The sequence below is a fragment of the Paraburkholderia sp. BR10141 genome, assembly GCF_056155635.1.
The window spans coordinates 1-55786 of record NZ_JBMIQH010000042.1; the positions used below are offsets into that span (position 1 = coordinate 1).

The 55786-nt window shown below is 64.3% G+C and carries 53 protein-coding genes and 2 tRNA genes (1 of these 55 cut by a window edge); 41 read left to right on the plus strand and 14 right to left on the minus strand.

What is annotated here, in order from left to right; translation table 11 throughout:
* The first annotated feature begins 43 nt into the window (after window positions 1-43).
* The 3 genes from hpnI to ACOJB8_RS35355 all read left to right on the plus strand — a co-directional run bounded on the left by hpnI (window position 44) and on the right by ACOJB8_RS35355 (window position 3344).
* Window positions 44-1309, plus strand: a complete 1266-nt coding sequence (hpnI, locus tag ACOJB8_RS35345) for a bacteriohopanetetrol glucosamine biosynthesis glycosyltransferase HpnI (RefSeq protein WP_410860537.1) — start codon at window positions 44-46, stop codon at window positions 1307-1309.
* Between the two features lie 59 nt (window positions 1310-1368).
* A complete protein-coding gene (locus ACOJB8_RS35350) occupies window positions 1369-2379 on the plus strand; it encodes a lysylphosphatidylglycerol synthase domain-containing protein (protein ID WP_069268857.1) in 1011 nt (336 codons plus the stop codon).
* A 77-nt stretch (window positions 2380-2456) separates the two neighbouring features.
* The gene (locus ACOJB8_RS35355) at window positions 2457-3344 is read left to right on the plus strand and encodes a YopT-type cysteine protease domain-containing protein (RefSeq protein WP_368617297.1); all 888 of its coding nucleotides are present in this window, start codon (window positions 2457-2459) and stop codon (window positions 3342-3344) included.
* 30 nt (window positions 3345-3374) lie between these two features.
* Here ACOJB8_RS35355 and ACOJB8_RS35360 read toward each other — a convergent pair whose 3' ends face one another.
* Entirely contained in the window at window positions 3375-4061 is a 687-nt protein-coding gene (locus ACOJB8_RS35360; RefSeq protein WP_368617298.1) for a hypothetical protein, read from the minus strand.
* A 184-nt stretch (window positions 4062-4245) separates the two neighbouring features.
* Between ACOJB8_RS35360 and ACOJB8_RS35365 the strand changes: the two genes are divergently transcribed.
* From ACOJB8_RS35365 to tagF, 15 genes are all read left to right on the plus strand, one after another.
* On the plus strand, window positions 4246-4749 hold the full coding sequence (locus ACOJB8_RS35365; RefSeq protein WP_368617299.1) for a DUF3455 domain-containing protein: 504 nt from the start codon (window positions 4246-4248) through the stop codon (window positions 4747-4749).
* Between the two features lie 81 nt (window positions 4750-4830).
* On the plus strand, window positions 4831-5874 hold the full coding sequence (gene tssA, locus ACOJB8_RS35370; protein WP_368617300.1) for a type VI secretion system protein TssA: 1044 nt from the start codon (window positions 4831-4833) through the stop codon (window positions 5872-5874).
* Between the two features lie 43 nt (window positions 5875-5917).
* Window positions 5918-6433 carry a type VI secretion system contractile sheath small subunit gene (gene tssB / locus ACOJB8_RS35375; protein ID WP_368606368.1) on the plus strand — a complete coding sequence of 172 codons (516 nt, stop codon included), beginning with the start codon at window positions 5918-5920 and terminating at the stop codon, window positions 6431-6433.
* A 10-nt stretch (window positions 6434-6443) separates the two neighbouring features.
* Complete coding sequence (gene tssC, locus ACOJB8_RS35380) at window positions 6444-7958, plus strand: type VI secretion system contractile sheath large subunit (RefSeq protein ID WP_368617301.1); 1515 nt, start codon at window positions 6444-6446, stop codon at window positions 7956-7958.
* A 50-nt stretch (window positions 7959-8008) separates the two neighbouring features.
* Window positions 8009-8500 (plus strand): Hcp family type VI secretion system effector, encoded by a 492-nt coding sequence (locus ACOJB8_RS35385; RefSeq protein ID WP_069268864.1) that lies wholly within the window; start codon window positions 8009-8011, stop codon window positions 8498-8500.
* Between the two features lie 6 nt (window positions 8501-8506).
* Window positions 8507-9016, plus strand: a complete 510-nt coding sequence (gene tssE / locus ACOJB8_RS35390) for a type VI secretion system baseplate subunit TssE (RefSeq protein WP_069268865.1) — start codon at window positions 8507-8509, stop codon at window positions 9014-9016.
* Window positions 9013-10863: a type VI secretion system baseplate subunit TssF gene (gene tssF, locus ACOJB8_RS35395; protein WP_368617302.1), complete on the plus strand. Its 1851-nt coding sequence runs from the start codon at window positions 9013-9015 to the stop codon at window positions 10861-10863. The genes tssE and tssF overlap by 4 nt, the downstream gene beginning before the upstream one ends.
* Window positions 10848-11864, plus strand: coding sequence for a type VI secretion system baseplate subunit TssG (gene tssG / locus ACOJB8_RS35400; RefSeq protein WP_368617303.1), 1017 nt, complete (start codon window positions 10848-10850; stop codon window positions 11862-11864). The genes tssF and tssG overlap by 16 nt, the downstream gene beginning before the upstream one ends.
* A gap of 4 nt (window positions 11865-11868) precedes the next feature.
* Window positions 11869-14472: a type VI secretion system ATPase TssH gene (gene tssH, locus ACOJB8_RS35405; RefSeq protein ID WP_368617304.1), complete on the plus strand. Its 2604-nt coding sequence runs from the start codon at window positions 11869-11871 to the stop codon at window positions 14470-14472.
* Window positions 14459-16444, plus strand: a complete 1986-nt coding sequence (locus tag ACOJB8_RS35410) for a type VI secretion system Vgr family protein (RefSeq protein WP_368617305.1) — start codon at window positions 14459-14461, stop codon at window positions 16442-16444. The genes tssH and ACOJB8_RS35410 overlap by 14 nt, the downstream gene beginning before the upstream one ends.
* Window positions 16441-17802, plus strand: a complete 1362-nt coding sequence (gene tagH, locus ACOJB8_RS35415) for a type VI secretion system-associated FHA domain protein TagH (protein WP_368617306.1) — start codon at window positions 16441-16443, stop codon at window positions 17800-17802. The genes ACOJB8_RS35410 and tagH overlap by 4 nt, the downstream gene beginning before the upstream one ends.
* Before the next feature lie 8 nt (window positions 17803-17810).
* A complete protein-coding gene (tssK, locus tag ACOJB8_RS35420) occupies window positions 17811-19133 on the plus strand; it encodes a type VI secretion system baseplate subunit TssK (protein WP_475016830.1) in 1323 nt (440 codons plus the stop codon).
* 25 nt (window positions 19134-19158) lie between these two features.
* Window positions 19159-20511 (plus strand): type VI secretion system protein TssL, long form, encoded by a 1353-nt coding sequence (gene tssL, locus ACOJB8_RS35425; protein ID WP_475016831.1) that lies wholly within the window; start codon window positions 19159-19161, stop codon window positions 20509-20511.
* Window positions 20508-24032: a type VI secretion system membrane subunit TssM gene (gene tssM / locus ACOJB8_RS35430; RefSeq protein ID WP_475016832.1), complete on the plus strand. Its 3525-nt coding sequence runs from the start codon at window positions 20508-20510 to the stop codon at window positions 24030-24032. The genes tssL and tssM overlap by 4 nt, the downstream gene beginning before the upstream one ends.
* The gene (tagF, locus tag ACOJB8_RS35435) at window positions 24029-24589 is read left to right on the plus strand and encodes a type VI secretion system-associated protein TagF (protein WP_368617310.1); all 561 of its coding nucleotides are present in this window, start codon (window positions 24029-24031) and stop codon (window positions 24587-24589) included. The genes tssM and tagF overlap by 4 nt, the downstream gene beginning before the upstream one ends.
* Here the strand turns inward: tagF and ACOJB8_RS35440 are convergent.
* The 6 genes from ACOJB8_RS35440 to ACOJB8_RS35465 form a co-directional block, all read right to left on the minus strand.
* Window positions 24586-25923 carry a serine/threonine-protein kinase gene (locus ACOJB8_RS35440; protein WP_368617311.1) on the minus strand — a complete coding sequence of 446 codons (1338 nt, stop codon included), beginning with the start codon at window positions 25921-25923 and terminating at the stop codon, window positions 24586-24588. The genes tagF and ACOJB8_RS35440 overlap by 4 nt on opposite strands.
* A gap of 3 nt (window positions 25924-25926) precedes the next feature.
* Window positions 25927-26820, minus strand: coding sequence for a c-type heme family protein (locus ACOJB8_RS35445; RefSeq protein WP_368617312.1), 894 nt, complete (start codon window positions 26818-26820; stop codon window positions 25927-25929).
* 19 nt (window positions 26821-26839) lie between these two features.
* The gene (locus ACOJB8_RS35450) at window positions 26840-27676 is read right to left on the minus strand and encodes a hypothetical protein (protein WP_368617313.1); all 837 of its coding nucleotides are present in this window, start codon (window positions 27674-27676) and stop codon (window positions 26840-26842) included.
* Between the two features lie 72 nt (window positions 27677-27748).
* Window positions 27749-28681: an anti-sigma factor family protein gene (locus tag ACOJB8_RS35455; protein WP_368617314.1), complete on the minus strand. Its 933-nt coding sequence runs from the start codon at window positions 28679-28681 to the stop codon at window positions 27749-27751.
* Window positions 28678-29223: an RNA polymerase sigma factor gene (locus tag ACOJB8_RS35460; RefSeq protein WP_069268879.1), complete on the minus strand. Its 546-nt coding sequence runs from the start codon at window positions 29221-29223 to the stop codon at window positions 28678-28680. The genes ACOJB8_RS35455 and ACOJB8_RS35460 overlap by 4 nt, the downstream gene beginning before the upstream one ends.
* Before the next feature lie 182 nt (window positions 29224-29405).
* On the minus strand, window positions 29406-30479 hold the full coding sequence (locus ACOJB8_RS35465) for a catalase family peroxidase (protein ID WP_069268880.1): 1074 nt from the start codon (window positions 30477-30479) through the stop codon (window positions 29406-29408).
* A 149-nt stretch (window positions 30480-30628) separates the two neighbouring features.
* Here ACOJB8_RS35465 and ACOJB8_RS35470 point away from each other — a divergent pair, with 149 nt between their 5' ends.
* The gene (locus ACOJB8_RS35470; RefSeq protein ID WP_368617315.1) at window positions 30629-30832 is read left to right on the plus strand and encodes an ATP-binding protein; all 204 of its coding nucleotides are present in this window, start codon (window positions 30629-30631) and stop codon (window positions 30830-30832) included.
* A gap of 27 nt (window positions 30833-30859) precedes the next feature.
* Here the strand turns inward: ACOJB8_RS35470 and ACOJB8_RS35475 are convergent.
* Window positions 30860-30935: transfer RNA gene (locus ACOJB8_RS35475), tRNA-Gly, on the minus strand.
* Between the two features lie 5 nt (window positions 30936-30940).
* Window positions 30941-31016: transfer RNA gene (locus ACOJB8_RS35480), tRNA-Asn, on the minus strand.
* A 122-nt stretch (window positions 31017-31138) separates the two neighbouring features.
* Here ACOJB8_RS35480 and ACOJB8_RS35485 point away from each other — a divergent pair.
* Complete coding sequence (locus ACOJB8_RS35485) at window positions 31139-31891, plus strand: pyridoxamine 5'-phosphate oxidase family protein (protein WP_410860527.1); 753 nt, start codon at window positions 31139-31141, stop codon at window positions 31889-31891.
* 16 nt (window positions 31892-31907) lie between these two features.
* Here ACOJB8_RS35485 and ACOJB8_RS35490 read toward each other — a convergent pair whose 3' ends face one another.
* Both ACOJB8_RS35490 and ACOJB8_RS35495 read right to left on the minus strand, forming a co-directional pair.
* Entirely contained in the window at window positions 31908-33119 is a 1212-nt protein-coding gene (locus ACOJB8_RS35490) for a GNAT family N-acetyltransferase (protein ID WP_342947500.1), read from the minus strand.
* A gap of 375 nt (window positions 33120-33494) precedes the next feature.
* A complete protein-coding gene (locus ACOJB8_RS35495; protein WP_342947501.1) occupies window positions 33495-33914 on the minus strand; it encodes a hypothetical protein in 420 nt (139 codons plus the stop codon).
* Window positions 33915-34421: 507 nt separating this feature from the next.
* Between ACOJB8_RS35495 and ACOJB8_RS35500 the strand changes: the two genes are divergently transcribed.
* The 6 genes from ACOJB8_RS35500 (at window position 34422) to ACOJB8_RS35525 (ending at window position 39571) form a co-directional block, all read left to right on the plus strand.
* Window positions 34422-35255, plus strand: coding sequence for an ABC transporter substrate-binding protein (locus tag ACOJB8_RS35500; protein ID WP_368617349.1), 834 nt, complete (start codon window positions 34422-34424; stop codon window positions 35253-35255).
* 16 nt (window positions 35256-35271) lie between these two features.
* A complete protein-coding gene (locus ACOJB8_RS35505; RefSeq protein ID WP_069268885.1) occupies window positions 35272-36003 on the plus strand; it encodes an amino acid ABC transporter permease in 732 nt (243 codons plus the stop codon).
* 35 nt (window positions 36004-36038) lie between these two features.
* Window positions 36039-36683 (plus strand): amino acid ABC transporter permease, encoded by a 645-nt coding sequence (locus ACOJB8_RS35510; RefSeq protein ID WP_406952021.1) that lies wholly within the window; start codon window positions 36039-36041, stop codon window positions 36681-36683.
* Window positions 36684-36819: 136 nt separating this feature from the next.
* A complete protein-coding gene (locus ACOJB8_RS35515) occupies window positions 36820-38115 on the plus strand; it encodes an NAD(P)/FAD-dependent oxidoreductase (RefSeq protein WP_368617317.1) in 1296 nt (431 codons plus the stop codon).
* A 13-nt stretch (window positions 38116-38128) separates the two neighbouring features.
* The gene (locus tag ACOJB8_RS35520) at window positions 38129-38686 is read left to right on the plus strand and encodes a helix-turn-helix domain-containing protein (protein WP_368617318.1); all 558 of its coding nucleotides are present in this window, start codon (window positions 38129-38131) and stop codon (window positions 38684-38686) included.
* A 606-nt stretch (window positions 38687-39292) separates the two neighbouring features.
* A complete protein-coding gene (locus ACOJB8_RS35525; protein WP_028207645.1) occupies window positions 39293-39571 on the plus strand; it encodes an HU family DNA-binding protein in 279 nt (92 codons plus the stop codon).
* Between the two features lie 230 nt (window positions 39572-39801).
* Here ACOJB8_RS35525 and ACOJB8_RS35530 read toward each other — a convergent pair whose 3' ends face one another.
* Window positions 39802-41304, minus strand: a complete 1503-nt coding sequence (locus tag ACOJB8_RS35530) for a sensor domain-containing diguanylate cyclase (RefSeq protein ID WP_069268889.1) — start codon at window positions 41302-41304, stop codon at window positions 39802-39804.
* Window positions 41305-41453: 149 nt separating this feature from the next.
* Complete coding sequence (locus tag ACOJB8_RS35535; RefSeq protein ID WP_475016836.1) at window positions 41454-41831, minus strand: DUF427 domain-containing protein; 378 nt, start codon at window positions 41829-41831, stop codon at window positions 41454-41456.
* A gap of 218 nt (window positions 41832-42049) precedes the next feature.
* On the opposite strand from ACOJB8_RS35535, the gene ssuD reads away from it, so the two are divergent.
* The 3 genes from ssuD to ACOJB8_RS35550 all read left to right on the plus strand — a co-directional run bounded on the left by ssuD (window position 42050) and on the right by ACOJB8_RS35550 (window position 44886).
* A complete protein-coding gene (gene ssuD / locus ACOJB8_RS35540; RefSeq protein WP_069268891.1) occupies window positions 42050-43195 on the plus strand; it encodes an FMNH2-dependent alkanesulfonate monooxygenase in 1146 nt (381 codons plus the stop codon).
* A 117-nt stretch (window positions 43196-43312) separates the two neighbouring features.
* Window positions 43313-43558, plus strand: a complete 246-nt coding sequence (locus ACOJB8_RS35545) for a helix-turn-helix domain-containing protein (protein ID WP_110382893.1) — start codon at window positions 43313-43315, stop codon at window positions 43556-43558.
* A gap of 2 nt (window positions 43559-43560) precedes the next feature.
* Window positions 43561-44886, plus strand: a complete 1326-nt coding sequence (locus ACOJB8_RS35550; RefSeq protein WP_475016837.1) for a type II toxin-antitoxin system HipA family toxin — start codon at window positions 43561-43563, stop codon at window positions 44884-44886.
* A gap of 57 nt (window positions 44887-44943) precedes the next feature.
* Here ACOJB8_RS35550 and ACOJB8_RS35555 read toward each other — a convergent pair whose 3' ends face one another.
* Entirely contained in the window at window positions 44944-45864 is a 921-nt protein-coding gene (locus ACOJB8_RS35555; protein WP_069268894.1) for a LysR family transcriptional regulator, read from the minus strand.
* Window positions 45865-46059: 195 nt separating this feature from the next.
* Between ACOJB8_RS35555 and ACOJB8_RS35560 the strand changes: the two genes are divergently transcribed.
* From ACOJB8_RS35560 to ACOJB8_RS35615, 12 genes are all read left to right on the plus strand, one after another.
* Complete coding sequence (locus ACOJB8_RS35560; RefSeq protein ID WP_475016840.1) at window positions 46060-47196, plus strand: muconate/chloromuconate family cycloisomerase; 1137 nt, start codon at window positions 46060-46062, stop codon at window positions 47194-47196.
* Window positions 47197-47224: 28 nt separating this feature from the next.
* Window positions 47225-47515 (plus strand): muconolactone Delta-isomerase, encoded by a 291-nt coding sequence (gene catC, locus ACOJB8_RS35565; RefSeq protein WP_475016842.1) that lies wholly within the window; start codon window positions 47225-47227, stop codon window positions 47513-47515.
* Window positions 47516-47559: 44 nt separating this feature from the next.
* The gene (catA, locus tag ACOJB8_RS35570) at window positions 47560-48495 is read left to right on the plus strand and encodes a catechol 1,2-dioxygenase (protein ID WP_069268897.1); all 936 of its coding nucleotides are present in this window, start codon (window positions 47560-47562) and stop codon (window positions 48493-48495) included.
* A gap of 114 nt (window positions 48496-48609) precedes the next feature.
* Window positions 48610-49980, plus strand: coding sequence for a Rieske 2Fe-2S domain-containing protein (locus ACOJB8_RS35575; RefSeq protein ID WP_368728643.1), 1371 nt, complete (start codon window positions 48610-48612; stop codon window positions 49978-49980).
* Window positions 49977-50465 carry a benzoate 1,2-dioxygenase small subunit gene (gene benB, locus ACOJB8_RS35580; protein WP_368606393.1) on the plus strand — a complete coding sequence of 163 codons (489 nt, stop codon included), beginning with the start codon at window positions 49977-49979 and terminating at the stop codon, window positions 50463-50465. The genes ACOJB8_RS35575 and benB overlap by 4 nt, the downstream gene beginning before the upstream one ends.
* A gap of 52 nt (window positions 50466-50517) precedes the next feature.
* On the plus strand, window positions 50518-51540 hold the full coding sequence (benC, locus tag ACOJB8_RS35585; protein ID WP_475016845.1) for a benzoate 1,2-dioxygenase electron transfer component BenC: 1023 nt from the start codon (window positions 50518-50520) through the stop codon (window positions 51538-51540).
* A complete protein-coding gene (gene benD / locus ACOJB8_RS35590) occupies window positions 51537-52313 on the plus strand; it encodes a benzoate diol dehydrogenase BenD (RefSeq protein ID WP_475016847.1) in 777 nt (258 codons plus the stop codon). The genes benC and benD overlap by 4 nt, the downstream gene beginning before the upstream one ends.
* An 84-nt stretch (window positions 52314-52397) precedes the next feature.
* On the plus strand, window positions 52398-53132 hold the full coding sequence (locus ACOJB8_RS35595) for an ABC transporter substrate-binding protein (protein WP_475016849.1): 735 nt from the start codon (window positions 52398-52400) through the stop codon (window positions 53130-53132).
* Window positions 53133-53616: 484 nt separating this feature from the next.
* Window positions 53617-54777: a porin gene (locus ACOJB8_RS35600; RefSeq protein ID WP_069268903.1), complete on the plus strand. Its 1161-nt coding sequence runs from the start codon at window positions 53617-53619 to the stop codon at window positions 54775-54777.
* A gap of 258 nt (window positions 54778-55035) precedes the next feature.
* Window positions 55036-55413, plus strand: coding sequence for a MarR family winged helix-turn-helix transcriptional regulator (locus ACOJB8_RS35605; protein WP_475016851.1), 378 nt, complete (start codon window positions 55036-55038; stop codon window positions 55411-55413).
* A 56-nt stretch (window positions 55414-55469) separates the two neighbouring features.
* Window positions 55470-55598 carry a hypothetical protein gene (locus ACOJB8_RS35610; protein WP_342947516.1) on the plus strand — a complete coding sequence of 43 codons (129 nt, stop codon included), beginning with the start codon at window positions 55470-55472 and terminating at the stop codon, window positions 55596-55598.
* A gap of 32 nt (window positions 55599-55630) precedes the next feature.
* Window positions 55631-55786, plus strand: partial view of a trimeric intracellular cation channel family protein gene (locus ACOJB8_RS35615; protein ID WP_342947632.1) — the beginning only. It continues 531 nt past the right edge of the window; the window shows 156 of its 687 coding nt (coding positions 1-156); it begins with the start codon at window positions 55631-55633; its stop codon lies off the right edge, out of view.

The window sequence follows — 55786 nt, forward strand, 5'->3', positions numbered from 1 at the left end:
AAGGCGTGGAGTTCTTCCGCTTCCTGCGCGCACACGAGGCATGATGGACCGCTCGCATGCGACGGGGCGAACCGGCGCCATCGTTGCGATGGCCGTGACGGTGCTTGCGGTCGCTTCTGCTGCAATCGAAGTCATGCGTGCCGAATTGCCTGGCTTTTCGCACCTGCTCTTCGAATCGCTCGCGGTCCTAAGCGGTCTTTGCGCCGTGGTCGGCATTATCTATACCTGCACGGCGAGCGCGCTGGTCGGTCGTTTCTTCGCGCGCGAGGTGGCGACGCCGCAGCACTTCCCGGCCATCACGCTCGCCAAGCCGCTGCACGGCGACGAATGGCACCTCGAGGAGCACCTCGCCAGCTTTTTCGAGCAGGACTATCCTGGAGAAGTCCAGTATCTGTTCGGTGTTCACGACGCGCGTGACGAAGCGCTCAATGCGATCGAGCGGCTACGCACACGTTATCCCGATGCGCACATCACGGTCGTCGCCGATTCGCGCCTATACGGTCCCAACCGCAAAATCGCGAATCTCGTGAACATGCTCGAACAGGCCGAGCACGACGTGCTGTGCTTCGCCGATAGCGACGTGCTCGTCGACAAGAACTATCTGCGCCAGGTGGTCGGGGCGCTGCAGCAACCGGGCGTCGGCCTCGTGAGCGCGGTTTATCGGGGCCTGTGCGCGCCCGGATTCTGGCCGCGCGTCGCGTCGGCCTTGACCAACTATCATTTCTTGCCCGGCGTCGTCACGGGGCTCGCCATCGGGCGCGCGCGGCCGTGCTTTGGCCAGTCCATCGCCATGACGCGTGAAATGCTCGACCGCATTGGCGGTCTGGCGCAATTCGCGCATCACCTCGCCGAAGACCACGCGATCGGTGAAGCCGTGCGCCGCGCCGGTGCGGAAGTGTCCATCCCGCCCATTCTCGTGCGGCACGCGTGTGTGGAGAATACGTTCGCCAAGCTCTTTGCGCACGAATTGCGCTGGAGCCGCACTGTTCGCGCGGCGGACCGCTCGGGGCATCTGGGCGCCGTGCTGATGCATCCGTTCGCGCTCGCCATGCTTGCCGTGGCCTTGTCCGGCGGCGCGGCGCCCGCGTGGATATTGGCTGCCGTGGCGCTGTGCGCGCGCGCGTGGCTGATCTGGCGGACCGATCGCGCGACCGGCGACAAGTCCAGCGGACTGTTATGCTTACCCCTTTGGGAAATGGTCCAGTTCGCGATCTATGTCGCGAGCTTTTGTTCGTCTGGCGTCGTTTGGCGCGGCACGCGCTTTCGCGTCGACAGGAATGGCATGCTTTCGCCAGTCCACGAGACCTGAGCGTCACAGTAGATGGGGGGCACAATGAGACGGGAGCATCCACTAGAGAGCACCCGCAGATGAAGCACATGGGACGTATCGCCGCCCTGGTCGGTCTTGCGATCGCCGTGTGGCTCGTATGGCGCGAGCATCCCGCAGCGGTGCTGCAACTGTTGCGCGGGGCGGGCATGGGCCTCGTGCTGGCGGCGGCCGTGCATATCATGCCGATGTGCGCGAATGCATGGGACTGGCGCAGCCTGATTCGCGCGGCGCAGCGGCCGTCGTTCGCGACGATGCTCAAACTCGTGTGGATCCGCGAATCGATCAACGGCTTGCTGCCGGTGGCGCGCGTGGGCGGGGAACTCGTCTCGTTCCGGCTGCTTGGCCGTGCGGGCGTACGGCCGGCCACGGCGGTGGCGAGCCTCATCGCCGACATGCAACTCACGCTGATCAGCCAGGTGCTCTTTGCGTTGCTCGCAGCCGGCTACCTGCTCGAACATTCCTCTTCCGACACCGCGCGGATCGTGGGGCGGCTCGCATGGGGCCTCGCGGGCTTCATCCCGCTGCTGGTGCTGTTCGCACTCGTGCAGCACGCTCGGCCGTTCGAGCGCGCGGCACGCACGCTCAACCGCGTGACGAGCGGCAAGGTCGTCGATCTCGTGGGCAAGTCCGCGCGCGTCGATTTATCTCTCAAGCTGATCTGGCGGCAGACCGGCGTGATCGTACGCTACGTGCTCGTCTGGCAGACGCTGCAATGCCTCGGTTACGCGCTCGAAATCTGGATCGCGTTGCGCGTGCTCGGCACCGACGCGACCTTCGTGCAGGCGTTCGTGATCGAGGCCCTGATCCAGATGCTGAGCAGCATCGCGTTTCTGGTGCCGGCCGGCCTTGGTGTGCAGGAGGGCGGCTTCGTCGTGATTGGCGGACTGCTGGGGTTCGATGCGCCGACATGCCTTGCGCTCGCGGGCGCAAGACGCGTGCGCGATCTGATGTTCTATTTGCCAGGCCTGCTTGCCTGGCAGGCGGCCGAGTATGGCTGGCCGTCACGACGCCGCACAGAAGGTACCGCCACGCGCGCCCGCACGGAATAATCCCGGAAGTGACCTGTTATTGAAGACAGGTCGCTTCACATTGCTCTATTGTCGGCAATCGCCCGAAAGGACTCGACATGGCAAGGGATTTCAGCGCGCTGAACAAGCACGCTCACCGCGAATACAAATTCGTTCAGGCCGATTCATATCGTCAGGTCAGGCAGACCTACGGGACAGATATGGATGGCGGGGCGTGCATGGGCGTCGTGTTGAATTGGGTCAAGGAGAAGTTGTCGACCTCGAACGGGCTGCTTCGTCCTGATGGTCCCCTGCGCAATTCGGCCGTCAAGCATTTTTCAAATCCACTCAATCCCCTTTCGCGCATTCGCAACGGCATCTCCCCGCCCACGGATTCCACGCTGGGGAAACTCATCGGCAAGGAACCCGGGCAACCACGCGGCAGAAAGAGCGCGGCGCGCAACGAAGCGACCATGCTGGAGGGCGCGAAGAATCAGGAAACTTACAACCGCTACAAGACCACTGACCGGTTGGTCGCTGAACTCGAGCTCGATCCGGGCGGATATACGCCAGAAGAAAAAACGCGCAAGGTAAAGCATGTCGCGCAGAATGTTGGCACAAGCCGCCCCCAGGAGAGTTTCGTAGCCGAGCGCTTGGACGACGCCACGATTGCCGGAGCCGCGGAGCAGTTGCCCAAGGGCAATGCAATCGTGCTCGATTTGAAGCAAGAGGCCGGTGGTCCCGGGCACGCCGTTGCGTTTTACAAGAGCCGGGGAGGCACGCTCTATTTTTTCGACCCGAACGCCGGCGTGTACGAGATATCTCGTCCGTACGAGAAACACCTTCTGGGATTCGTGCAGGCGTGGCTCGATGTCTACACGAAGGACAAAGACGATAAGGGCGTGCCCACTCCGAAAAACTGGAAGACGAAAGATGAACACCGCTGGTATTCAGTTTTTACCCGCACCACCCCCAAGAAAGCCGGCACTGCTCCCACGGAAGGCTAACGCCTGAAAGAACGCGGAGCCCGAAGGGCATTAACCGTGACTCGTGCGCAACTGAAAGCGCCAACGCTCGAGATTCGAGAGTTCATCCACGGTCTTCTTCTCGATGTCGCCGCGAATCAGGTGATGAATCGTGAGCCGACCCTGCTTTGTCTCCAGGATCTGTACTAGCCGTGCGCGCTCCCGCTGCCCCTTGAAGCCCAGATCGAAATAGATGACGCGGCGACGCGTATCCCCGGTGACGAGGCTCAAGCCACCCCCGCCGCCCGACCCGCCAAGGACGCCCATTTGGGGAACATCCCGTATGTGGAGATTCCAGCTGAAGCCATTGCGCGCGATCCACTTCTTTGCATCCTCCTCGCGCTTCATGGCCATGAGCGCAGCGGGCGGATGATTGGTCACATCGGTCGCGATCGTATAGCGCGACTTGTGCCAGTTCCTGAAGGTATTCGACTCCCGATTGTGCGCATACATGTTTCTCTCGACTTTGCCTTCGAACTCCCATTGCTGCATCACGGTGTCGAACCTGAACCATTCGATGCACTCGTTCCACTCCAGTTGGGGGCATTCGATGTCATCGGCCATGAGCTTGCCGAGCATGGGCGCCTTGACCTCAGCGCGAAACGTCAGGTCGAATTGATGACCGGCGGTGGCAGTGGAAGAGCGTCCGCCAATGGGTTTGATCCGTTCGACGGGCACAGCAAGATTGGAGATCGTCATGCGGGCTTTCATGGCTCACCTTTGTGCAATTCGGGATGCAGCCATAACAGCTGAACGTTTCCAGATATTCCCTCTCATGCACGGCGACAGGCTGCAAAAAACAAATGGAATAGTTCTCCTCGCCGGGCTGTTGTGGAAGAGCGGATCGAACTGGATCGACCCGCTGGGCTAAAGGAGCTTCTCCATGAATCACCTCTCACGCGGGAAGCATATTGCGATTGGGGCTGGGCTGATTTCGATGATGAGTGGGGCTTCCGCGCAAGCCGAATCGATCGATGTGCCGGGCGTACAGCCGTTCCTGAAAACGACCGCAGCGGGGGTGCAGATCTACGCCTGCGAGTACGGTGCGGATCACACGCTCGACTGGGTGTTCCGGCAGCCGCGCGCCACGCTCTACGACGCGCACGGCGCCGAGGTGATCGAGCATTCGGCCGGCCCGTCGTGGCAGGCGCACGATGGCAGCCGCATCGAGGGAAAGGTCGTCGCGCAGGAACCCAGCGGGACGCCCGGCAGCGTGCCGCAACTGCTGCTCGAGGCGCACTCCGCCGGATCACCGGGCATGCTCGCAGCCGTGCGCTACGTGCAGCGGGTCAGGACGGTGGGCGGTGTGAAGCCGGCCGCGCCGTGCACAGTCGAGCACGAGACGGGTAGCTCGCCCTATATCGCGACTTACATCTTTTATAAGTAAAAAGACAGATCATAGAACGGTCTCTCTGGAAAGAGACACCGCAATTAATTCGGAATGCGAATTTAAAACAGTCAAAGCGCCATGATCATCGAATTCATCACGCATCAGGACTGGACCGAGTGGCTCGAACCTCTCACGCAAGCGCAGCCGTGCGGCCCGGACCTCGAATATGACGCGCAATTTCGCGAACTCGAGGAAGCGGTCAGCGGACGTCCCGAAGCCGAGTACGGAGACACGCTCGTGGCCGCCGTTGCGCCCGACTGGGAAGCCGCCGATGCGCTTGGCACCGCATTGATGGCCCGCACGCGAGACCTTCGCGTGGTGATGCATCTAGCGCGAGCGCGCTGGGTTCGCGAGGGCATTACCGGTCTCGCGGACGGCCTCGTCTTGACCGCCGCGCTGCTGGAGCGCCATTGGGAGCACGTGCACCCGCAACTCGACGCCAGCGACGGCGACGACGCGACGGCCCGCATCAACGCGCTTGCCGCGTGGACGGCGGCCGGCGGCGTGCTCGCCGGTCTCATGGATAGCCCGCTGCTGCAAGGCCGTTCTCCGGTCACGCTGCGCGAGTGGTCGTATGCGAATGGCGAAGCCGTCGCGCCAGAAGGGCACACGATGATGAGCCTCACGGCAATCGAAGCGTCGATCGCCGTGTCGCCCGATGCCGCGCGCAGCGCGAAGAGGGCGTTCGATGCCGCGTACGCCAGCGTCCGCGCAATCGAAGCGACGCTTGCCGAACGCGTAGGCGCTACCCAATCGCTCGATTTTGCTTCGTTGAAGGCGTTGCTGGAGCGCGCATCGTCGCTGCTCGCGACGGGCGTGCACCCGGGCGAGGCGCAAATGCATCAAGCGGACGAGCCCGGTGTCGCGTCGCCAGCAGCCGCCACCGGCACCGCATCATCCAGCACGATAGGCAGCCGCGCCGACGTGGCCGCCACGCTGCAGCGGATCTGCGCCTGGTACGCGCAACACGAACCTGCGAGCCCGGTGCCGTTGCTGCTCGAAAGGGCGCGCGGCCTCGTCGAGAAGTCCTTTGTCGATCTTTTGAAGGACCTCGCGCCGGAAGGACTCGCGCAACTTACCCAGGTGATCGGTACCGCTGCCGTCGAAATGCCGGCGGAATGATCTAAGCCGCACTGCAACGCAGTTCAACCAGGAGAACGGTCAAATGGCCAAGGAGAGCAGTCAGAAGTTCATTGCGCGCAATCGGGCGCCGCGCGTGCAGATCGAGTACGACGTGGAAGTGTACGGCTCGGAAAGGAAGGTCAACTTGCCTTTCGTGATGGGCGTGCTGTCCGATCTCTCGGGGCAGCCGCAGGAAGCGCTGCCGTCCGTTGCGGAACGTAAGTTTCTGGAGATCGACATCGACAACTTCGACGAACGGCTGCGCTCCATGAAGCCGCGTGTGGCGATGCAGGTCGACAACACGTTGACCGGCGAGGGCAAGATCGGCGTGGACATGACTTTCGCGAGCATGGACGACTTCGAGCCCGCCGCGATCGCGCGCAACGTCGAGCCGCTCGCGAGGCTGCTCGAAACGCGCAGCCAGTTGCAGAACCTGCTGACCTATATGGACGGCAAGACCGACGCGGAAAAGCTCGTCGCCCGCTTGCTCGAAGACCCTGCGCTGATGAATGCGCTTGCCGCCGCGCCGAACCCCCAGGGCGAGCCCGACTCCGAATAAAGGACCCAAGATGGCAGACACTCAACTCGATCCAACCGCGTTCGCGCAGCCGGAAAGGCAGGAAGCCGACGCGGCGAGCCCATCCGGCGAGTTTCAACAGCTCTTGCAGAAGGCGTTCCGCCCGCGCACGGAGAAAGCGCGCGAAGCGGTGGAAAGCGCCGTGCGCACGCTCGCGGAGCAGGCGCTGCTCGACACGCACCGCGTGTCCGACGATGCGCTCGCGACCATCGAAGCGCTGATCGCGCGCATCGACGAAAAGCTGAGCGCGCAGATCAACGTCATCCTGCATGCAGCGCCGTTCCAGCAGCTCGAAAGCGCGTGGCGGGGGCTCCACTACCTCGTCACCAACACCGAGAGCGACGAGAGCCTCAAACTGCGCGTGATGAACATTTCGAAGGCCGACCTGCACCGGTCGCTGCGCAAGTATAAGGGCGTGGCGTGGGACCAGAGCCCGCTCTTCAAGCGGCTTTACGAGGAAGAATACGGCCAGTTCGGCGGTGAGCCTTACGGCGCATTGGTGGCCGATTACTACTTCGACAACAGCGGCCCCGACGTCGATTTCCTCACGCAGATGGGCAAGATTTCCGCTGCCGCGCACGCGCCGTTCATTGCGGGCGCGGACCCCGCCGTCATGCTGATGGACTCGTGGCAGGAGCTGGCGAATCCGCGCGATCTCACGAAGATCTTCCAGACGCCCGAGCACGCCGCATGGCGCTCGCTGCGCGATTCCGAAGACTCGCGCTATATCGGCCTCGCCATGCCGCGCTTTCTCGCGCGCACGCCCTATGGCGCGAAAACGAGCCCCGTGGACGAATTCGATTTCGAGGAAGACACCGCGGGCGCGGACGCGTCGAAATACGCGTGGGCCAATGCGGCCTACGCGATGGCCGTGAACATCAATCGCTCGTTCAAGACGTGGGGATGGTGCTCGCGCATTCGCGGCATCGAGTCGGGCGGGGTGGTGGAGGATCTGCCGGTCCACGCGTTTCCGACCGACGACGGCGGCGTCGACATGAAGTGCCCGACGGAAATCGCCATCAGCGACCGCCGCGAAGCCGAACTGGCGAAGAACGGTTTCATGCCGCTCGTCCACAAGAAGAATTCGGATATTGCGGCATTCATCGGCGCGCAGTCGCTCAACAAGCCGATCGAATACGAAGACCCGGACGCCACGGCGAACGCCAACCTCGCCGCGCGCCTGCCTTATCTGTTCGCCTGCAGCCGTTTCGCGCACTACCTCAAGTGCATTGCGCGCGACAAGCTCGGCAGCTTCAAGGAGAAGGACGACATGCAGCGCTGGTTGCAGGACTGGATTCTTCAGTATGTGGACGGCGACCCGGCCAACTCGTCGGAAGAGACCAAGTCGCGCCGGCCGCTCGCGGCCGCGGAAGTCGTGGTCGAGGAAGTGGAGGGCAATCCGGGCTACTACACGTCGAAGTTCTACCTGCGTCCGCATTATCAGCTCGAAGGCCTGACCGTCTCGTTGCGGCTCGTTTCCCGGCTGCCGTCGACCAAAGCGGCTTGAGCCGCGGCGGTTTTTCAAACCTGTACGAACCTGATCAATAAGGAATCCAAATGGCAGTCGATATTTTTCTGAAACTTGGCACGGTCACGGGCGAGTCGCTGGATCAGACTCACAAGGACGAAATCGACGTGCTCTCGTGGAGCTGGAGCATGGACCAGTCCGGCACGATGCACCTCGGCACGGGCGGTGGCGGCGGCAAGGTCGATGTGCACGATCTCTCGATCACCAAGTACACGGACCACGCCACGCCGGCCATCATGACCGCCTGCGTGACGGGCAAGCACTTCCCCACCGGAAAACTCACCGTGCGCAAGGCGGGCGGCACCAAACCGTTGGAGTACTACACGATCGATCTGGAAAAAGTGCTCGTCACGAACTACGCGACAGGCGGATCGGACGGCGAAGACCGCTTCACCGAAACGGTGACGCTCAACTTCGAGAAATTCCACGTGACCTACCAGCAGCAGGATCCGACCACTGGCTCGGCGCTCGGCGGCGTAGTCGAGTGCAAGTGGAACATTCCGGCCAGCGCAACGGCGTAAGCGGACATGCGCACGAGAAACGCGGAGCGTGTGCAGCCCTCGCTGCTGGAGCGGCTGACCGACCACGCGCCCGAAGCCACGAGCGAAGTCCGCGAGCATCGCGCCAGCTCGGCGCGCGCGCAGCGCCTGAGCGTCATGCGCGATATCGGTTGGCTCCTCAATGCGCGGGGCATCGCGTCGGCCCAGGAGATCGCGCGCTATCCGTGCGTGGCCGACTCGGTGCTCAACTTCGGGTTCGCGGAGCTGGCGGGCAAGAGCGCGTCGGACGTGGAACTGAGTCGGATCGAACGACTGATTGCCGAGGCGATCGGCGCATTCGAGCCGCGCATCGTGCGCGGCACCCTGCGCGTGCGCGCCATTGAGTCCGGTGGGGTGGATATCGCACACAACGCGCTGGCGTTCATCGTCGAAGGCGATCTCCATGCGCACCCTGTACCCGAGCGGCTTTATTTGCGCACGGAACTCGATCTGGAAGCCGGCAAGGCAAACGTGTACGAAGAGGTGACGCCCAGATGAACCCCGACTTCCTCCAGTACTACAGCCGCGAATTGCAGCACGTTCGCGAGATGGGTGGCGAGTTCGCCAAGGCGTTTCCGAAGATCGCGGGACGGCTGGGCCTCGAAGGTTTCGACTGCGCCGATCCCTATGTGGAACGTTTGCTCGAAGGGTTCGGCTTTCTGGCCGCGCGCGTGCAGATGAAAATCGATGCAGAGTTTCCGCGCTTCACGCAGCATCTCGCCGAACTGGTGTATCCGCACTATCTCGCGCCGACGCCCGCGATGACGGTCGTGCAACTGCAGCCCGACAAGACTCACCCCGCACTGGCGGACGGCGTTGCCGTGCCACGCGGTACGGCCCTGCAGGGTCGGTTCGACGGCGAACGTGCGACGCGCTGCGAGTTCCGCACGGCGCACGCGCTGACTTTGTCTCCGCTCGAACTGGTGGAGGCGCGGCTTTTCACTCACACCGGCGCGCTGCCCGGCGTCGCCGCCGTGCCGCGCGGCGTGAAGGCAGGCTTGCGCCTCAAGTTGCGCGCGCTCGGCGAGCGCACCATCGGCGATCTGACGATCGATCATCTGCCCATCTACCTGCGCGGCAGCGACGGCGCGGCGGCGAAACTTTATGAACTGCTGGTCGGCTCGACGCTTGGCATCGCGACATCCGGTGGCGTGCTGTCGCCTTCGTCGCTGCGCCCGCTCGGCTTCTCCGACGAAGAAGCCCTGCTGCCCGTGAGCGATCAATCGTTTCCCGGCTATCGGCTGCTGCAAGAGTATTTCGCATTTTCCCAGCGCTTCATGTTCATCGGCATCGATGGATTGCGCTCGCATTTCGCTCGTTGCGAAAGCGACGAAATCGAGCTTGTGGTACTGCTTTCGAAGGGCGATACCACACTCGAACAACGGGTCGACCACGAAAACTTCGCGCTGCATTGCACGCCCGCCATCAATCTCTTTGCGCGCCGCGCCGATCGCATCGCGGTGACGGGTGAGCAGTTCGAACATCATGTGGTGGCGGACCGCACGCGTCCGCGCGACTTCGAGGTCTATCGCGTGCAAAGCGTGACGGGCCATCGCTCGGGCGGCGGTGCGCCGATCGAATTTCAGCCGTTCTACCGAATGCGCGATCTGGGCGCAGGCGAACCCGACACGGCGTTTTATCAGGTGCGGCGCGAGAAACGTCTGCCATCCGCCCGCGAGCAGGAGCGCGGCACGCGTTCGTCGTATTCGGGCAGCGAAACCTGGATCGCCCTGGTGGATACGCACGAAGCGCCGTATCCCGGCGATCTGCATCAACTCGGCGTGAGCGTGCTGTGCACCAACCGCGACCTCACGCTGACGTTGCCGCTCGGGCGCGGCGAAACCGACTTCACCCTGGAGCTGGAAGCGCCGGTAGCGGGCGTGCGCTGTGTCGCCGGGCCGAGCCGCCCATTGCCGTCCTATGCGCAAGGGCCGGTGGCGTGGCGTCTCTTGAGTCACCTGTCGCTCAACTATGCGTCGCTCGTGGACGACGCGGACGGGAGCGGCGCGCGCGCCATGCGCGACTTGCTCGCGCTCTACGCGCCCGAAGGCGACGGCGCGGCCGCGCGGCAGATCGAAGGTCTGCGCTCCATCGGCTCGCGCGCAGTCACGCGCCGCTTGCCGTCGCGCGGGCCGATCGTGTTCGGCCGCGGCCTCGCGCTCGATGTGCTGCTCGACGAGAGCGGTTTCGAAGGTGCGAGCGCGTTTCTGTTCGGCGCGGTGCTCGCGCGCTTCTTCGAGCAATACGTGTCGATGAATTCGTTTACGGAAACCTGCGTGTCTTCGACCACACGCGGTGAAATCATGCGCTGGGCGCCGGGGAGCGGGCAATGCCGGACGCTGTGATGCTATTCGAGCGCTTCTCTGCCGAGGCGAACCGCTTCGACTTCTTTCAGGCCGTGCGGCTGGTGGAATGTGCGCATAGCGGGTTGCCGCGCGTGGGCGCTTCGCTGCGCCCGCGTGACGACGCAGTGCGATTCGGTCAGGAACCCGAATTGATCTTCTTTCCGACTGCGTTACGCCATTTCGCCAGCAAGCAGGACGCCGCGCCGAAGCTCGCCGTGAACTTCTTCGGTCTGCTCGGCCCGAATGGCCCGATGCCCACGCATCTGACCGAATACGTGCGTCATTGCGCGCGTAACGCGGGCGATCCGACTTTCGCGCGCTTTCTCGACGTGTTTCATCACCGCATGGCCTCGTTGTTCTATCGCGCGTGGGCCACGGCGCAGCCGGTGGTCAGTCTCGATCGCGACGACAACGATCGATTCTCCGCATACGTGGGCACCGTGTTCGGGCTCAACGAAGCGGCGCTGCGCAACCGCGACAGCGTCCCCGATTTCGCCAAGCTGCATTTCGCGGGGCTGCTCGCGGGGCCCACGCGCCACGCAGCGGGTTTGCGGATCGTGCTGTCGCGCTTTTTTGGCTTGCCAGTGGAAGTCGTGCAGAACGTGGGGCACTGGATGAAGCTGCCCGCAGCTGCGCTGACGCACCTCGGCGCGCGCGATGAAAACGCCCTCATGGGTGTCGGCACGATGCTTGGGGGCCGCGTGTTCGATCGGCAGCACAAGTTCCGCGTCGTGCTCGGACCGCTTTCGCTGAGCGATTACGAGCGCTTCCTGCCGGGCGGTACGAGCCTCGCGCGGCTCGCCGACTGGGTGCGTCTATACCTGCGCGACCCATTCGAATGGGACGTGAACCTGCAATTGCGGCGCGCAGAGGTGCCGCGTCTCGCATTGGGGCGCAAGCAGCGCCTCGGCTACACGACCTGGCTGCACGCGCGCGCCGCCACGGCCGACGCGACGCAACTCGAGCTTCGTCCGTTGATCCCATCTCATGCAAAGGACTAGTGCAATGGCAGACATCAGCCGCGCCGTCATGTTCGGCAAACTCGATACGCTCAGCTTCGGCGCGATGGAGAGTGCGACCACGTTCTGCCGATTGCGCGGCAATGCGTATGTCGAGCTTGCGCACTGGCTGCATCAGATGCTGCAGTTGCCCGATTCGGATCTGCACCGCGTCATCGGGCACGCCCGCATCGAACCCGCGGCGCTCGCGCGCGATCTGACCGATGCGCTCGACCGACTGCCGCGCGGGGCGGCCTCGGTCAGCGATATTTCATCGCAGCTGGAAGAGGCCGTGGAGCGCGGCTGGGTCTATGCTTCGCTGCTCTTCGACGCGCAGAAGGTGCGCAGCGCGCATGTGCTCGTCGGCGTGTTGCAGACGCCCGTGCTGCGCAACGCATTGCGCGGTATTTCGCGCGAGTTCGATCGCGTGAAGCTGGATGACCTCGTTGCCAACTTCGCCGATGTGCTCGACGGTTCGCCGGAAGCATCGACGCAGGCGCCTGTCGTGACGCAGGAGCCCGACACGCCGCATCGCACCGACGACGCCTTGCAGCGCTTCACCGTCGATCTCACGGTCCAGGCGCGTGAAGGCCGGCTCGATCCCGTGGTGGGCCGCGATGCGGAGATTCGCCAGGTCGTCGACATCCTCATGCGGCGCAGGCAGAACAATCCGATCCTCACCGGCGAGGCGGGCGTGGGCAAGACGGCCGTGGTCGAAGGCCTCGCACTGCGCATCGCGGCGGGCGACGTGCCGCCCGCGCTGCGCGACGTGAGCCTGCGGGCGCTCGACGTCGCACTGCTGCAGGCCGGAGCGGGCGTGAAAGGCGAATTCGAAGCGCGGTTGCGTCAGGTGCTGGAAGCCGTGCAAGCGGCGTTCCATCCCATCATCCTCTTCATCGACGAGGCGCACACGCTGATCGGCGCGGGCGGCGCGGCGGGCACCGGCGACGCGGCGAATCTGCTCAAGCCCGCGCTTGCACGCGGGAGTGTGCGCACCATCGCAGCAACGACGTGGTCGGAGTACCGCAGGCACATCGAGAAAGATCCGGCGCTCACGCGGCGCTTTCAGGTCGTGCAGGTCCACGAGCCCGAGGAGGCTCGTGCCGTGACGATGATGCGGGGACTCGCTGCCGCGCTGGAAACGCATCACGGCGTGCAGGTGCTCGACGAGGCGATCGAGGCGGCGGTGAAGCTCTCGCATCGCTATCTGCCCGCACGGCAGTTGCCGGACAAGTCGGTGAGCCTGCTCGATACCGCGTGCGCACGCGTTGCGGTGAGCCAGCACGCCACGCCGCCGGCCGTCGACGACGCGCAACGGCGCATCGATGCGCTCAACACGGAGCTGGAGGTGATCGAGCGCGAGGCGGCGATCGGCGTCGATACGGCGACACGTCGCGAAGCCGCGGCGGCGGCATTGCAAACCGAGACCGCGCGCCTTGCCGATCTGCACGCGCGCTGGAAGGTGGAGCGCGAGATGGTCGAAGACATCCTCGCGCGCCGCCAGGCGCTGCGGGAAGGCGCCCCGGACGCCGATCTTGCCGCGTTGCGCGAACGCCAGGCGCAGCTCGCCGAGCATCAGGGCGACGCGCCGCTCGTGCTGCCGGGCGTGGACCGTCATGCCGTGGCCGCGGTCGTGCAGGACTGGACCGGCGTGCCCGTGCTCAACATGCTGAAGAACGAGATCGGCAATGTATTGCGGCTGAACGAGGTGCTCGACCGCCGCATCATCGGCCAGCAGCATGCCACGCAAATGATCGCGCGGCGCGTGCAGACTTCGCGCGCAGGCCTCGACGATCCGAATAAGCCGGTTGGCGTGTTTCTGCTCGCGGGCACCTCGGGCGTGGGCAAGACCGAGACGGCGCTCGCGCTTGCCGAGGCACTCTATGGCGGCGAGCAAAACCTCATTGCCATCAACATGAGCGAGTATCAGGAAGCGCACACGGTGTCGCTGCTCAAGGGCGCGCCGCCGGGCTACGTGGGCTTCGGCGAAGGCGGCGTGCTGACCGAAGCGGTGCGCCGGCGGCCGCACAGCGTCGTGCTGCTCGACGAAGTGGAGAAGGCGCATCCCGACGTGCACGAGCTGTTTTTCCAGGTCTTCGACAAAGGCCGGATGGACGACAGCGAAGGCCGTTCCATCGATTTCCGCAATACGCTCATTCTGCTCACGACCAATGCGGGCACCGAATGCATTGCGCAGTTGTGCCGCGATCCACGAACGAGCCCACCGATGGAGGTGATTGAACGCGAGCTCCACACGCAATTGCTGGAGACTTTCCCGGCCGCGTTGCTCGGACGCATGGTGACCATTCCGTATTACCCGCTCTCCAATGAGATGCTGAGCGCCATCATCCGGCTGCAACTCGGCCGCGTGGCCGAACGTGTGACGCTCACGCACGGCGTGCCGTTCACCTATGACGAGACCGTGGTGACGCAGATCGCACAGCGTTGCACGCGCATGGAAAGCGGCGGCCGCATGATCGACGCGATCCTCACCAACAGCGTGCTGCCGCACATCAGCACGGCGTTCCTTTCGCGCGTGATGGACGGAAAGACGCTTGCGCGTGTGCATGTGAGCGTCGAGGACGAGGAGTTCAGCTATGCCTTCGACTAGTCGCCATGTGCGTATGACCTGTGCGGCGCTCGGCGACGACGTAGTGTTTCTGCGCATGTCGGCGAGCGAGGCGCTGGGACGTCTGAGCCGCTTCGAGATCGCGTTCCTGAGCCTTCACAACGATATCGACCCGGGCGCGGTGCTCGGGCAGAACCTTTCTGTGACGCTCGATTATCCAGCGGGCGGGTCGCGCGAGTTCAACGGCATCGTCACGACGCTGCGTCTGCTCGCACCCGGCGACACCACGAAAAACCGCATGGCGCGCTATGAGGCGGTCGTGCATCCGCGCCTGTGGCTGCTCACGCGCGCCTCGCACCGGCGCTTCTTTCATCAGCGCACGGCACCGCAAATCGTTGCGCAAGTGCTGGAGTCGTGCGACATCGACTTTCGCAACGCATGTACGGCGAGCTACCCGGCGCTCGACCATTGCGTGCAATACCGCGAAACGGATTTCGACTTCGTGAGCCGCCTCATGGAGCGCGAAGGCATGCATTACTTCTTCGAGCACGCAGGCGGCAAGCATACGCTCGTGCTGGCCGATTCCGGCGCGGAGCATCGGCCCATCGCGCACTATGAGTCGGTGCCGTTTCAGGGCTGGGACACGCCGGAACCCGACGAAGAATGCGTCTACCGCTGGCATGCGGGCGCGACGCTCGAAACGGGGCGCTACGAAGTCAACGACTACGACTTCGAAAAGGCCTCGGTGAGCAACAGCGAAGGGCTCGTTTCGCGCGCGACACGCAGCGCACCCTACGATCCGCCGCGTTATTTGATGCAGGAACATCTGAGCGGGCATCTGAAAGCGGGCGACGGCGAGCGCCTCGCGCGCATCAACGTGGAGATCCATCAAACGCAGAACGACGCGATGGAAGGGCGCGCCACCTCACGCGGCATCGCAGCGGGCGGCTTGTTCCGGCTGCGCGATCATCCGGGTGGCGCGCAGAACCGTCAGTATCTCGTGATCGAGAATCAGGCCGAAATCGTATCGGATGCCTATGTATCCACGAGCGACCCCACACAGCCGATGTTCGATTGCCGTTTCACTGCGATTCGCAGCGACAACACGTTCCGTTCTGCGCGCATCACGCCCGTTCCTCACACTGCGGGCCCGCAGACGGCGGTCGTGATCGGCCCGCCGGGCGAAGAGATTCTCACAGACAAATACGGGCGCGTGAAAGTGCAGTTCCATTGGGAGCAGCTTTCGCAGGCAGGCGGCGCGGATCGGCTCGATCGCTGCTGGGTGCGCGTGGCGCAGGGCTGGGCGAACCGGCGCTGGGGGGCGATGTGCCTGCCGCGCATCGGCCAGGAGGTGCTGGTGGATTTCATCGAAGGCGATCCCGACCGGCCAGTGATCGTCGGCGCGGTCTACAACTCGACCAACATGCCGCCGTACGACCTGCCCGCGCAAAGCGCGGTGTCCACGCTCAAGAGTCAGTCGACGAAGGGCGGCAATGGCTACAACGAAGTCCGCCTCGACGACCGCAAGGGCGGCGAACAAATGTTCTTTCACGCCGAGCGCGATCACGAAACGTGGGTCAAGCACGACGCGCTGATGAACGTCACCGGCGAACGGCATCTGTGCATCGGCGGCGAGGAGTTTCGCGAGACGCGCGGCGCACGTAACGATTCGGTACTGGGCAGCAGCACGTCGCGCGTGGTTGGCCCCGTCTCGGCCGCCAGCATGACGACGCACGAGCAGTTCGTGGGCGAGGTGTATTCGCTCGACGCGGGCGCAGCCGTGCACATCAAGGCGGGCGCGGCGGTGGAAATCGAGGCGAGCGCAACCATCGCGCTGCGTGCGGGGGCGTCGTACATCCTCATCGGTCCGGAAACGATCGAGATGTCGAGCTTCCCGATTCCGCTCGGCCCGGGCGTGCCGCCGGTGTCGCTTTCCGTGGCCCCCGCGCCGCCAACGCCGCCCCGCGACGCCGACGACGGCACGAGCAAGATTCGCAATCAGGAGGCTCCGTGAGATTGACGCTGACCGTTGAGGGCGGCGAAGCCGGTGAGCACGCCGCGCCACGCACGATGGAGATCGACGATCGCGCAACGATTGGCCGCGCGCCGGAGAGCACGCTGGTGCTGAGCGACGCGCAGCGCGGTATTTCGCGCATGCAGGCGAGCATCGAGCGCCGTGACGGCATCTATGTGCTAATCGATGCCGGAAGCAATCCGACACTGCTGAATGGCGAGGCGCTGAACGGCGCGCACGAGGCCGTGTTGTCCGATGGCGACCAGATCCGGATTGGCGCTTATACGCTTGCGGTTTCCATCGAAAAGGACGAGGAAAGCCGGGCGCCATTCGATCAAACGCTGATGACGCAAGCCACGCCGCCTGCGCGGCTACCCGCAGCGAGCCTGCCGGGCACGCCGGAGTTCGAGGCGCCGCCGAGCGCGCCGCTCATCCCCGACGACTGGGACGCGCCCCGCGCTTGCGCTGCGCCGCAGCCTGTGCGCGACGAAACGCCGTTCACGCCCGACCCGCTCGCCGCGACGCCATTACTGCGCGAACCGGGCCATTTCGGCGGCGAAGCGAATCAGGCGCTAATGGACGTGCTGGGCTCCGCCGACCCGTTACGCGACGCCCCCGCGCCGGCGGAGCGCGAACCGGCCGCGCCGTCACGCAGTTTCGAGCACGTCTCGCCAGAAAAAGCCGTGACTGCCATACCGGCGCACCGGTTGGACGCGGCGCGCGCGGCGGCACCGGAGACCCGCCCCGCAGCCCCTCGCGCGGACGATTCGGCAGTGCTGGACGCACTGCTGGAGGGTCTCGGCATCGCGTCCACCGATGTCGCCCACCTGAGCGCGCCGGACGTCGCGCGCCTCGCCGGCGCGCTGTTGCGCGAAGCCACGCAGGGCACGATGAGCGTGCTGCGCTCGCGCGCGATGGCGCGCCGCGAGGCCCGCATGGCGATGACGATGATCGAGGCGCGCGACAACAACCCGCTCAAATTCTTTCCCGACGCAGACCGCGCCTTGACGCAAATGCTCGGCGCGCGCGGTCGCGGCTATCTCGCGCCGGACGAAGCCTTGCGCGCCGCGTACCGCGATATCCAGGCGCACGAACTCGCACTCGTCGCCGGCATGCGCGCCGCGTTCGACGACGCCATGGCGCGCCTCGACCCAGACGCGATCGAGGGCTCGCTCGACGCGCCCTCCGGCCTCGAGGCGCTCGTCGGCAATCGCCGGGCGCGCCTGTGGCTGCGCTTCGTGAAGACGTGGGAGCACGTGTCGCGCGACGCGGGCGACGATTTCCAGCAGCGCTTCGGCGAACCGTTCGGCCGGGCCTATCAGGCGCAGCTCGACGCGTTGCAATTTCCCAAGGATTGAGTCACAGCATGTACTGGAACAACAAAGTCATCTGGTCGGAGGGCATGTTCCTTCAGCCGCAGCATCTCCAGCAGCACGACCGGCACGTCGATGCGCTGCTCGCGGGCCGCGTGGAAGGCCTGCGCGCCTATGGCTGGGGCTTTACGACGCTGGAGATCGACGAGGCGCTGCTCAAGCTCGGCAAACTGGCGTTGCGCGCGGCGGCAGGCGTGTTGCCCGACGGCACGCCGTTCAACCTGCCCGCAGACGACGATCTGCCCGAGCCGCTCGACATCCCGGAAAACGCCGCGAACGTGACCGTCATGCTCGCGCTGCCGGTTCGCCGCGCCGGCGCGTCCGAATCGGGCGGCGACGACCTCGCGCGTTACGGCGCGGGGGACTTCGAAGTGCACGACAGCAACGACGCCGACGCGCCCAGCACGTTGCTGCAGATCGGCAAGCTGCGCCTGCGCCTCGCGCTCGCGCCCGAGGTTGCCAACGCGCATGCATGCGCGGGCGTGGCGCACGTGATCGAGCGCCGCAGCGACGGCCGCGTCGTGCTCGACGACGACTATTGCGCGCCGTGCCTCGACTATCGCGTGGCGGGGCGCCTCGCGCGCTTCTCGACCGAGCTGGGCGGCCTGCTTCAGCAGCGCGGCGAAGCGCTCGCCGGACGTCTCGCCCAGCCCGACGGCGCGGGTATGGCCGAAATCGCCGATTTCCTGCTGCTGCAGATCGTCAATCGCGCGCAGCCGCTCGTCACTCACTTCAATGCCATGGATGGTTTGCATCCCGAAGCGTTCTATCAGTCGTGCATCGCGCTGGCGGGCGAGCTTGCTACGTTCAGCCAGACTGGGCGGCGGCCACCGACGTTCGCAGCATACCGGCACGACCGGCTGAAGGAGACCTTCGAACCCGTGATCGATGCGCTGCGGCTGGCGCTGTCGCGCGTCGCCGATCCACAGGTCGTGGCGATTGCGCTCGAAGAACGCAAGTATGGATTGCGGGTGGCGCGCGTTGCGGACCGCACGCTCTTTGCCGGCGCGACCTTCGTCCTCGCGGTGCGGGCGCAGGTGCCGGCCGGCACGCTGATTTCCGCGTTCACAAGCCAGGTGAAGATCGGCAGCATCGAAAAGATCCGCGATCTCGTGAACCTGCAGCTGCCTGGCATCGCGTTGCGCGCGCTGGCGGTCGCGCCGCGCCAGTTGCCGTTCCACGCGGGCTACAGCTATTTCGAACTCGACGACCACGACGAAGCGTGGGCAACGCTTGCCGCTTCGGCGGGCATGGCGCTGCACGTGGCGGGCGAGTTTCCCGGGCTCACGATGGAACTCTGGGCCATCCGTCATTGAAGTCATGCGTGGAGGACCTCTTTCCATGACCGATAGCACAAACGCGCCGCTCGACGACGCGGACTATCTCGACGCGGCGCGCACGATCCGCATGCCGATGCCGGGGCGCAAGCGCGAACGCACAGGCGGCGCCCAAGCGCAGGCCACGCCGCAGCCCAAGCCGCAAGCCGCCGAGCCGGCACTCACGCCGCTCGATGCCTCGGCCGCCGGGCGCAACCCGCTGCTGCGGGCGGCCAATCCGCTGCTGGAACTCGCGCTCCCGCTGCGCCGCCTGCCGAGCCATCCGGATCTCGACGCGCTGCGCGCGCAACTGATCCAGATGGTGCGTCGCTTCGAGGCCGACGGCCGAGCGTTCGGCGTGCCCGACACGCAGCTCGGCCCGGCACGCTATTGCCTGTGCACCTTCATCGACGAGGCCATTGCGGCGACGCCGTGGGGTGCAGGGGTCTGGGGCCGCAGGAGCCTGCTCGTGACGTTTCACAACGAGGCCTCCGGCGGCGAGCGGCTTTTCGTCATGTTGCAGCGGCTCGCGCAAACCCCCGCTGCCGATATCGACCTGCTCGAACTGATCTATGTGATGCTCGCGCTTGGCTTCGACGGGCGCTACCGGCTCATGGAAGGCGGCAAGCGGCAGCTCGACGAGATTCGCGAACGCCTTGAACAGATGATCCGCGCGCAACGCGGCCCGGTCGAGCGCGCGCTGTCGCCGCACTGGCAACCCGCGGAGCACGCGCGCGAACGCACGCTGGGTTTCGTGCCGCTGTGGGTCGCGCTGGCGCTGGCGGCCCTCGTGTTGATGGCGACGAGCCTCGTGCTCGGGCTGCGCATCAACGCGTTCTCCGACCCGGTGTTCGAGGCGATGCGCGGCATTCGCGTGGCGCCTGCGCCCGTACTCGCGGCAAAGATGCAGGCCGCGCCGAAATTCGCGTCGGCGCTCGATGGCTTTCTCGCGCCGGAGATCGCGCAAGGGTTGGTCACGGTGGGCGAATCGGGGGACCGCACAACCGTGACCATCAACAACAGCGCCGAAGGCACGCAAATCTTCGCATCCGGGAGTGCCGAACTCGACCCGCATTTTGTGCCGCTCGTGCAGCGCATCGGCGAGGCGCTGGCGGACAAGCCGGGCAATGTCGTCGTGATCGGGCACACGGACGATCAGCGCATCGTGTCGGCGCGCTTTCCCTCGAACGTCGCACTCTCGCAGGCGCGCGCGGAGACGGTGCGCGCGATTCTCGCCGCGCATCTCGCGGACCCTGCGCGCGTGAGCGCCGAAGGCCGCGGCGATACCGAGCCGGTCGCATCGAACGATACCGCGACGGGCCGCGCGCGCAACCGCCGCGTGACGATCGCCATTCTTGCCCCGGGAGCCGCGCCATGAAGTGGATCCAGGGGTTCAAAAGGCCCGCTGTCGTCACGTTTGCGGGTGTACTCGCGCTTTGTGCGCTGGTCTGGTTCGAAGGGCCGCTCGTGGCGTTCAACGGCACGGCGCCGTTCGAGAGCAGCGCCAGGCGCTGGAGCGTGATTGCGCTCATCCTCGCGTGCTGGGCGCTATATTGGGGCGTCCGGTTTGCAAAGACACGCATCGCCAGTTCGACGTTCGTGCAGCGCCTCGTTGCTGATGCGCTCGACCCCGCGAAACACGCACCGGACCCCGCGCGCAAGTCCGCCGACGCCGACGTCGCGGCATTGCGCACGCGCTTCGAAGCGGCGCTGAAGACACTGCGCGAGTCGCGCGCACCAGCAGGCGGTGCGCGCGGCATACGGCGCATGTTCGCGTGGCTCGCGCCCCGCCACGAATCGCTCTACGACTTGCCGTGGTATCTCTTCGTCGGCGCGCCGGGCGCGGGCAAGACGACCGCACTCGCGCATTCGGGGCTGCGCTTCCCGCTCGCGGACCGGCTCGGCGCGCAGGCGGTGGGCGGCGTGGGCGGCACACGCAACTGCGACTGGTGGTTCACGGACCACGCCGTGCTGCTCGACACTGCCGGCCGCTTCACCACGCAGGACAGCCACGAGCAGGCCGATCGCGGCGCATGGCTCGGCTTTCTCGGGCTGCTGCGCAAGTACCGGCCGCGCCGTCCGCTCGACGGCGTGATGGCCGTGGTTTCGGCCGCCGATCTGCTGCAACAGTCCGACGCCGCGCGCGCCACCTATGCCGCCGCAATCCGCGAGCGCCTTTCCGAACTGAACCAGCAACTCGGTGTGCATCTGCCGGTGTATGTCGTCGTGACGAAAACCGACATGCTTGCAGGCTTCTCCGAGTATTTCGACGACTTTGGGCGCGACGAGCGCGAGCAGGTGTGGGGTATGACGTTTCCGCTCGCATCGGAGAACGAGGCGGGCGAAGGCAGTGCGCCGCTCGCGCGGTTCTCCGAAGAGTTCGGCTTGCTGCACGCGCAACTGCAAGGCCGCGTGCTGCAACGCATGCAGCAGGAAACCGACCCGCGGCGGCGCGCGCTGATCTATGCCTTCCCGCAGCAGTTCGCGGGCATCGAGCGCGCGTTGCGGCGGTTTCTCGAAGAGGCATTCGGCGAGTCTCGTTTCGCACGCGCGCCGTCGCTGCGCGGCGTGTACTTCACGAGCGGCACGCAGAGCGGACGTCCACTCGACCGCATGATGAGCGCGATGGCCGCATCGCTCGGCTTGAGCCGCGAGGTCGTGATGGCGGACGCCTCGAGCGGCCGCGCGTATTTCGTCAAGCGGCTGCTGCGCGACGTGATCTTCGCCGAACAGGGCATCGCGGGGAGCGACCCGCGCGCGGTGCGGAGGCGCACGCGCTTTCAGCAGGCCGCAATCGCAGGCATCGCCGGGTTGCTGGCGGCTGGACTGATCGTCCTGATCGCGAGCGATCGCGCAAATCGCCGCTTCGTCGATGAAAGCCGTCAGCAGATCGCGGCGCTCGCCGAGCTTGCGAAGAAAACCAGTGCGGGCGACAGTCCGCTTGCGGTCCTGCCGCTGCTCGACGCCGCGCGCGATTTGCCCGGCGGCGAAGCGGAGCGTGCTTCGCGTGACACGCCGTGGTGGGCGGGCCTGGGTCTCGATCAGCGCCGGAAGCTCGGCCTGGAAGCGCAGCGCCTGTATCAGCGCCTGCTGCGGCAGACCTTGCTGCCGATCGTCGTGCAACGCATGGAGGACGAGCTTCGCCGCGGCAACACGGAAGACCCGGCCACGCTCTATGAAGCCCTGCGCGCGTACCTGATGCTGGGCGACCCGACGCATTTCGACCCGGACGCGCTGCAGGTCTGGGCGCTGCGTACCTGGCGAACGGGTTCGATGAAAGATGCGAGCGACGCGCAGCGCGCGGACATCGAGCAGCATTTGCAGGCGCTGTTCCGGCGTGGCGAGTTCGATTCGAACTTGCCGCTCGATCAGAACCTCATCGCGCAGGCGCGCGCCGTGCTCAATCGCGTGCCGCTCGCGCAGCGCCTGAACGGCCGTATCGATCAGCAACTCGCGCAGCTGCGCCTGCCGGATTTCACCGTGGCGAAAGCGGCGGGGCCGAGCGGGCAGATCGTGTTCGTGAGACGGAGCGGCGCGCCGCTCACGCAAGGCATAGAGGGCGCCTATACGCGTGCGGGCTTCGACGCGTTCGTGCGCTTGCGCGAAGAGGCGCTCGCCAATCTGTCGAAGGACGACTGGGTGCTCGGCGCGGGCCAGACGCATACGGATGCGCAAAGCACCGACGCATTGCGCGCGGCGCTCACGCGGCTCTACAGCGAGGAGGCGATGCGCCAGTGGGACGCGCTGCTTGCCGATATCGCCGTCGTGCCGTTCAGCGCGCCGGATCAGGGCGCGCGCATCGCGAACCTGCTCGGCTCGGCGACTTCGCCGTTGCGCGCGCTGATTCAGGCCGTCGCGCGTGAAACGACCTTCACGCCGCCTGCCGCCGCGCCCGGCAAGCTCGACGCGCTCGAAAAGCGCATCGGCGCGGGAGCGGAGCAGCCTGCCGCGCCGACACCCGTCGATACGCATTTTCAGGCGCTGCACGATCTAGCCGGCGCGGCGCTGGACGAATACATCAACGCGCTCAAGGACGCCGCAGCGACCCTGCAGGCGGAAGACACGGCGCGCAGGCAGTCGCTGCCGCCGCCCGCCACGGGCCCGCTCGACCGCCTGAAGCTGCTCTCGCAGAACGCGCCCGCGCCGCTCGCGGCGGTGCTGCAAGGCGTAGCGGGCGACGCCGATACCGTGCAGATCCAGGGCCAGCGCGCGCAATTGCAAACGCTTTGGGCCACGACCGTCGCGCCCGCGTGCAAGCAGGCGCTCGACGGCCGTTACCCGCTCGTGAGGACTTCGACGCGCGACGCCGCGCCCGACGACTTCGCGCGCGTGCTGGCGCCCGGCGGCTTGATCGACGCGTTCTTCCAGAAGAATCTGCAGAATCGGGTGGATACGTCCGGCGCGGTGTGGAAGTGGCGGCCCGAAGCGAAAGCCCTCGGCATGTCCGACGACGTGCCGGTGGCGTTCCAGCGTGCGGCGACGTTGCGGGATGCTTTGTTTCGCGACGGCGGCCACGACGTGTCCGTGCATTTCTCGGCGAAGGTGGTTTCGCTCGATCCTTCGCTGAAGCGCTTCGTGCTCGATGTCGACGGCACCCAACTGAGCGCGACGAGCGATGCGCCCAACGCCACCGCCGCCTTCCAGTGGCCGAGCGGGAAGGGCACGGGGCAGGCGCATGTCGAACTCGATCCCGCGATGACGACGCCGCCTCGCGCGGACGGACCCTGGGCGCTGTTCCATCTGCTCGACACCGCGCGTATCGAGCAGGCTGGACAGGCCGATCATTTCAATGCGACGTTCGACGACGGCAAGGTCAAGCTCGCGCTCGTTGCCGGCAGCGTGGAGAATCCGTTGCGCGCGGGCGTGCTCACTGGCTTTCGTTGCCCGGCCTCGCTATGAACGCAGCATCTCGAATCGACGCCGGTTTTTACGGCAAGGTCCGCACGCATGGCGATTTCGTCGGACGCGGCCTTTCCGCGGCTTTCGTCGGCCGTTGGGACGCGTGGTTGCAACGCGGTCTGCTGGCCGCGCGCGAACGCCATGCCGGAGGCTGGCTCGAGCGCTATCTGGAGATGCCCGTGTGGCGCTTTTCGGCTCCGCCCTCCGTGATCGACGACTACGCGTGCACCGGCGTGCTCATGCCAGGCATCGACGCCGTGGGGCGCTATTTTCCATTCGTGATCGCGCGGCAAATCGAAGGCGCAGCGCGTGCCGTCGATTCGCGCTGGCACGTCGAGGCATGTGCGCTTGCCCTCTCGACGCTGGCGCCTTCGTTTTCGCTCACGGCGTTCGAGTCGAAACTTGCTACGCTGCACGAGCAGCCAGTCACACTGGCATCGTGCGAGGGCGCCAGCCTGTGGTGGACTCAGGAAGACAGTGCGATGCATCGGCACGAGGGTGCGCTCGATCCGAGCTTGTTCCTGGACCTGCTCGAAGCGTACGACATCGCACGCTAGTTGCTGTCCACATCCCATTCGCGACGCAGCGTTTCGCGGTGCGGCTCCGGCACCGCGTCGAGCAGTTGCGTGTGGAAAGTGCGCAGATCGGTGGCGCGATCGGCGGCGCGGCGCGCCACGATACGGGCGATGGGGCCCAGCAGCGTCGAGAGGCGCGAGGCGGCTTCGTTCACGCTTTCGGCGCTGACTGTCTGCGGGCCGATCGTGCGGGGCGCGCCCGCGCCTACCGGAATCAATAGCGAATCGAAGTCGCGTCGCGCATCGTCGTTGGGCAAGTGGGCGCTCAGGCGTTCGCGCAGCGTATCGATGTTCGTCGCCCCTACGCACGCTCGCCGTACCAGCAGCGACGCCACGGGCCCGACATGGCTCGCCAGGCGCTTCTCCAGATGCGCGACGAGTTCGGGGTCGAGCTGGGTCTGCGTTGGCGGCGTGGGGAGTGGCGCTTCGAGGGCCGCCTGCACAAGCACGGTTCGTTCGGCATCCTCATGGACATCGGCAGCGAGTGCCGCGAGCAGCGCATCGCGCCATTCGCGCGCACCGGCGTAGCGCCCTTGCGGGCGCTTCTCCATGCCCTTCATCACCAGTTCGTCAACGTAGGCAGGCAGGCCGGGCACGAGCGCCGAAGGGGGAGGCGGCATCTCATCGAGAATCTTGTGCATCACGGCGCCCGCCGTTCCCGTGAACGGGCATATGCCGGTGAGCATTTCATAGAGCACGACTGCCGCGCTAAAGAGATCGGAGCGTGCGTCGACAGCGTCGCCGGTGAACTGCTCCGGCGACATATAGCTCGGCGTGCCGAGCAGCGTGCCGGTTTGCGTGAGCCTGGACGTGTCGAGCTGCGCGATGCCGAAGTCCGCGACCTTGCATTCGCCGCGTGGCGAGATCAGCAGATTGGCGGGCTTGACGTCGCGGTGAACGATGCCTGCGCCGTGCGCGTAGTCGAGTGCGTCGAGCAACTGCGCGAACCAGCGCAGGGCGGCCAGCGGATTCATCTGCGTGCCGACGCGCGCGTGCTGCGCGAGATGCGCAGCGAGGGTTTCGCCGCGCACATATTCCATCGTGATGAAGGCGGTGCCGCCCGTTTCGCCATAGTCGTACACCGCAACGATGTGCGGATGGGCGAGACGTCCCGCGGCGCGCGCTTCGTTCAGAAAGCGCGCGGTGAGTTCGTGATCCGCTTCGCCGCCCGCAGGCCGCTGAATAGTCTTGAGCGCCACCTTGCGCTCGATGCGCGGGTCGAACGCCAGATACACTACGCCCATTGCGCCGCGCCCGAGTACGCGCTCGATCACATAGCGGTCGAAGGTCGCGGGGATGTCGGCGGAGTGGGACATCGCTTACGTCTGCTCTTCGTCGAGAATGCGGAACGCTTCGATGAGGCTGGTCTGCATGCGTCCGAAGGACACCGCAAGCGAGGCGATTTCGTCCGATCCGCCCGTTGGCAGCGTGGTCGCGTCGAGCTTGCCGAGGCTCATTTCGTCGGCGGCGCGTGACAGCGCACGAATGGGACGCGTGATCAGCACGTGCATCATCACGTTCATGACGATCAGCACGACCGCAAACACGGCGGTGAGCGAAAGCATGAACGTGCGCCAGACGGCGCGCCCGCGCGCAATGGGCTGCGCCATCGGCACGGACACGAACTCCGCGCCGATCACCTCGTTCATGGCCCAGCCGAAGCCGTTCGAGGTGCCGTACTTCTCGATCATCGTCGCGGGCGCGGCGTTCGGCGTGCTATGGCACTGCATGCAGGCAGTGTCGGTAATGCTGCTGGGCCGCGCGAGGAAGAACGAACGGCCGCCTGGCGCGTCGCGCTGGCCGGTCAGTTCCTTGAGTTCCGGATGATCGTGCAGATGCCGGATGACGTCGGTCTCCCAGTCGGTCGGGCGGTCGCGCGGATTGGTCGGGTTGAGCATCGTGGCGTTGTACGAGAAGTTCGGGAAGTCCTTTCCCAGCAGTTTGAGCATCTCGATAGCCGAAAACGCGGGGATCGATTCGGGCACGAAGCTGTACTTGATTTGCGTGGCGAGCAACGGCGTGACGTGCGCCGCGGTGTAGCTCTGCATCGACGATGCGGCGCTCGCGAGGATATTGGCGTCGTGCGCGGTTTCTTCGAGCGCCTGCTTTTGCAGCAGACGGTCGGAGACCACGCCGATGACCACCAGCGCGATCGCGAAGATGATCAGGAATACCAGGTTGAATTTGACGCTGAGCGAGAGTCCGGGCTTCATGGCAGTGAAGGATCGAGCCTTAGGGATAGCGCACGTTGTGAACGCCCGGGCGCGCTGGCGGATAGAGCAAGGCGCGCCAGTCGGGCAGGGTATTCAGATGCGCTTGAACATCGTGGCGAAATGCACGATCGGTCAGACGCGAGCGAAAGCGTGCGGGAAAGCTCTTGCGCGCGGGCAGCTTGCTGTCCAGCCACCGCGCGACGTCGCCGTAAGTCGCGGCGTGCGAGGGCGGCGCAATGTGTGCGGGCCTGGCGACGGCGAGCGGCTGCAAGGCGTCGCGAAACGCGACCGGCATGGTCGTGACGAAAGCGTCGGTGGGGCGCGCCGATATTTGCACACGGCCCGTGCTGTCGATGCTCGCGAAACGGCCGTTTGGTAGCGACGTGGGCGGCTTAGCCGCTAATGTCTGCGTGCCGGTTTCGCTGAATACGCTGACCGTTTGCGTGTTATCGGGCGCTGCGATGATCGCCGCCGCGCTCGCTCCAATATCGAGCGATCCGGCTTCCGTGTCCACGCGCACCTGGGCACAAGGCGCGCTTGCGCACGCGGCAGCCGCGATCTTCAGCCAGCCGCTGAGCAAGGCCACATGGGCGTCGGCCATGAGCATCGCGCGAGTTCGCGGACCGAGCGCGACGAGCGTGCCGTGCTCGTCCTGCAGATGCGCAACGCCATCACGCGATTCGAGTAGATCGCCGTCGCGCAAGGTGTCGCCCGCCGCTGCCGAAGTCACGCTCGCGCCGCGCACGACGCCGATGGGTGCATCGCTGCTCGCGAGCCGCCAGGCGGCGTGCGCGGGCGATGCAAGCGCCGCCGCGATGACGATGCCCGCTGCCCAGAGGTGCAAACGATGAATCATGCCGAGCCATTGATCGAGGGTTCCTCAACACAACAGCCCGGCGGCGAAATTATTCCGCGCCTGCCTTGGCGCTTATCCGTTATGCGGCGGTACGGCTTCCTGCGCCTCGCTGAATAGCGCGGCCGTATCGAGGTTGGAGATGCGCTTGCCGAGCGCGGCGAGATCGACATCGCCCGGCTGGCCTATGAGCGCGTAAGTCAGCTCGTTCTGCCGCCATGTGGTGACGCCCATCGAATCGACGGTGCGCGAGGCGACCGCTTCGTCCGGGCGCGCGTCCTTCATCACGCACAACGCGATGGGCGGCCCGCTGCGCGGCAGATAAACGATCTGCACGAGCGGCTTGTCGTGAAAGCGCAGGCGCTGCACCGACTTGAAGGTGAGCCCTGCGCTGCTCAGGTCGGGCACGCGCAGCGCGAGACGGTCGTCGCGGCGGATGTCGTCGACGACCCTGGCGGCGAGCGCCGGATCGTCCTGCCGGTAGGCGACGGTCTCCCGCGTATAGAGCTTCTGGTAGCCGACCGCCGCCTTCACCCACGGCGACAGGTCCGATGCGCTCGCGAGTTGCGAGGCGCCGGAGCCCTGGCCCGCAGGCCCGAACAGCGCATCGAAGCGCACGAACTGGCCGGCCAGGAACGCGCCCGCCACGCAGGCCGCCGCGAGCCAGACCGGCACGCGGCGCAGGCGCGATCTCACGGGCGCGGGGGGGTGTTGTTCCGCGGCTGGTATCGCCGCGTCGTTTGCGCTCGAAGACGGTTGCGCGGGTTGCCCGGTTTGTGCGGTTTGTGCGCGCACCCTATCCTCGATGGCAATGCGCAGCGATTCGGGCACGGGCGGCAGCGTTTGCTGAGCGAAGGCGCCGGCGAAATCGACCTGCGAGGTGCGCAGCAGCGTAAGCTTCTTGCGCGCCTCGGCGGACTCGCGCAACTGCGCTTCGATCGCGGCGCGCTCGTCCGGCGACAGGCGGCCGTCCACATAGGCGAGTAACTGTGCGTCGTCGGCAATCATGCGAGTGAGTCCTTCTGCTGCGGGGCGGGCGGCGCCTTGGGCGCTGCACCGCTGAACATGGCGCCGACCGATTGCCGCGCTCGCGAGAGCCGGCTCATCACGGTGCCGATGGGTACCTTGAGCACGTCGGCGGCCTGCTGGTACGTCATGCCTTCGACCGCGACGAGTAGCATCACCACACGCTGGGCTTCGGGCAGGCGCTCGACTGCCTCGATGATCTGGCTGTGCATGAGTTGCGTTTCGGGGCCGTTATCGACGGGATCGGGGAGATTTTCGAGGAAATCGTCGTCCCATTCGAAGCTCGCGCGCTTGCGCACGCTGCGGGCTCGAAGTTCGTTGATCCATGTGGAATGCATGATGGAGTACATCCAGCTCAGGGGAGCCGTGTCGGGTCGAAGCTGATGAGCGCGTTCGAGCCCGCGCAGGCAGGCGCGTTGCACGAGGTCTTCGGCGTCGTGCTGGTCCCCGGACAGGCGCAGCGCAAACGCCCACAGCCGCGGAATCATGGCGGGTAGCATGCCCGGTAAGTCTGTACCGCTCATCGAAGGGTTTTCTCCACGATCCCCGTTCAATCCGGACTGGCGTGCGCTGCGGTCGTGTGCGACCGTCTGGTCAAGGGCGCGCGGCTCGGGCCATTTTGGTGAACTAGAAACGAAACACCTGGCCGTTGGACTTTATTCCATGCTTTCGTTTGGGTTGCGTTTGGGTTGCGTTTGCGCCGCCTTCAGCGGGCTTTGACGCGGGCGTGCGCTTCTTCGCTCGTGCGGCGGTCGAACGACACCGCGTAAGCGGCCGCGCGCGCGGCGAGCAGCGGGTCGTCCGAGGGCGCAATGCCCACCGGCAGCACCGTTGGGTCGAAATTGATGTCGCGGCAGGGGCCGTCGATCTGCGACTGTGCATGCTCGATGACGATGGTACCCGCATCGACGCGGTGCTGCTCGCGTTCGGCGGGCCAGGTCCGGGTGGCATCGTCCACCGGGTCGCCCGCGCCCGCGGGCGTCAGCATGAGGTGCCAGCGCACGGGAGCCGACTTCAATTGCACTTTCAGGTCGTGCGCGAGAAAGTCGGGGTCTCTCGCATTCGAGTTCCGGGTGTCCAGCGCCGCGTAAGGCGTATCGGGCACGACACTCCAGCGCACGAATCGCATGTTGCCGCTTGCGTCAGTGAAGCGAAACGCATCGATGCTGTAATAGCTCGCGTTATAGAACGCGGAGGACGGCGCATGCGCGGCGAGCCAGTCGCGCAGTGCGCGAGTTTCGGGGTGGCTCGCAAAGAACGCGTCGAGTCTCGCGGGGTCGGGACGGCCTGTGAGCGTGTCGTGCTCCATTGCCTCTTGCAGTTCGTAAACCGCTTGCGGCGTGCGCACCGCGAATACGGGCGCGGAATTCATGCCAGTGCGCCATTGCTCGCCGTCGCGCATCGCGAAGCGCAGCGCAAAGCTGCGCACGGTCGTGTCCGCGTCGTCTTCAGCAGGATTGCCGCCGGGCGCGGAGAAGCGACCAATCAACGGCGTGCGTCCGCGCTCGAATACGCTCGCGCGAGAAAGCGCCGTGCCGTTGCCGTTGCTGTCGAAATAGCCGCTCACGCAGATGCCTTTCGCATGATTGCGGCGAAATCCGGGATGCTTGCCGGCTGTGCGTTCGAAGACGTCGATGAGCCGGTCAGGCGTGAGCGCGGCCTGGGCGCCGGGCCAGTGTATCCAGCCCGCGGTCCATGCGAACGCCGCGGCAAATGCCGCTAGCGTGAACGCAATGAATGCGTACCGGACAAGAAGTTGCGAAAGCGAAAGACGGGACATAAATCAGCGCAGGGGCCTCATACAGCCGCTGATGCATCGAAAGGCCCTCTATGAATCTCGTGCGTTGCCGTCGTGCGGCGAGGCCGTTATGGTAATCCGCTTGCGGCTATTCAGTGTGCACTGAACGACGAAGGTATTCCTATGTATCGGTGCCGCGAAGGTCGCGCACCCATCTGATCGACTCGCTCGCGACTACCAAAGACGCGGGCATGGGGATGGGACTGTCGATCTGCAAGTCGATTGTCGAGGCGCACGGCGGACAGATCGAAGCGACTTCGCTGGAGGGGAAAGGGGCGTGCTTCCGGTTTTCGCTGCCTCGAGGCAGGGGCACGCGCGCTTGGACGCGGTGCTGATCGCAGGCGGATGGCCTTAATGGATGCTGGAGCGGGAGACGAGTCTCGAACTCGCGACCTCAACCTTGGCAAGGTTGCGCTCTACCAACTGAGCTACTCCCGCATCTCTGGCTCCCCGACCTGGGCTCGAACCAGGGACCTACGGATTAACAGTCCGGCGCTCTACCGACTGAGCTATCGGGGAATCAAGGAGGCCGGATTGTACAGGAGATTTTTTGATCCTGCAGCTTTTTCCTGACAAATCTCGATGAGGTGTCTTGCGGAAGATTTGTGGCTCCACCGCACCAGGCAAGTCTGGATCTACCCATGGGGCCACGGCTTGTCTATCGTAGGCGGCATCTCAACCCGAACCATCGAGGAAGCCAAACGATGTCCCTTGCCGATGCCGTCAACGACCCTGCCGCCGACAGCGCAGCACCTTCGCAACGCACACGTGTGCGCCGGATCGCGCGGCGCGCGCACTATGATGCGGCGACGCTGAATGCGATTCTTGACGAAGCCTACGTCTGCCACGTCGCCTTCAGCGACGAGCACGGCGTGCATTGCATTCCCACCGCATGCTGGCGCGAAGGCGATCATCTCTATATTCACGGTTCGAACGGCAGCCGCATGCTGCGCCTGGCGGCCGAGGGCGCCGAGGTTTGCGTGACCGTCACGCATCTCGATGGACTCGTGCTCGCGCGCTCGGCGTTCAACCATTCGATGAACTATCGTTCCGCCGTGATTTACGGTGTGTTCGAGGTGGTGACGGAAGAGCACAAGGCTGCCGTGCTCGATGCCTTCATGGAGCACATCGCGCCGGGCCGCAGGCATGAAGTGCGAGCGGGCAATCGCAAGGAACTGGCAGCGACCACGGTCATGCGCATTGCGCTCGCGGAGTCCGTGACGAAGATCCGCGCGGGCGGCCCGAAGGACGACGAGGATGACATGGATCGGCCGGTCTGGGCAGGTGTGCTGCCGTTGACGCTCGCACCGTTGCCGCCCGTAGCCGATACCGCAACGCCGGAGCGCGAGGCTCCGGCTTACGTCAAGGCCTGGTCGAACCGGCAGGACGGCTGACCACGGATTGCGGCGTTCAGCGCGCCGACGTGAGGGCGCGCAGCTTCGCGCGCAGCGGGTCGATGGCAAATTCGCGCGCTCTGCGCAATACGCGCCGAGCCTGCTCCGCGGCAAGAGGAAACTCAATGAGCCTGCCACGCCATGTGAGTACGACGAAATGCGATTCGTACCAGCTCTTATGATTCGACCAACGCTCCTTGTAGCTCGAGAAGTATGGGCGGAAGTCGAAATCACGGCCGTTCGCGAGCGCCCATCGCGCCATGCTGTCGACCAGCAGGTTGCCGACGGAGCGGGCGGCATAGGCCTCGTCATAGGTCGTGATGAAATACTCCAGTCTGCGCGGCCCGGTCAGATTGACGGATGCCGCAATGGGAATGCCGTCCAGTTTGACGAACGAGACCAGTGGAGTCGTAGCGAGATCGGTCCGCCCGGCGAGTTCGATGAAGAAGTCGCGCACGTCGTCGTTCATCAGATAAGGCGCGTCGAGGCCGCGAGATAGCACCCAGTTGCGCTTCGTCGCAAAGAGCCATGTGAGGACCGTTCGGGCGTCTTCGACGTCCTTGCACCAGCCATATTCCACCGCGCCGTCCTCCGAAAGCCGCCTTGCGAGACGTCTCAATGGGCGACGCAGCGAGTCGGGCCTCGTCGCGATGAAGGCGTCGAAGGTGGGGAACCGGGACAGCTCCATGGAGTACCCGGACAGCAGGCGCCAGCGTTCCGGAAGCGCGCGTAAGACCCACGACAGAGGCGCACGCGAGAGCGCCTCGTGAAGGGGGCCGTTGCATTCGACGAAGCGTATCTCCAGCACGTCGGCGTCGACGCTGCGCAACGCATCGACGGCGGCGTCATAGAAGCGCCCGTCGCCTCGATCGGATACGAGCGGGCCGCCATATTCCTCGTTGCTTCCGCAGCCGAGTGCGCGCGCGATCCGGCATGCGCCTTCGCGCGCAATGCACAACGGCCAGAGCGCGACGAGCGCGGCGCCGTCGTAGACGAGCGCGACATTGACCGCCGCGCCGCGCGCAAACGCCTTGGCGGCTGCAAGTTCGCAATAGGCAAACTCGAGTGTCGCCGGACACGTCGTGCAGACGGCCTCCCAGGAAGAGCGCAGTTTCAGGAAGTCCGCGTGGGTGCTGCATACGCGGATCTCGTGGCGAAGACTACCCGTGTTCGCGCGGGCGGTGACGTCGGGAAGGAAAGCAGTCTCGGTCGGTGAGTTTCGCATCATGTTGTCCCGGTAGTCCGATTCAGTGGAGCGCCAATCTCACATTTTCCTTATCGCTATGGACTCCGAACGAGAGATACGTATGATCATCGGAGGCATATCCATATGATCCATCGAAATAACTCGCGCAGCGCGGGAAAGTATTCCGATTGCTTGAAATTGGCGGCGGACGACTAATGCGTGGTGCAATCGCGGTAAGAGGAATGTGGAAGTGCGGTAAAACGCACCGCACCATCGCATGAATTCGCCTGGCCTTCGGCATGAGTTGCCGCTCGATTAGTCGGTTGAATGATCAACCAGGTGGAGATCCGACCGACGACGAACGCGGGCGACTACCGAGCCCGCAAGATTTGATTGTGGGTAGTCGCTCGGTCCCGGTCAGGCGATGGCGGACCAGAGCATGCTGGCGATTGCGACGAGGTAGAAGACAGCCGTGATGATTGCCGCCACGCGTAGCGGCCGGCCGACTGCCGAACTGCCGGTGATAATGACGAGGCTTATCCCGATGCCGATCAGGGCGAGCACGAAGAGTCGCGGCAGCAGGCTCCAGCCATCCAGCCCAACCTTGAAGATCGACCAGCCCAGGGCGGCAACGAACATGCCGAAATACCACCACAGTCCCGCCGAGCGGTTCCATAGCATGAGGATGCCAGCGCCGATCAGTGCAACGCCGGCGACGAAGTAATAAGGCGCGTGGCCCATCCAGGGTATCCACCCGCCCAGCACTGCGAAAGCCGCGCCGACGAGGATGATCCATTCTGCGGTCTCGGCAGGAGACGTCCAGCGGCGGTAAGACATAAAGGTCCCCCAAATGCAGACAAACCGGGCTTTGCAGCGAGCCTTGCTGAGGACCGAAACTGACTCATCGGCTCACCGATGAAGAAGCTCAATGCAAAGTCCCACGTTGATGCTAAGCAGCCGATGTGCCCAGGTCAAGGGTGATAACCCCATTTAGTTGTAAGAACCTCGGAACCTATTCGCATTCAATTTTCTCGCGCGAAATAAATGCACGTCGACGGCATTGGCGATAGTCGACATTACCGCATCCTATGGATTTTCCCGGCAAGAGTTGCAGCGCGAGGCTGCATGCAAAAAAGCATGCGTCAACATTACTTGCGGCAGGTGGTGCGGGTATGGGCATCGGATCGCTGTATCTCGGCGCTTATAGCGAGGCATAAGCGACCGTTGCAGCGTGCCGTTGGCCATATCGCCGGCAGCGCTTTCGATCTGAAAAAAACTTGGTTCGTTCGCACCCGTCATGCGGATAGGCTGCGTACCTCAACGAGAAAAGAAGGAAAACCGATAATGAAAAGCAGCATCTGGGGCGCAGTGCCAGGCGCACTGTTGACGGCACTTCTGGTCGTGGCATCGACGTCCGCGCATGCGGATCGTCTGGACGACATCAAGCGGGCGGGCGTGTTGCGCGTCGCTGCATTCGACAGCAATCCGCCGTTCGGTTTCGTCGATCCGAAAGACAATCAGATCGTTGGGCTCGACGTGGACTATGCGCGCGCCGTCGCCAAAAACCTGGGTGTGAAGCTCGAAGTTCAGCCCACCAATCCCGCCAATCGCATTGCGTTTCTGAAGTCGGGAAAGGTCGATCTGGTATTCGCCAACTTTACGATTACCGACGATCGCAGGAAGGAAGTCGATTTCAGCACGCCATACTTCGCTTCGGGCACCCAGTTCATTGCGAAGAAGGGCGTGCTGAAGTCTTCGGAACAGCTCAATAGTCTGCGTATCGGCGCGGATAAAGGCACGACCAACGAACAGCAGGTGCGGGCGAAATTCCCGGGTGCAACCATCGTCGCGTACGATGACACACCTTTCGCTTTTGCCGCACTGCGTACGGGCAACGTGCAAGCCATCACGCAGGACGGCCCGAAGCTCGTCGCGCTGCTGGCACGCGCGCCGGACAAGGCGGGCTACGAGATTTCCCCGTTCACGATCTCGAACGACTACGAAGGCGTTGGCGTACCCAAAGGCGAGACGCGTCTGCTCGATGCGGTGAACAACACGCTGACTCACCTGGAGAGCGACGGCGAGGCCGCGCAGATTTACGACAAGTGGTTCGGCCCGAAGAGTGCGGCGCCGCTGCCCCGTCTCTTCAAGATCGGCGACCCGCAAAAGAACGGCTGAGCGCGGCGCCTGATTCATGCATAACTGGCTTGACCCGAAGTATCTCGCGTGGCTCGAACAAGGTTTCTTCGTCACGCTGATGCTCTCTGCCTGCACGGCGTCGTGCGCGACGCCGCTGGGCTTTCTGCTCGCGGTTGCGCGCACGGCCCGCACTCGCGCGATTGCGCGCGCGGCGGCGCTCTACGTGTTCGTCTTCCGCAATTCTCCTCTGCTCGTTCAATTGCTGTTCTGGTACTTCGGTGTCGCGGCCGTGCTGCCGTCCGGCTGGATGAGCTGGCTTAACACGCCGCACCTGGCGACGTTTGGGCCGCTTACGCTGCGCTGGCCGAGTTTCGAACTGTTCGCCGGCTGGGTTGGATTGACGTGCTACACCACGGCGTTCATCGGCGAAGAGTTTCTGGCCGGCATGCGCGGCGTGAACCGCGCACAGTGGCAGGCGGCTGCGGCGCTTGGCATGCGCCGCTACGCGATCCTGCGCTACGTGATCCTGCCACAGGCGTTGCGCATTGCCACGCCGCCGCTCGCTGGCCAATACATGAACGTGATCAAAAATTCGTCGCTGACGATGGCGATAGGGGTGGGCGAGCTGTCATACATGTCGCGGCAGGTCGATACCGAAAGCTTCAGGACCTTTCAGGCATTCGGCACAGCGACCGTATTCTATGTGCTCGCCATCGCAGTTATCGAAGTCGCGCTGGTGCTCTGGCAGCGTGCCGGCCTGCACGGTTTGCAGCGAGGCCGTGCGTGAACGAGTTCGCGTGGTTACCGGCTTTGCGCTATTTGATGATCGGCGCGTTTCCGGCGGGACCGCTGGGAGGCGTTGCGCTGACGATCGCGCTCTCGGTGGTGTCGGCTCTGCTCGCAGCGCTGACCGGATTCGCGCTCGGCGTTGCGCTCGCCATGACGCGCGGCGTCGTCCGTCTCGTGCTGACCGCCGTGGTCGCATTCTTTCGCGCGATACCCGTGTTGATGCTGATCTTCTGGACCTTCTTCCTGATGCCGATCCTGCTGCACGTCGACGTTCCTGGTCTTGCGACGGTCGTGTGCGCGCTCGCGCTGATCGGCGGCGCGTATCTGTCGCATTCGGTTTATGCGGGCATCACGTCGATTGGCGCGGGGCAGCGGCAGGCAGCGCTTTCGCTTGGCTTGACGCGCTGGCAGGCATTGCGCGAAGTCATCCTGCCGCAAGCCGTGCGGGTGATGATGCCGTCGTTCGTCAATCAGTGGGTGTCGTTGATCAAGGATACGTCGCTCGCCTATATCGTCGGCGTGCCCGAATTCACCTTCCTCGCCAATCAGCTCAATAACCGTCTGCTGGTGTACCCGGCGCAAATCTTCCTGTTCGTCGGGTTCGTGTATCTGCTGCTGTGCGGTGCGTTGCAATGGGGCGCCAATGCGTTCCTCGCGCGCCGTGAGCCGGGCTTTTAACGATGGGCACAAATGTTGGATCTCGGGTAAGCCGGTTCCGGGGAACGTCGCCACCGGGAATACGCCGATTTGCATGCGTGAAATTGTTGTGTTAGTTTTTCATGAAATTTATCATGAAAAATTTCACAGACGTGCCATGTTCGCCGAATCGACCCGTCATATTGAAAGCTATTACGCACGTCGCTTCGCCCAGAGCGGCGCGCTGCCCGAGCGCCCCGCGCTGGCGGGCGATTACTACGCCGACGTGCTGGTCGTAGGGGCAGGCTTCAGCGGCTTGCACACCGCGTTGCGGCTTGCGCTCGCCGGGCGCCGCGTCGCGGTCGTCGAGGCGAGCCGCGTGGCTTGGGCCGCCTCTGGCCGCAATGGCGGGCAAGCGCTGCTCGGCTGGTCGTGCGATATGCCGCCGTTCGTGCAGGCGCTGGGTCTGGCGGGGGCGCGGGAGCTGTGGGACAGCATGCGCTGGGCCGCCGCCGAAGTGCGCGAATTGCCCGGGCGGCACGGCTTCGACATCGACTACCGGCCAGGCAGCCTGTGGGCGGCGGTGCGGCGTTCGCGTGTCGCCATGCTCGAAGCCGCGCGCGACGAGGCCGCGCACAAGTGGGGCTACGAACGCCTGCGACTCATTGGCGAGCCGGAGATGCCGGAGTGGATCGGCAGTCGCCGTTATCGCGCGGCGCTCTACGATCCCGAGGCGGGGCATCTCGATCCGCTCAAGCTGGCGCTCGGCCTCGCCGACGCCATTGAGCGCGCGGGCGGCGTCATCTTCGAGCAAAGCCGGGTGCTCGCGTATCGCGAAACGCCGGGCGGCTGCGTGGCGAGCACGCGGGAAGGCACGGTGCGCGCCGGCACGCTGGTGCTCGCCTGCAACGCCTACATCGACCGGCTCGATAGCGATCTGGCAAGCCGCGTGCTGCCTGTGGGCACCTGGCAGATCGCCACGCGCAGGCTCGACCCTGCACTTGCCCGCTCGCTTTTGCCGCGCAACAGTTGCGTGATCGACAATCAGTTCGTGCCTGACTACTTTCGCCTGAGCCCGGACGATCGCCTGCTCTTTGGCGGCGCGTGCACGTATCTCGGCGGTATCCCGAAGGACATCGGCGCCGCGATCCGCCCGAGTCTCGAGCGCGCGTTTCCGCAGCTGCGCGGCATCGAATTCGAGTACGCGTGGGGCGGCCATATCGACATCAGCATCCGCCGCACGCCCGACGTCGGTCGCGAACGCGATCGCTACTGGCTGCAAGGCTTTTCCGGGCACGGCATTCTGCCTACGCTCGCGGCGGCGCGCGCTGTTGCCGACGCCATCCTCGGCGAACCGCACTTGCTCTCGCTCTATGAGCGCATTCATAATCCGCGCTTTCCGGGCGGCGAGCGCTTCGCCGCGCCGCTCGAGGCGCTCGGTAAGCTGTGGTATCGCCTGCGCGACGTCGTGTGACAGAGAGAACCGCATGGACCAGCAGGACGAAATCGAAGGCCTCGCGATCCTCATTCGCGATCTGCGCAAGCACAAGAAGGTGACGCTCGCCGAACTCGCGCAAAAGATCGGCCGCTCGGTGGGCTTTCTTTCGCAGGTCGAGCGGGGGCTTTCGCGGCCCACGGTGGCGGATCTCACGTCCATCGGCGAGGCGCTGCAGACGCCCACCACGTACTTCTATAGCGTGAGCATGCCGCGCGAACTGCCGTGGGTCACGCGACCAGGCGAGCGGCGCACGCTCTACTATGGCGGCGGCATTACGGACGTGCTCGTTTCGCCCAGCATGTCGTCGGGGTTCTCGATGCTGGAGAGCCGGCTCGAACCCGGCGCGACGAGCGGCGAGCGCCCCGTGGACGACAGCGACGAGCAGGGCGGCTTCGTGCTCGAAGGCGAGCTGACGATCTGGGTAGAGGACAGCGAAGAACCCGTGACGCTGCGGGCCAACGACAGCTTCCAGTTGCCGGCGCGTTGCCGCTTTCGCTACGCCAATCTCGCCGATGTGCCCGCGCGCGTGCTTTGGGTTTTCACCTGAGCCCGGCTGTCGCGATCGAAGGCGACGAGTCCACAGGTAATCAGCATCACTGATCAATACAGCCACGGATAGCGAGATTTCCTTTGGTGCAGACGCCACCAAAGTCGAAAGGCGTTCACGCTGCCTTACGTTGCGCAACTGAAAGACAGGATGCGATTCGGGCCGCCGCGATCCGCATTCTGGAGGACGGCTCATACATTCGCCCCCGTCGACCCAGTCCGCCTGGCTCACCAGACGCCGGCCCGAGCGATGCTTCCGGAGGGTGACAGCAGGCTGGCGGCGCATTTTTTTTCTGGCTCGGTCACAACCGGAAATATTCCCGGTTTTCGCTATGCGTCAGCGGCCATCTGCACGAACCATTCCTGTATAAACCCGTTTTAAACCGCCGCAATGTCGTTTTTGCGCATTTTTGCCAATTTTTAACGTGTTTTTGTCTACACACTGACGCCGTGTTGTGCTATTGATTCGGCTTTCGCCGTCATGCGCGTGGGAGGCAAAACACGTGCCGGGCGGGCGATCGGCGCGTTTCCATATGCAACGCGATTTGCCTGTTTTGCCCGCGTGAGGTAGGGTATGCAGGTTTTCTCAACTCAACACAGGTAGCAGATGAACAAACAGGAACTCATTGACGCAGTCGCCGCTAGCACGGGCGAGACCAAGGCAGCGACGGGTGCAGCCATCGACGCGATCCTCGACGTCGTCACGCGTGCGGTCACCTCGGGTGACTCCGTGCAACTCGTCGGCTTCGGCTCGTTCTCGACTGGCCAGCGTGCCGCCCGCGTGGGCCGCAACCCTGCCACGGGCGCGGAGATCCAGATTGCCGCCGCCAAGACGGTGAAGTTCACCGCTGGCAAGGCATTCAAGGACGCCGTCAACGCGTCGTGATGCCAGGTCCGCCGTCCTGGCGGACGCGCGCGGCTGGCTCGCTTGCTGGCGCGCGGCGCAGCATCACGCCAGCACGGTAGCCCGCACTCAGGCCGGTGGCGTCACGCCGCTAGCCTGAGTGTGTGAAACGAGGGCGCAAGGCCTTCGGCAAGCCGGCATGCTCACATGCCGGCCGCTTTTTCTTCCCCGCTTTTCTTACGGTATCCGAAGCTTTTTGCGCGCCTCGGGCTTCAGGCATCACGCGCCGCGTCGGTTTCCAGCGACGTGCGGCTCGTTTCGTTGCGGCGGCGCTTGGCCTCGTACATCGCCGCGTCTGCTTCACGCAGCATCGCTTCCACGCTTTCGCCTTCCTCGCAGCTGGCAAAGCCCATTGAAAAGCTCAGCTTCGGTCCGCCGTAGAACTGGTTGTTCAACTCCACCAGTTTGTTGATGCTGTCCACCACGGTTTCCGCATCGCGCAGATCGGCGCCAGGCATCAGTACGGCGAATTCGTCGCCGCCAATGCGCGCAGCCTGCCAGGGCTTCTGGATCGCTTTCGCGAGCACTTCACCGGCGCGGCGCAGCAACGCGTCGCCGGCGGCGTGGCCGAGCTGGTCGTTCACCGTCTTCAGATTGTCCATATCGACGACGATCGCGCTCACCGGGAACGGCCCCTTGCGATGCAGTCGGTTGAGTTCGTCCACATAGAACGAGCGGTTCTTGAGCTTCGTGAGCACGTCGTGCTTGCCGAGGAATTCGAGGTAGGCCTCGGCTTTCTTGCGCGCCGTGATGTCGGTGAGCGCGAGCAGCACGAGGTCCCACTGCGCTTCGTGGCCTGGGAACACGGAAAACTGCAGGTGTACGTTGACCTCGCTGCCGTCGAGCGCGTAGTTCACCACCTCTCGCTGCTGAAAGAGGCGGCCTTCCCAGAGATCGAGCAGCTGCTCGCGAAAGTGCGGGCGCATTTCGTCGCGGAACACCTCGGGCAGGCGCGCGAGCAGCGTGGCTTTGTCCGGTGCGCGAAACATGCCCAGCGTGTAGTGATTGACGTCGAGCACCTGGATTTCGCTCATGCAGCGCTCGACAAATTCGGGGTGCACGTCGGTAAAGGTACGAAAGTCGACGATGCCCTGCTCACGGACCTCGTTGAGCAGCTCGCGAATGGCAGAGAAGTTTTCGACCCACAGCGATACCGGCGAGTGTTCGAAAACGCCGAGCGCGTATTGCTCGCTCACCGTCGCCCGATGGCGCGCTTCTTCGAGCGCCGAGACATCTTCGATCGCCACGAGCACGCGGCTCCAGTCGGCTTCGTGGCCCGGCAGAATCACGCCGCGCAACAGGATGTCCATGCGCCGGCCGCGCAGCGTGTAGTTCACGCTCTTGCTCTCGAACGTGCTGTGCCCGGCCCACATCTGCTCGAGTTCGCCGACGTGTGCCTGGAACATGTCGTCGCGCAGCACCTGCGGAAGATGCGCGGCAAGTTCTTCGTAGTCGCGCGCACCGTAAAGATCGAGCGTATGGCGGTTGACCTTGAGCACGCGAATGCAGGCCGAGCATTCGGCCACGCGGCGCGGATCGTCTTCGAGGAACTGGCGCAGGCTGGTCACGCCTTGTGCGCGCCAGCTGTCGAACAGCGCTCGCAGCTGGCTATAGTCTTCGAGCCACAGCGAAGTGGGCGTTACGTCGAAGAAGTCGAGCAGATCGACGCCCATGTTGGCAAAACTGGCCGCGGTGGCCGGGGTGCCTTGTTGCATGTCGGTTGAATGTAAGGGAACGGGGTGCGGCGGGCTGCGCCGCACGAATTACCGAATCCTGGCACACCTTGGAGCCCGAGTGGGCATCGACGATGCAGATGTCGCGTCGCCTGGCGATACGTTACGCATCGAAAGGCGGCGCAGGGCGCTCAGTCGGACGTTTCGATCGAATCGACACGATCCGGGTAGAACGCAAGATGGTCCTTGATTGCCGACACTGCTTCATGCGGCGTTTCATAAGTCCATATTGCGTTTACGGCTCGCTCGCCGCCTGGCGTGATCGAGTAGTACGAAGCCTCGCCCTTGTACGGGCACCAGCTCTTGTGTTCCGTGCGTGAGAGCAGCGACATGTCGGCGTCCTCGCGCGGTATGTAGAACACGGCCGGATAGCTCGCCTCGCTCAGCGTGAGCGCGCGGCGCGTGTCGGCGATCACGCGGCCGCCTGCTGTCACCACCACGTGTGTGCGCGCCGGTTCGACCGTGATCGGATGATCGGGACCGGGAATTTTGACGGTCCGTGTGTCCATGGCTGGGTTCCTCGCGAAAGGGGTTGGAAATGCGGACGTTTAGCCGAATACATCATATGCAATTGCAGATTAACTGGTAGGGGAAAACGCTGCAGGCTGTTTCAATGAGGGCGCGACAGAGTTCGACGCACGGGCGGCGATAGTCACGCGATTGCGCCGCGCGCCATCGTGCTTCCAGTCTTCACCCGCGCCTTCATTTACCCGCAGCAGGATCACTGATGAGCCTCGATATCTTCTGGTTCTTGCCGACTTCCGGCGACACCCGCTACCTCGGCAAATCCGATTTCGGCCGCGCGCCGACCAACGCCTATATGCGCCAGATCGCCGTGACCGCCGAAGAGCTCGGCTACGACGGTCTCCTCATTCCCACCGGGAGCAGCTGCCTCGACCCGTGGGTGACGGCGGCGAGCCTCGCGCCCGTCACGCAGCGCATCAAGCTGCTCGTCGCGCTGCGCACGTCGCTCGGCGGTCCCACCGCTTCGGCGCGCCAGGCGGCCACGCTCGACCAGGCGTTGAACGGCCGTTTGCTGCTCAACGTCGTGCCGGGCGGCGACGCCACCGAACTCGCGGCCGACGGCGTGTTCCTCGCGCACGACGAGCGCTATGAAGCCGCCGACGAATTCCTGACGATCTGGCGCGACCTGCTGCGCGGCGAGACGGTGAACTTCGAGGGCAAGCATTTGCGCGTGCAGGGCGCGCAGAACTTTCACGCACCGGTCCAGACGCCGCATCCGCCGCTGTATTTCGGCGGCTCCTCGCCGGCGGCGCACGAACTGGCGGCAAAGCACGTGGACGCCTATCTCACGTGGGGCGAGCCGCCCGAGGCCGTCGCGCAGAAGTTCGCCGATATCCGCGCCCGGGCGGCACGCCATGGACGCACGCTCAAGCTCGGCGTGCGCCTGCACGTGATCGTGCGCGAGACCAACGACGAAGCGTGGGCCGCTGCTGAGCGCCTCATCAGCAAGCTCGACGACGACGATATCCGCCGCGCCCAGGAAAACTACGCGAGCATGGATTCGGTGGGCCAGCGCCGCATGGCCGAGCTGCACGGCGGCAGCCGGGACAAGCTCGAGATCAGTCCGAACCTGTGGGCCGGCGTGGGCCTCGTGCGCGGCGGCGCGGGCACGGCGCTCGTGGGCGATCCGCAAACCGTGGCGGCGCGCCTCAAGGAATACGTGGATGCCGGCGCGGACAGTTTCGTGCTCTCCGGCTATCCTCACCTCGAAGAGGCGATTCGCTTCGCCGAACTGGTGTTCCCGCTGCTACCGGGCAAGAAACCGGTGACGCTGCGCGACCAGGCTCTGACGGGCGGCGCGTTCGACGTGCGTGCGCATGAGCGGGCGCAGCAGGCCGCTCGCGCGTGAGGAGCCTTGCCGGACGATTATTCGTGGGAGCGATAAGTCCGTTTTATTCGTGTGAATGATATTGGCGAAATATTCCCCACAGGCATATAATCGGTTTATGCCTCACAGGAATATGCCATGAAGATCATCGTCCAGACGCCAGGCGGGCTTGGCGAGATTCTGCAATCGGCCCGCAAGGCGCGCGGCATGACCCAGGCGCAGGCCGCGGCGCATCTCGGCATCGGCCAGCCGCGTCTTTCCGCGCTCGAAACCACGGGTGCCGCCAGCCTCTCGCTCGAGCAGATGCTCGCGCTTTTCGCGCTCTACGGGCTGGAACTCTGCGTGCAATCGCGCGAGGCGGCAGCCGGCGCACCGGAGTGGTGAGCATGGGCCGCAAATCGCATTCGCGCGCGCTATCGATCTGGGCCAACGGCGAGCGTGTGGGTATGTGGATCATGACGTCCGCCGGCGACACCGAGCTGCGTTATGACGACGCCTGGAAGCGTTCGGCCGTGGGCCGGCCGCTTTCGCTCTCGCTGCCGTTCGGCATCGGCGACGTGCCGTTGCGCGGTGAGCGCGTGCAGCACTATTTCGACAATCTCCTACCCGACAGCGAACCCATCCGCCGCCGCATCGCCACGCGCTTTCGCACCGATACGCTCGAGGCCTTCGACCTGCTCAAGGCCATCGGGCGCGATTGCGTGGGCGCGGTGCAACTGCTGGGCGAGGACGAAACGCCGGGGCGCGTCGACCGCGTCGAAGGCACCGCGCTGAGCGATGCCGTCATCGAGCGCCTGCTGCTCGAAACGGCCGGCGCGCTGCCCGGTGGCGCGCACGAGACTGACGATCTGCGCATTTCGCTAGCGGGCGCGCAGGAGAAGACCGCGCTCCTGCGCCACCGCGGCAAATGGCTACTGCCGCGCGGCGCCACGCCCACCACGCATATTCTCAAGCTGCCACTCGGGCTGATCGGCCATCGCAAGGTGGACTTCAATACCTCGGTCGAAAACGAATGGCTTTGCCTGGCATTGCTGAGGGCCTATGGGTTGCCGGCTTCGCAGGCGCAGATACTCCACTTTGGCGCGCAGAAGGTGCTCAGCGTGGAGCGCTTCGATCGTACGCGCTCGCGCGCCGGTGGCTTGCTGCGCCTGCCGCAGGAGGACTTCTGCCAGGCGCTCGGCGTGCCGCCGCATCGCAAGTACGAAGCGCATGGCGGCCCCGGCGTGCGTGAAATTGCGGGTCTCCTGCGCCAGTCACTGCAGGCACGGGAAGACCTCGAAACGTTTCTCACTGCGCAAATCGTCTTCTGGATGCTCGCGGCGCCGGACGGCCACGCGAAGAATTTCAGCATCCGCCTGCTGCCGGCAGGACGCTTTCAGCTCGCACCGCTCTATGACGTCATGTCGATCTGGCCCGTCGAGGGCGACGGCGGCAATCAATGGTCGTGGCACAAGGCGTCGCTCGCCATGGCGGTGTGGGGCAAGGCGCGCCACTATCGCATGCGCGACGTGAAGCGCACGCATTTCGACGCCACCGCGCAGCTGTGCCACTACGGGCCGGACGCGGGGCCGCTGATCGAGCGCGTGCTGGCGCGTACGCCCGGTGCGATAGAGGAAGTCGCGGCGGCGCTACCCGAAGGCTTTCCCGAGCGGGTAGCCGAGCGGCTCTTCGACGGCTTGCGTTTTTCGGCGGAGCGACTGGCTGCGCAGTGACGGTGTGCGCCGCCGTACGCGAATTCCTGAACGAACAGGCCAAGACGGCACATCGCTTCACGACTTTTGCTTCTTCGAAGGCAGCCACGTTTGAGGCTCGGCGTACATTTCCTTGACCAGTTGCTTCACGAGATCGACGTAGACTGAATTGTCGTTCACGCGGTGATTCAGGATGATTGGCGAGGTCGCGTGGTCGCTGTCTATCAGCCGGTAGTGCACGTCCTGCCGCAACTGCCGCGCTGATGCGGGGATCACACATACGCCGAACTCGGCCGCGACGAGCCCCAGCGCCGTCTGGATTTCCCGCACTTCCAGCACTTCACCCGGTTGCACGCCGTCGCCGTGCAACACGTTCAATACCTGATCGGCAAAGCTGGGGCGCGGCTCCTTGGGATAAACAATCAGTTTCTGCCCGGCCAGTTGCTCGATGGGGATGGGTGTGGATTCCTGCGCCATCTCGCTGCCGATCGGCACCACCACCGCCAGCGGCTCTTCGCGCAGGACGATGCCGGCCACGTTGGGGTCGCTGTGGCGCACGCGTCCGAAGCCGATGTCGATACGGCCTTCCTTCAACGCCTCGATCTGTTGCACCGACATCAGTTCGACCATCTGGATGTCGAGTTCCGGCGCATTCTGGCGCAGCTTGCGCATCAACGGCGGCAGTCCCGAATACAGAACGGAGGCGACGAAGCCGATCGACAGCACGGTGCGGTGATGCAGTCCCACGTGTTTGGCCGTCGCCTGCAATTGTTCGACGCGCCCAAGAATCTGCATGGCCTGCTCGTAGACGAGACGTCCCGCATCGGTCGTGCGCACCGGCCGCGTATTGCGAATCAGAAGGGGCACGCCGATCTCTTGTTCGAGCAACTGAATCTGCCGGCTCAGCGGCGGTTGAGCGATGCAAAGCTGTTCCGCGGCGCGCGTGAAATTGCGCTCGCGCACGACGGCAACGAAGTAACGAAGCTGGCGGAGATCCATGGTTCCTTCCCAAATGAAGCCATCAAATTGTCAATACTCTGAAAATATGATGCGCCGCAATATTGGCCTGTTTATGGGCGATTGCGGGGTTTCCATATTATAAAGGTATGGAATTTGACGCAAATAGTATTGGATCAGCCTCAGGCGCGGCGTGTATAAATCCACCATACCTTCTTCACTTACGCAGCCTTCGAGATGACTTCCGCCACGATCGAACGTATCGAAACCCGCCTCGTCGATCTGCCGACGATTCGCCCTCACAAGCTGTCCGTCGCCACGATGTACGGGCAAACCCTGATGCTGGTGAAGGTGTATTGCAGCGATGGCGTAACCGGCATCGGTGAAGGTACGACGATTGCCGGCATGGCCTACGGTCCGGAAAGCCCGGAAGCGATGAAGCTGGCGATCGACGCCTACTTCGCCCCGGCGATGATCGGCCAGGACGCCACGCGAATCCAGGCGCTCATGGCGCATCTGGGCAAGCTCGTGAAGGTCAATCACTTCGCCAAGTGCGCGCTGGAAACGGCGCTGCTCGACGCGCAGGGCAAGCGTCTCTCCGTGCCGGTGAGCGAACTGCTGGGCGGCCGCCGCCGCGAACGCCTGCCGGTGGCATGGACGCTCGCTTCGGGCGATACCGCCAAAGACATCGCCGAAGCCGAGGCGATGCTGGAAGTGCGCCGTCACAATATCTTCAAGCTGAAAATCGGCGCGAAGGAGTTCAAGACCGACATCAAGCACGTGGCCGACATCAAGAAGGCGGTGGGCGATCGTGCCGCCGTGCGCGTGGACGTCAACATGGCCTGGAGCGAGACGCAGGCGGCCTGGGCGATTCCCGCGCTGGCGCAAGCCGGCTGCGAACTGGTCGAGCAGCCGGTGGCTTCGCCCGCGGCGCTTGCGCGCCTCATGCGCCGGTTCCCGGTAGCGTTGATGGCCGACGAAATCCTGCAGGGACCGGAAAGCGCGTTCGAGATCGCGAAGAACGAGGGCGCCGATGTGTTCGCGATCAAGATCGAACAAAGCGGCGGACTTTTCGCGGCGCAGCGCGTGGCCACGATTGCGGACGCCGCGGGTATCGAACTGTACGGCGGCACGATGCTCGAAGGCGCGTTCAGCACAGTGGCGTCGGCGCATCTGTTCGCGAGCTTCGCCAACCTGCAGTGGGGCACCGAACTGTTCGGCCCCTTGCTGATCACCGAAGAAATTCTGACTACGCCGCTGGACTACAGCAACTTCGAGCTGACCGTGCCGAACGGTCCGGGCCTGGGCATCGAACTGGACGAAGCGAAGGTCAAGCGCTTCACCCGCGACGGCCTCATGAAAGCCACGAAGTAATCCGGACACCTGATAAACGGACAAGACGATGCTATTCCACGTACGCATGGATGTGAACATGCCGGCCGACATGCCGGCCAATGTCGCCAACGAAATCAAGGCGCGCGAAAAAGAGTACTCGCAGGAACTGCAGCGCAGCGGCAAGTGGCGCCATATCTGGCGACTGGTGGGCGAGTACGCGAACTACAGCATCTTCGACGTAGAGAGTAATGCAGAGCTGCACGACATTCTCACCGCCTTGCCTCTTTTCCCGTACATGAAGATAACGGTCACGCCGTTGTGTCGCCACCCGTCCTCCGTCAGGGCCAACGACGCTTGAGCTGATTCCCCCTCAATACCAGCAAGCACCAGGAGACAAAGACCATGAGCGCAAAAGTATTCGACACGAAGGAAGTGCAGGACCTGCTGAAGGCCGCTGCGAATCTCAACGGCAGCAGCGGCAACGCGCGTTTCCAGCAGGTCGTTTATCGGCTGCTGGGCGACCTGTTCAAGGCCATCGACGATCTCGACATCACGCCCGATGAAGTCTGGGCCGGTGTGAACTATCTGAACAAGCTCGGCCAGGACGGCGAAGCGGCGCTGCTCGCCGCCGGCCTCGGCCTCGAGAAGTACCTCGACATCCGCATGGACGCCGCAGACAAGGCGGTGGGTCTCGAAGGCGGCACGCCGCGCACGATCGAAGGGCCGCTGTATGTGGCAGGCGCGCCGGTGCGCGAGAGCGTTTCGCGCATCGACCTGAACGCCGACGCCGATGCCGGCCCGCTCGTCATTCACGGCACGGTCACCGGCCTCGACGGCAAGCCGCTCGCCGGCGCCCTGGTCGAATGCTGGCACGCCAATTCGAAGGGCTTCTACTCGCACTTCGACCCGACCGGCGCGCAGGACGACTTCAACCTGCGCGGCGCGGTGAAGACCGGCGCGGACGGCAAGTACGAATTCCGCACGCTGATGCCGGTGGGTTACGGTTGCCCGCCGCAGGGTTCGACCCAGCGTCTGCTGGACGGCCTCGGCCGCCACGGCAACCGCCCGGCGCACGTTCACTTCTTCGTGACGGCGGATAACAGCCGCAAGCTCACCACGCAATTCAATATCGAAGGCGACCCGCTCATTTGGGACGACTTCGCCTACGCGACGCGTGAAGAGCTGATTCCGCATGTGGCCGAAAAGACCGGTGGCACCGCGCTCGGCCTGAAAGCCGACACGTACAAGGACATCGAGTTCAACTTCACGCTCACGCCGCTGGTCCAGGGCAAGGACAACCAGCTCGTCCATCGCCTGCGCGCCGCAGCGACGGCGTAATCGCCCCAGCATGGCGGCGGCACGTTGCCGCCGCCACTCCTTTCTCCGCGATCATCTTTCGACACCGATGCAGGAACTCCGTACTGCGTGTGGAGTATGCATAGGAGAGCTAATATGTCAGCCATCATCGACAAAGCCAGTGACCTGGATCATCTGCTGTCCACCGCCGTGCAGGACGACAAGCAAAACGGTGTGTTCCGTTGCCGACGCGACATCTTCACCAATGCCGACCTGTTCGAACTGGAGATGAAATACATCTTCGAGAAGAACTGGGTGTACCTCGCGCACGAAAGCCAGATTCCTGAAAACAACGACTACTACACCACGTGGCTGGGTCGTCAACCGGTCGTCATCACGCGCGACAAGACCGGCACGCTCAACGCCGTGATCAACGCCTGCGCGCACAAAGGCGCCATGCTGTGCCGGCGCAAGCACGGCAACAAGGGCAGCTTCACCTGTCCGTTCCACGGCTGGACGTTCTCCAACACCGGTAAGCTGCTCAAGGTGAAGGACGAAAAGACCACGGAATACCCCGTGCAATTCAACAAGCAGGGCTCGCATGACCTGAAGAAGGTCGCTCGCTTCGAGAACTATCGCGGCTTTCTGTTCGGCAGCCTCAATGCCGACGTGCAGCCGCTGGAAGACTACCTCGGCGAAGCGAAGATCATCATCGACCAGATCGTCGACCAGTCGCCGAACGGCCTCGAAGTGCTGCGCGGCAACTCCTCGTATGTCTACGACGGCAACTGGAAGATGCAGATGGAGAACGGCTGCGACGGCTACCACGTCAGCACCGTGCACTGGAATTACGCCGCGACCATGGGCCGCCGCAAGGAAGACGGCACCCAGGCGGTGGACGCCAATAGCTGGAGCAAGTCGGTGGCGGGTGTTTACGGCTTCGACCACGGCCACATCCTCTTGTGGACGAACACGATGAACCCCGAAGTGCGGCCGGTCTACAAGCATCGCGACGAAATCAGGGCGCGCGTGGGGGAAGTGCAGGCCGATTTCATCGTCAACCAGACGAGAAACCTGTGCCTCTACCCGAACGTGTTCCTGATGGACCAGTTCAGCACGCAGATTCGCGTGGTGCGCCCGATCAGCGTGGACAAGACCGAAGTGAACATTTTCTGCTTCGGGCCGAAGGGCGAGAACGCGGAAGATCGTGCGACGCGCATTCGCCAGTACGAGGACTTCTTCAACGTCACGGGCATGGGCACCGCCGACGACCTCGAAGAGTTCCGCGCCTGCCAGGCGGGTTACGCCGGCACGACGGCGATGTGGAACGATCTCTCGCGCGGCGCACCACTGTGGGTCGAAGGCGCGGACGACAACGCAAAGAAGATGGGCCTCAAGCCGGTCATTTCCGGCGAACGCAGCGAAGACGAAGGGTTGTTCGTGGTTCAGCACGAGTACTGGGTGCACGCCATGCGCGACGCCCTCGAGCAGGAACTGAACCACGCACAAGCGGGAGCGCAGGCATGAGCAACGATTACCAGACAATCTGCGCCGCGCTGTACCGCGAAGCGCGCCTGCTCGACGATCGCCAGTGGGAAGAATGGCTCGCCTGCTACGCAGAAGACGTCACGTACTGGATGCCCGCGTGGGACGACGATGACCAGCTCACCGACGACCACGAATCGCAGATCTCGCTGATGTACTACCCGGATCGCGGGGGGCTCGAAGACCGTGTGTTCCGCATCAAGACCGAACGCAGCGGCGCTTCGATGCCGGAGCCGCGCACGAGCCACAACGTCACGAACGTGGAAGTGCTGGCGGACCGCGGCGAGGAAGTGGAAGTGCGCTACAACTTCCACACGCTCAATCATCGCTACCGGGCCACGGACCATTTTTTCGGCACGATGTTCGTCACGTTGCGTAGGGCCGGCGACGGCTTCCTGATCGCCTACAAAAAGATCGTGCTGAAGAACGACTACATCCGGCAGGTGCTCGACGTCTATCACGTGTGAGATCACGTTTGACATCGAGCCTCAGATTCAACATGGGATAGAAGGAGACACCATGTCCAGCTACAAGATTGCACTCAATTTCGAAGACGGCGTCACGCGTTTCATCGACTGCAAGGCGGGCGAAAAAGTGCTCGATGCGGCCTTTCGCGCGCGCATCAACCTGCCGATGGATTGCTCGGACGGCGTGTGCGGCACCTGCAAGTGCCGCGCGGAAAGCGGCAGCTACGACCTAGGCGAAGACTATATCGAAGACGCGCTGACCGAAGACGAAAAGGACAGCGGTCTCGTGCTCACCTGCCAGATGGTGCCGGAAAGCGATTGTGTGATCGCCATTCCCGCGTCTTCCACGGTCTGCAAGACAGGGCAGAGCAAGTTCGCGGCCACGGTGGCGAAGGTCGAACAGCACAACGACGCCGCGGTCGTGCTCGAACTGGATGTCGATGCAGCGGGTCCCGTGTTCCTGCCGGGCCAGTACGTCAACATCGACGTGCCGGGCAGCGGCCAGCATCGTTCGTATTCCTTCTCTTCCGCACCGGGCGAATCGAAAATCAGCTTCCTGATCAAGAAGATTCCGGGCGGCGTGATGAGCACGTGGCTCGAAGCCGCACAAGCGGGCACGAAGCTCGAATTGACGGGGCCGCTCGGCAGCTTCTATCTGCGCGACGTGCAGCGGCCGCTGCTGTTCCTCGCGGGCGGCACGGGCCTGGCGCCGTTCCTTTCGATGCTGGAAGTGCTCGCGCGCACCAACGCGCAGCAGAAGGTGCACCTGATCTGCGGCGTGACCCGCGACCTCGACCTGGTGCTCGTTGAAGCCATCGAAGCCTACGCGGCGAAGCTGCCGAACTTCAGCTTCGCTACCGTGATTGCCGATGCGGATTCGACTCATCCGCGTAAAGGCTGGGTCACGCAACATATTCCCGCCGACGCCCTGAACGATGGCGACGTCGACGTGTATCTGTGCGGCCCGCCGCCGATGGTGGACGCCGTACGCAAGTATTTCGACGACGAAGGCGTGAAGCCCAACAGCTTCCACTACGAGAAGTTCACTCCCAACGTAGTCCCGAAGGCGGCATGATCATGCAACGATTCGCAGGCAAGGTCGTCGTCGTCACCGGGGCGGCGCAGGGAATTGGCCGCGGCGTAGCGCTGCGTGCGGCGGCCGAAGGCGGCCAGGTGGTGTTCGTCGATCGGGCGGATTTCGTGGCCGAAGTCGCGGCCGAGGCGCAGGGCGCGCAAACAGCGGGATTCGTCGCCGACCTCGAAACGTATGAAGGCGCGAAAGCGGCGATGGATTTCGCCGCGCAGAAGTTTGGCGGCATCGACATTCTGATCAACGGCGTGGGCGGCGCCATCCGCATGCGTCCGTTCGCGGAATTCGAGCCGGCGCAGATCGATGCGGAAATCCGCCGCTCGCTCATGCCCACGCTTTACGCATGCCATGCCGTGCTGCCGCATTTGCTCGAACGCGGGCGCGGAACCATCGTCAACGTGTCGTCGAACGCCACGCGCGGTATTCGCCGCGTGCCGTATTCGGCCGCGAAGGGCGGCGTGAATGCGATGACGCAGTCGCTGGCGATGGAATACGCGGAGCGCAATATCCGCGTGGTCGCCACGGCGCCGGGCGGCACCGAAGCGCCGCCGCGCCGCATTCCGCGCAATGCCGCGGGCGACAGCGAGCAGGAAAAGGCCTGGATGGGCGAGGCGGTGCGCCAGGTCACCGATTCGACCTTCTTCAAGCGCTATGGCAGTCTCGACGAACAGGTCGCGCCGATCCTCTTTCTCGCTTCGGACGAGGCGAGCTATATCACCGGTTCGATCTTGCCGGTCGCCGGTGGGGACACGGGCTGAGCGATGAACGCGTGGTGATGGTGGGCGCGCACAGGCGGGCGGGGTGATATGCTCGAAAGACCCCGATTTCGCCCCGCGTTCCCCATGTCCATCGATCCCGCTGTCGTCAAAGCCTTCGCGCCCACGGGCACGTTGCGCGCCTCCATCAATCTCGGCAATCCGATACTCGCGAATCGCGATGCGGCGTCGGGCGAACCGTTCGGCGTTTCCGTCGATCTCGCGCGCGCTTTCGCGCAGCATCTGGGTGTGCCGCTCGAACTTGTCGTATTCGACGCAGCGGGCAAGTCCGTCGAAGCCGTGAGCGACGAACGCGCGGACTTTGGCTTCTTTGCCGTCGATCCCAAGCGAGGCGAAACGATCGCGTTCACCGCGCCTTATGTATTGATCGAAGGCTTCTATCTGGTTCGCAACGATTCGCCGGTGCGCACCAATGCCGAAGTCGATCAACCGCATAGCCGCGTGGCCGTGGGCAAGGGCAGTGCCTACGATCTTTTTCTCACGCGTGAACTGAAGCAGGCGCAAATCGTGCGCGCACCGACTTCGCCCACCGTCGTGCAGACCTTCCTCGAACAAGGGCTCGAAGTGGCCGCAGGGGTGAAGCAGCAACTCGAAGCCGATGCCGCGAAAGCCGGCGGCTTGCGTCTGCTCGACGAACGCTTCATGGTGATTCGCCAGGCCATGGGCGTCGCAAAGCGCCGCGGTCCGCAGGCCGCCGAAGCGCTTGGTGCGTTTGTCGAAACGATGAAGGCATCGGGATTCGTCGCGCAGGCATTGGAGCGTCACGCCATAGCGGGCGCATCGGTTGCGCCGGCTGCTTGAACGAATCAAGCCAAAAGAGAGTGCGCATTAAAAGAATAATCAACGCGCTCCACAGGGCCGATTAGCTCAGGGATTCTCGATGAAGATAATCGGCCTTTCTCGCCTGGCTTAATGCATCGCTTCGAAAGCATTATGTAATTGTCTCGACGATATTCACGCCCCGCACATTCCTCGACGTGCGTCGAGCCTTGCCGGGCGTGGTTGTGCCATCGACGCCACGTCACTCGAATTTCGACACCATTTTTATTTTCGGCACCCTATCATGCGGGTGTTCGATTCGCCCGCACTCACCGCACGATTTCCATTTTTGCCATTGCTCTATCAACACTGGTCAATTGCGTAACTCGCAATAATCATCGGTGAATTGCTTTTCGATTTTGAATCCGCACCGAAATGGAATGCACGCATATGAGATTGCACGTCGATGGTGCCGGCCGCCTGAATTCGATGCATTGACCCACCGCCCAATCCGGAGCTTAAAAACATGAAAAAATCGCTACTCGCCGCGGCACTTCTGAGCGCCTTTGCTATTTCGGCGCACGCGCAAAGCAGCGTGACCCTCTACGGCCTGATCGACACCGGTCTCGTCTACACGAACAACCAGTTCGGCCATAGCAACTGGCAGCTCAACAGCAGCTCCACGCAGAATACGGTGTTCGGCCTCAAGGGTTCGGAAGATCTGGGCGGCGGTCTGCACGCAATCTTCAAGCTCGAACAAGGCTTCCTGCTCAACAACGGTGCGCAGGCGTTCTCGGGCCTCGGCTTCGGCTCGCAAGCGTGGGTGGGCCTGCAAAGCGATCCGTACGGCACGCTGACGTTCGGCCGCCAGTTCGACGTGATGAACGACCTCGTCGGCCCGCTCACGGCAGAATTCAACACGTGGGGCGGCAGCCTCGCGGCTCACCCGTTCGAGAACGACAACCTCGCCGCGAACTCGGTGGTCATCAACAACTCCGTCAAGTACGCGAGCCCGACCTGGTACGGCGTGACGTTCGAGACGATGTACTCGTTCAGCAACAAGGCCGGCGACTTCGCGAACAACCGCTCGTACGGTTTCGCCGTTTCGTATAGCCAGGGCCCGCTGAACCTCGCAGCCGGCTACCTGCAGTTCAACAATGCGGGCAACAGCAGCGGCGCGGTCACCTCCAGCGACACGAGCGCGAACTTCCTGGCGGAACGTCAACGCGTCTGGTCGCTCGGCGGCAACTACACGTACGGCCCCGCGACGGTGGGTCTGGTCTGGAGCCATTCGCAGATCGACAACGCCTCAGGCGTCTACTCGTTCGGCACGGGCACCTATCTTGGCTCGAACGACGACTCGGCCGGCTCGCTCGCCGGTTCGCTGCGCCTCGACAACTTCGAAGCGAACGTGAAATACGCGCTCACGCCGGCATGGAGCGTTTCGGGTGCGTACACGTACACGCACGGCGCCTACAACGGCACGAACCCGGGCTGGAACACGGCGATGCTGCAAACGGACTACGCCGTCAGCAAGCGCACCGACTTCTACCTCGAAGGCGTATACCAGAACGTGCACGGCGCACCGCAAGGCTCGGTGCTTTCGCACGCCATGATCAACACGCTTTCGCCTTCGTCGACCGATACGCAGGTTGCCGTGACGGTGGGCATGCGTCACGCGTTCTAAGTCGATTCGGCGATGACGTCCGCGGGGCATCTGTCCCCGCCGGACGTTTCCCCTGCGCGGCGGGCTTCCTCTCGAACGAGGGCCCGCCGCGTTGTCACATCCGCATCCCCGCATCCGCTCGATCGTGTTTCCCCGATCCAGATAGTTGAAATTTTCAACTATTTGACTATACTGGCGTCCAGCTAGCGTACGGATGGGAGCACGCATTTGTATTCGGATTTCCTCACCTTCAGGCTCGATCAAACGAGCGCGCTGCTGATGGATCGTGCCAACGCGGTCTACCGCGAGCGCTGGGACCTCGACGTGCGTGCCATGCGCGTGCTGCGCATCATCCGCGCCGAGCCGGGCATCACGCCCAAGGCCGTTTCGCAGCGCGCGCTCATCGAAAAAACGCTGCTTTCCAAAACGCTCGGCGAACTCGAATCGCGTGGCCTGATTGGCCGCGGCACGCATGCGCAAGACCGGCGCAGCGTCGTGCTGCGCGTCACGCCCGAGGGCGCGAAAGTGGCGAATGCCTCGGAAAAGGCCGGCTCGAAGCTCGAAGCCGAACTCGCGGCCGTCCTCACCGAACACGAGCGCAAGACGCTCGACCAGTTGCTCGCCAAGCTTGCGCAGAGCCTGATCGACGGTGTTTGAGATCGCGGCGCGCACGCCGCACATTGCACAATGAAATACGCATGAAGGAGTCGTCCATGCCGAATCTGGTCGAAACCGTGGCGCCCTCCATTGGCGCGCTGCTCGACCCCACCTTGCGCACCGGCCTCGAAGCGATGCTGTGCGCGGCCGCCGCCTGGCTCGGCCGCGAAAGCGAGGCGGCGTGAGCGTGGCACTCGGGGCGCACGTGGGCGCGCATATCAACGCTCACACGGCCTATACGGTACTCGACCTGATCGGCACATTCGCCTTCGCGATCTCTGGCGCCGTTGCCGCGCGGCAGCGGCGGCTGGATCTGTTCGGCATCGTCGTCGTGAGCTTCATGGTGGCGTGCGGCGGCGGCATCATCCGCGAT

What these genes read in the sequence shown, in the direction of transcription:
- hpnI (WP_410860537.1), top strand. Translation starts at nt 44, where the DNA reads ATGGACCGCTCGCATGCGACGGGGCGAACCGGCGCCATCGTTGCGATG.
- ACOJB8_RS35350 (WP_069268857.1), top strand. Translation starts at nt 1,369, where the DNA reads ATGAAGCACATGGGACGTATCGCCGCCCTGGTCGGTCTTGCGATCGCC.
- ACOJB8_RS35355 (WP_368617297.1), top strand. Translation starts at nt 2,457, where the DNA reads ATGGCAAGGGATTTCAGCGCGCTGAACAAGCACGCTCACCGCGAATAC.
- ACOJB8_RS35360 (WP_368617298.1), bottom strand. Translation starts at nt 4,061, where the DNA reads ATGACGATCTCCAATCTTGCTGTGCCCGTCGAACGGATCAAACCCATT.
- ACOJB8_RS35365 (WP_368617299.1), top strand. Translation starts at nt 4,246, where the DNA reads ATGAATCACCTCTCACGCGGGAAGCATATTGCGATTGGGGCTGGGCTG.
- tssA (WP_368617300.1), top strand. Translation starts at nt 4,831, where the DNA reads ATGATCATCGAATTCATCACGCATCAGGACTGGACCGAGTGGCTCGAA.
- tssB (WP_368606368.1), top strand. Translation starts at nt 5,918, where the DNA reads ATGGCCAAGGAGAGCAGTCAGAAGTTCATTGCGCGCAATCGGGCGCCG.
- tssC (WP_368617301.1), top strand. Translation starts at nt 6,444, where the DNA reads ATGGCAGACACTCAACTCGATCCAACCGCGTTCGCGCAGCCGGAAAGG.
- ACOJB8_RS35385 (WP_069268864.1), top strand. Translation starts at nt 8,009, where the DNA reads ATGGCAGTCGATATTTTTCTGAAACTTGGCACGGTCACGGGCGAGTCG.
- tssE (WP_069268865.1), top strand. Translation starts at nt 8,507, where the DNA reads ATGCGCACGAGAAACGCGGAGCGTGTGCAGCCCTCGCTGCTGGAGCGG.
- tssF (WP_368617302.1), top strand. Translation starts at nt 9,013, where the DNA reads ATGAACCCCGACTTCCTCCAGTACTACAGCCGCGAATTGCAGCACGTT.
- tssG (WP_368617303.1), top strand. Translation starts at nt 10,848, where the DNA reads ATGCCGGACGCTGTGATGCTATTCGAGCGCTTCTCTGCCGAGGCGAAC.
- tssH (WP_368617304.1), top strand. Translation starts at nt 11,869, where the DNA reads ATGGCAGACATCAGCCGCGCCGTCATGTTCGGCAAACTCGATACGCTC.
- ACOJB8_RS35410 (WP_368617305.1), top strand. Translation starts at nt 14,459, where the DNA reads ATGCCTTCGACTAGTCGCCATGTGCGTATGACCTGTGCGGCGCTCGGC.
- tssK (WP_475016830.1), top strand. Translation starts at nt 17,811, where the DNA reads ATGTACTGGAACAACAAAGTCATCTGGTCGGAGGGCATGTTCCTTCAG.
- tssL (WP_475016831.1), top strand. Translation starts at nt 19,159, where the DNA reads ATGACCGATAGCACAAACGCGCCGCTCGACGACGCGGACTATCTCGAC.
- tssM (WP_475016832.1), top strand. Translation starts at nt 20,508, where the DNA reads ATGAAGTGGATCCAGGGGTTCAAAAGGCCCGCTGTCGTCACGTTTGCG.
- tagF (WP_368617310.1), top strand. Translation starts at nt 24,029, where the DNA reads ATGAACGCAGCATCTCGAATCGACGCCGGTTTTTACGGCAAGGTCCGC.
- ACOJB8_RS35440 (WP_368617311.1), bottom strand. Translation starts at nt 25,923, where the DNA reads ATGTCCCACTCCGCCGACATCCCCGCGACCTTCGACCGCTATGTGATC.
- ACOJB8_RS35445 (WP_368617312.1), bottom strand. Translation starts at nt 26,820, where the DNA reads ATGAAGCCCGGACTCTCGCTCAGCGTCAAATTCAACCTGGTATTCCTG.
- ACOJB8_RS35450 (WP_368617313.1), bottom strand. Translation starts at nt 27,676, where the DNA reads ATGATTCATCGTTTGCACCTCTGGGCAGCGGGCATCGTCATCGCGGCG.
- ACOJB8_RS35455 (WP_368617314.1), bottom strand. Translation starts at nt 28,681, where the DNA reads ATGATTGCCGACGACGCACAGTTACTCGCCTATGTGGACGGCCGCCTG.
- ACOJB8_RS35460 (WP_069268879.1), bottom strand. Translation starts at nt 29,223, where the DNA reads ATGAGCGGTACAGACTTACCGGGCATGCTACCCGCCATGATTCCGCGG.
- ACOJB8_RS35465 (WP_069268880.1), bottom strand. Translation starts at nt 30,479, where the DNA reads ATGTCCCGTCTTTCGCTTTCGCAACTTCTTGTCCGGTACGCATTCATT.
- ACOJB8_RS35485 (WP_410860527.1), top strand. Translation starts at nt 31,139, where the DNA reads ATGGGGCCACGGCTTGTCTATCGTAGGCGGCATCTCAACCCGAACCAT.
- ACOJB8_RS35490 (WP_342947500.1), bottom strand. Translation starts at nt 33,119, where the DNA reads ATGATGCGAAACTCACCGACCGAGACTGCTTTCCTTCCCGACGTCACC.
- ACOJB8_RS35495 (WP_342947501.1), bottom strand. Translation starts at nt 33,914, where the DNA reads ATGTCTTACCGCCGCTGGACGTCTCCTGCCGAGACCGCAGAATGGATC.
- ACOJB8_RS35500 (WP_368617349.1), top strand. Translation starts at nt 34,422, where the DNA reads ATGAAAAGCAGCATCTGGGGCGCAGTGCCAGGCGCACTGTTGACGGCA.
- ACOJB8_RS35505 (WP_069268885.1), top strand. Translation starts at nt 35,272, where the DNA reads ATGCATAACTGGCTTGACCCGAAGTATCTCGCGTGGCTCGAACAAGGT.
- ACOJB8_RS35510 (WP_406952021.1), top strand. Translation starts at nt 36,039, where the DNA reads ATGATCGGCGCGTTTCCGGCGGGACCGCTGGGAGGCGTTGCGCTGACG.
- ACOJB8_RS35515 (WP_368617317.1), top strand. Translation starts at nt 36,820, where the DNA reads ATGTTCGCCGAATCGACCCGTCATATTGAAAGCTATTACGCACGTCGC.
- ACOJB8_RS35520 (WP_368617318.1), top strand. Translation starts at nt 38,129, where the DNA reads ATGGACCAGCAGGACGAAATCGAAGGCCTCGCGATCCTCATTCGCGAT.
- ACOJB8_RS35525 (WP_028207645.1), top strand. Translation starts at nt 39,293, where the DNA reads ATGAACAAACAGGAACTCATTGACGCAGTCGCCGCTAGCACGGGCGAG.
- ACOJB8_RS35530 (WP_069268889.1), bottom strand. Translation starts at nt 41,304, where the DNA reads ATGCAACAAGGCACCCCGGCCACCGCGGCCAGTTTTGCCAACATGGGC.
- ACOJB8_RS35535 (WP_475016836.1), bottom strand. Translation starts at nt 41,831, where the DNA reads ATGGACACACGGACCGTCAAAATTCCCGGTCCCGATCATCCGATCACG.
- ssuD (WP_069268891.1), top strand. Translation starts at nt 42,050, where the DNA reads ATGAGCCTCGATATCTTCTGGTTCTTGCCGACTTCCGGCGACACCCGC.
- ACOJB8_RS35545 (WP_110382893.1), top strand. Translation starts at nt 43,313, where the DNA reads ATGAAGATCATCGTCCAGACGCCAGGCGGGCTTGGCGAGATTCTGCAA.
- ACOJB8_RS35550 (WP_475016837.1), top strand. Translation starts at nt 43,561, where the DNA reads ATGGGCCGCAAATCGCATTCGCGCGCGCTATCGATCTGGGCCAACGGC.
- ACOJB8_RS35555 (WP_069268894.1), bottom strand. Translation starts at nt 45,864, where the DNA reads ATGGATCTCCGCCAGCTTCGTTACTTCGTTGCCGTCGTGCGCGAGCGC.
- ACOJB8_RS35560 (WP_475016840.1), top strand. Translation starts at nt 46,060, where the DNA reads ATGACTTCCGCCACGATCGAACGTATCGAAACCCGCCTCGTCGATCTG.
- catC (WP_475016842.1), top strand. Translation starts at nt 47,225, where the DNA reads ATGCTATTCCACGTACGCATGGATGTGAACATGCCGGCCGACATGCCG.
- catA (WP_069268897.1), top strand. Translation starts at nt 47,560, where the DNA reads ATGAGCGCAAAAGTATTCGACACGAAGGAAGTGCAGGACCTGCTGAAG.
- ACOJB8_RS35575 (WP_368728643.1), top strand. Translation starts at nt 48,610, where the DNA reads ATGTCAGCCATCATCGACAAAGCCAGTGACCTGGATCATCTGCTGTCC.
- benB (WP_368606393.1), top strand. Translation starts at nt 49,977, where the DNA reads ATGAGCAACGATTACCAGACAATCTGCGCCGCGCTGTACCGCGAAGCG.
- benC (WP_475016845.1), top strand. Translation starts at nt 50,518, where the DNA reads ATGTCCAGCTACAAGATTGCACTCAATTTCGAAGACGGCGTCACGCGT.
- benD (WP_475016847.1), top strand. Translation starts at nt 51,537, where the DNA reads ATGATCATGCAACGATTCGCAGGCAAGGTCGTCGTCGTCACCGGGGCG.
- ACOJB8_RS35595 (WP_475016849.1), top strand. Translation starts at nt 52,398, where the DNA reads ATGTCCATCGATCCCGCTGTCGTCAAAGCCTTCGCGCCCACGGGCACG.
- ACOJB8_RS35600 (WP_069268903.1), top strand. Translation starts at nt 53,617, where the DNA reads ATGAAAAAATCGCTACTCGCCGCGGCACTTCTGAGCGCCTTTGCTATT.
- ACOJB8_RS35605 (WP_475016851.1), top strand. Translation starts at nt 55,036, where the DNA reads ATGGATCGTGCCAACGCGGTCTACCGCGAGCGCTGGGACCTCGACGTG.
- ACOJB8_RS35610 (WP_342947516.1), top strand. Translation starts at nt 55,470, where the DNA reads ATGCCGAATCTGGTCGAAACCGTGGCGCCCTCCATTGGCGCGCTGCTC.